The sequence below is a fragment of the Sphingopyxis sp. L1A2A genome (assembly GCF_005502465.1).
In the GTDB taxonomy this organism is placed as follows: domain Bacteria; phylum Pseudomonadota; class Alphaproteobacteria; order Sphingomonadales; family Sphingomonadaceae; genus Sphingopyxis.
Genome location: NZ_SCOT01000022.1, coordinates 1 through 47,252, shown reverse-complemented (window position 1 = coordinate 47,252; position 47,252 = coordinate 1). Strand labels below are relative to the sequence as shown.

Annotated in this window: 38 protein-coding genes and 1 pseudogene; 17 read left to right on the top strand and 22 right to left on the bottom strand. The window is 65.8% G+C overall.

The features are described from left to right. From FFS68_RS12680 to FFS68_RS12670, 3 genes are all read left to right on the top strand, one after another. Window positions 1-784: DUF5343 domain-containing protein (locus tag FFS68_RS12680; protein ID WP_212742353.1), on the top strand; the 784-nt coding region annotated here is incomplete at its 5' end. A 2-nt stretch (window positions 785-786) separates the two neighbouring features. Then, window positions 787-1,365: a Swt1 family HEPN domain-containing protein gene (locus FFS68_RS12675; RefSeq protein WP_212742352.1), complete on the top strand. Its 579-nt coding sequence runs from the start codon at window positions 787-789 to the stop codon at window positions 1,363-1,365. Window positions 1,366-1,420: 55 nt separating this feature from the next. Beyond that, a complete protein-coding gene (locus tag FFS68_RS12670) occupies window positions 1,421-1,933 on the top strand; it encodes a 2'-5' RNA ligase family protein (RefSeq protein WP_137753565.1) in 513 nt (170 codons plus the stop codon). Window positions 1,934-2,072: 139 nt separating this feature from the next. Here the strand turns inward: FFS68_RS12670 and FFS68_RS12665 are convergent, their stop codons facing one another. Further along, window positions 2,073-2,312 carry a hypothetical protein gene (locus FFS68_RS12665; protein WP_137753564.1) on the bottom strand — a complete coding sequence of 80 codons (240 nt, stop codon included), beginning with the start codon at window positions 2,310-2,312 and terminating at the stop codon, window positions 2,073-2,075. Between the two features lie 318 nt (window positions 2,313-2,630). Between FFS68_RS12665 and FFS68_RS12660 the strand changes: the two genes are divergently transcribed. The 3 genes from FFS68_RS12660 to FFS68_RS12650 all read left to right on the top strand — a co-directional run bounded on the left by FFS68_RS12660 (window position 2,631) and on the right by FFS68_RS12650 (window position 4,433). Continuing rightward, window positions 2,631-2,939: a hypothetical protein gene (locus tag FFS68_RS12660; protein ID WP_137753563.1), complete on the top strand. Its 309-nt coding sequence runs from the start codon at window positions 2,631-2,633 to the stop codon at window positions 2,937-2,939. Between the two features lie 139 nt (window positions 2,940-3,078). After that, complete coding sequence (locus FFS68_RS12655; protein ID WP_171003865.1) at window positions 3,079-3,543, top strand: glycine zipper 2TM domain-containing protein; 465 nt, start codon at window positions 3,079-3,081, stop codon at window positions 3,541-3,543. A gap of 74 nt (window positions 3,544-3,617) precedes the next feature. Beyond that, on the top strand, window positions 3,618-4,433 hold the full coding sequence (locus FFS68_RS12650; protein WP_137753562.1) for a ThuA domain-containing protein: 816 nt from the start codon (window positions 3,618-3,620) through the stop codon (window positions 4,431-4,433). On the opposite strand, the gene FFS68_RS12645 is transcribed toward FFS68_RS12650, so the two are convergent. Continuing rightward, the gene (locus FFS68_RS12645) at window positions 4,430-5,311 is read right to left on the bottom strand and encodes an arylamine N-acetyltransferase (protein ID WP_137753561.1); all 882 of its coding nucleotides are present in this window, start codon (window positions 5,309-5,311) and stop codon (window positions 4,430-4,432) included. The two genes, FFS68_RS12650 and FFS68_RS12645, sit on opposite strands and share 4 nt — an antisense overlap. A gap of 226 nt (window positions 5,312-5,537) precedes the next feature. Between FFS68_RS12645 and FFS68_RS12640 the strand changes: the two genes are divergently transcribed. Continuing rightward, window positions 5,538-6,146 carry a DUF6445 family protein gene (locus FFS68_RS12640; protein WP_137753560.1) on the top strand — a complete coding sequence of 203 codons (609 nt, stop codon included), beginning with the start codon at window positions 5,538-5,540 and terminating at the stop codon, window positions 6,144-6,146. Window positions 6,147-6,157: 11 nt separating this feature from the next. Here FFS68_RS12640 and FFS68_RS12635 read toward each other — a convergent pair whose 3' ends face one another. The 8 genes from FFS68_RS12635 to FFS68_RS12605 all read right to left on the bottom strand — a co-directional run bounded on the left by FFS68_RS12635 (window position 6,158) and on the right by FFS68_RS12605 (window position 13,251). Beyond that, window positions 6,158-6,586 carry an OsmC family protein gene (locus FFS68_RS12635; protein ID WP_137753559.1) on the bottom strand — a complete coding sequence of 143 codons (429 nt, stop codon included), beginning with the start codon at window positions 6,584-6,586 and terminating at the stop codon, window positions 6,158-6,160. 81 nt (window positions 6,587-6,667) lie between these two features. Next, window positions 6,668-7,000, bottom strand: a complete 333-nt coding sequence (locus FFS68_RS12630; RefSeq protein WP_137753558.1) for a DUF962 domain-containing protein — start codon at window positions 6,998-7,000, stop codon at window positions 6,668-6,670. A gap of 41 nt (window positions 7,001-7,041) precedes the next feature. After that, entirely contained in the window at window positions 7,042-7,731 is a 690-nt protein-coding gene (locus tag FFS68_RS12625) for an alpha/beta hydrolase (protein ID WP_137753557.1), read from the bottom strand. 72 nt (window positions 7,732-7,803) lie between these two features. After that, window positions 7,804-8,268: a YaiI/YqxD family protein gene (locus FFS68_RS12620; RefSeq protein ID WP_137753556.1), complete on the bottom strand. Its 465-nt coding sequence runs from the start codon at window positions 8,266-8,268 to the stop codon at window positions 7,804-7,806. 13 nt (window positions 8,269-8,281) lie between these two features. After that, window positions 8,282-8,413 carry a hypothetical protein gene (locus FFS68_RS18215; protein ID WP_283214605.1) on the bottom strand — a complete coding sequence of 44 codons (132 nt, stop codon included), beginning with the start codon at window positions 8,411-8,413 and terminating at the stop codon, window positions 8,282-8,284. A gap of 78 nt (window positions 8,414-8,491) precedes the next feature. After that, the gene (locus FFS68_RS12615) at window positions 8,492-9,250 is read right to left on the bottom strand and encodes a sulfite exporter TauE/SafE family protein (protein ID WP_137753555.1); all 759 of its coding nucleotides are present in this window, start codon (window positions 9,248-9,250) and stop codon (window positions 8,492-8,494) included. After that, entirely contained in the window at window positions 9,247-9,960 is a 714-nt protein-coding gene (gene ung, locus FFS68_RS12610) for a uracil-DNA glycosylase (RefSeq protein WP_137753554.1), read from the bottom strand. The genes FFS68_RS12615 and ung overlap by 4 nt, the downstream gene beginning before the upstream one ends. A 213-nt stretch (window positions 9,961-10,173) precedes the next feature. After that, window positions 10,174-13,251, bottom strand: a complete 3,078-nt coding sequence (locus FFS68_RS12605; protein ID WP_137753553.1) for a TonB-dependent receptor — start codon at window positions 13,249-13,251, stop codon at window positions 10,174-10,176. Window positions 13,252-13,433: 182 nt separating this feature from the next. Between FFS68_RS12605 and FFS68_RS12600 the strand changes: the two genes are divergently transcribed. The 5 genes from FFS68_RS12600 (at window position 13,434) to FFS68_RS12580 (ending at window position 24,195) form a co-directional block, all read left to right on the top strand. After that, the gene (locus FFS68_RS12600) at window positions 13,434-13,766 is read left to right on the top strand and encodes a phosphoribosyl-ATP diphosphatase (RefSeq protein WP_137753552.1); all 333 of its coding nucleotides are present in this window, start codon (window positions 13,434-13,436) and stop codon (window positions 13,764-13,766) included. A gap of 8 nt (window positions 13,767-13,774) precedes the next feature. After that, complete coding sequence (locus FFS68_RS12595) at window positions 13,775-14,152, top strand: histidine triad nucleotide-binding protein (protein ID WP_137753551.1); 378 nt, start codon at window positions 13,775-13,777, stop codon at window positions 14,150-14,152. 139 nt (window positions 14,153-14,291) lie between these two features. Continuing rightward, window positions 14,292-20,147, top strand: a complete 5,856-nt coding sequence (locus FFS68_RS12590) for an MG2 domain-containing protein (RefSeq protein ID WP_137753550.1) — start codon at window positions 14,292-14,294, stop codon at window positions 20,145-20,147. 230 nt (window positions 20,148-20,377) lie between these two features. Beyond that, window positions 20,378-22,531, top strand: a complete 2,154-nt coding sequence (gene pbpC / locus FFS68_RS12585) for a penicillin-binding protein 1C (RefSeq protein WP_137753549.1) — start codon at window positions 20,378-20,380, stop codon at window positions 22,529-22,531. 104 nt (window positions 22,532-22,635) lie between these two features. Beyond that, a complete protein-coding gene (locus tag FFS68_RS12580; protein WP_137753548.1) occupies window positions 22,636-24,195 on the top strand; it encodes an amino acid permease in 1,560 nt (519 codons plus the stop codon). Between the two features lie 67 nt (window positions 24,196-24,262). Here the strand turns inward: FFS68_RS12580 and FFS68_RS12575 are convergent, their stop codons facing one another. The 4 genes from FFS68_RS12575 to FFS68_RS12560 all read right to left on the bottom strand — a co-directional run bounded on the left by FFS68_RS12575 (window position 24,263) and on the right by FFS68_RS12560 (window position 31,215). Next, a complete protein-coding gene (locus FFS68_RS12575) occupies window positions 24,263-25,507 on the bottom strand; it encodes a multidrug effflux MFS transporter (protein WP_137753547.1) in 1,245 nt (414 codons plus the stop codon). A 239-nt stretch (window positions 25,508-25,746) separates the two neighbouring features. Beyond that, on the bottom strand, window positions 25,747-26,046 hold the full coding sequence (locus tag FFS68_RS12570) for a hypothetical protein (RefSeq protein ID WP_137753546.1): 300 nt from the start codon (window positions 26,044-26,046) through the stop codon (window positions 25,747-25,749). Between the two features lie 26 nt (window positions 26,047-26,072). Continuing rightward, entirely contained in the window at window positions 26,073-28,958 is a 2,886-nt protein-coding gene (locus tag FFS68_RS12565) for a pitrilysin family protein (RefSeq protein ID WP_137753545.1), read from the bottom strand. A gap of 100 nt (window positions 28,959-29,058) precedes the next feature. Further along, window positions 29,059-31,215, bottom strand: coding sequence for an acylase (locus FFS68_RS12560; protein ID WP_171003864.1), 2,157 nt, complete (start codon window positions 31,213-31,215; stop codon window positions 29,059-29,061). A 146-nt stretch (window positions 31,216-31,361) separates the two neighbouring features. Between FFS68_RS12560 and FFS68_RS12555 the strand changes: the two genes are divergently transcribed. Next, on the top strand, window positions 31,362-32,936 hold the full coding sequence (locus FFS68_RS12555) for a leucyl aminopeptidase (protein WP_137753544.1): 1,575 nt from the start codon (window positions 31,362-31,364) through the stop codon (window positions 32,934-32,936). 164 nt (window positions 32,937-33,100) lie between these two features. Further along, complete coding sequence (clpB, locus tag FFS68_RS12550) at window positions 33,101-35,680, top strand: ATP-dependent chaperone ClpB (protein ID WP_137753543.1); 2,580 nt, start codon at window positions 33,101-33,103, stop codon at window positions 35,678-35,680. A gap of 19 nt (window positions 35,681-35,699) precedes the next feature. Here the strand turns inward: clpB and FFS68_RS12545 are convergent, their stop codons facing one another. From FFS68_RS12545 to FFS68_RS12530, 4 genes are all read right to left on the bottom strand, one after another. Beyond that, on the bottom strand, window positions 35,700-36,002 hold the full coding sequence (locus FFS68_RS12545; protein WP_137753542.1) for a hypothetical protein: 303 nt from the start codon (window positions 36,000-36,002) through the stop codon (window positions 35,700-35,702). 15 nt (window positions 36,003-36,017) lie between these two features. Beyond that, window positions 36,018-36,371, bottom strand: coding sequence for a hypothetical protein (locus FFS68_RS12540; protein ID WP_137753541.1), 354 nt, complete (start codon window positions 36,369-36,371; stop codon window positions 36,018-36,020). A gap of 20 nt (window positions 36,372-36,391) precedes the next feature. Continuing rightward, window positions 36,392-36,718: a hypothetical protein gene (locus FFS68_RS12535; RefSeq protein WP_249340146.1), complete on the bottom strand. Its 327-nt coding sequence runs from the start codon at window positions 36,716-36,718 to the stop codon at window positions 36,392-36,394. 119 nt (window positions 36,719-36,837) lie between these two features. Next, window positions 36,838-38,022, bottom strand: coding sequence for an aspartyl/asparaginyl beta-hydroxylase domain-containing protein (locus tag FFS68_RS12530; protein WP_249340145.1), 1,185 nt, complete (start codon window positions 38,020-38,022; stop codon window positions 36,838-36,840). Between the two features lie 43 nt (window positions 38,023-38,065). On the opposite strand from FFS68_RS12530, the gene FFS68_RS12525 reads away from it, so the two are divergent. Next, a complete protein-coding gene (locus FFS68_RS12525) occupies window positions 38,066-39,091 on the top strand; it encodes a hypothetical protein (protein WP_171003863.1) in 1,026 nt (341 codons plus the stop codon). A 373-nt stretch (window positions 39,092-39,464) separates the two neighbouring features. Here the strand turns inward: FFS68_RS12525 and FFS68_RS12515 are convergent, their stop codons facing one another. The 4 genes from FFS68_RS12515 to xseA form a co-directional block, all read right to left on the bottom strand. Then, complete coding sequence (locus tag FFS68_RS12515; RefSeq protein WP_137753538.1) at window positions 39,465-42,464, bottom strand: TonB-dependent receptor; 3,000 nt, start codon at window positions 42,462-42,464, stop codon at window positions 39,465-39,467. Window positions 42,465-42,731: 267 nt separating this feature from the next. Further along, a complete protein-coding gene (locus tag FFS68_RS12510; RefSeq protein WP_137753537.1) occupies window positions 42,732-43,667 on the bottom strand; it encodes a M23 family metallopeptidase in 936 nt (311 codons plus the stop codon). Next, window positions 43,664-43,876 carry a DUF2093 domain-containing protein gene (locus FFS68_RS12505; RefSeq protein ID WP_137753536.1) on the bottom strand — a complete coding sequence of 71 codons (213 nt, stop codon included), beginning with the start codon at window positions 43,874-43,876 and terminating at the stop codon, window positions 43,664-43,666. The genes FFS68_RS12510 and FFS68_RS12505 overlap by 4 nt, the downstream gene beginning before the upstream one ends. Window positions 43,877-43,953: 77 nt before the next feature. Continuing rightward, window positions 43,954-45,399 (bottom strand): exodeoxyribonuclease VII large subunit, encoded by a 1,446-nt coding sequence (gene xseA / locus FFS68_RS12500; protein WP_137753535.1) that lies wholly within the window; start codon window positions 45,397-45,399, stop codon window positions 43,954-43,956. Here xseA and purD point away from each other — a divergent pair. Further along, window positions 45,398-46,675 (top strand): phosphoribosylamine--glycine ligase, encoded by a 1,278-nt coding sequence (gene purD / locus FFS68_RS12495; protein WP_137753534.1) that lies wholly within the window; start codon window positions 45,398-45,400, stop codon window positions 46,673-46,675. The two genes, xseA and purD, sit on opposite strands and share 2 nt — an antisense overlap. Window positions 46,676-46,778: 103 nt before the next feature. Continuing rightward, window positions 46,779-47,252: pseudogene (locus tag FFS68_RS18065) on the top strand (hypothetical protein); the annotation flags it as partial.

The window sequence follows — 47,252 nt, the reverse complement described above, 5'->3', positions numbered from 1 at the left end:
CGATGACGGCTCTGAGCCGTGCGCGGCATCAGATCGGAATCCCGCGCGGGATCAGATCGGAACGATGCGCGTGATCATGTCGGTATCCCTGCGCGGGATCGTCGGAATCCGCATCCTACCGAATATAGCGGCAGCTTCACCTTCTGAAACTAGGAGGGGATGCTCGGTGCTTACTTCGCGCTACATGAATGGACTCAAAAATCTGCCTGCCATTATGCAGCAGATAGTTTCTGGAGCAGCACCGGAGAAATTCAATGTGGAGCACCTTAAGGGACTAGGCTTTAAGTCGAGTGGCGATAGAGCCATCATTCCTCTTCTAAAGGATCTAGGATTTCTTACATCGGATGGCACGCCAACCCAGAGATACCTCGCCTATCGCGATCCATCCAAGTCCAAATCGGTCTTAGGTGAAGCTCTCCGGGAAGCTTATGGTGATCTATTCCTGATAAACGACAATTTATCGCAAAATGATCGTGTCGCAATTGAAGGAAAGTTTAAAAGTTCAACCAACTCTACGGACAGAGTTTCCGAGTTGCAAGCTGCCACATTCTTGGGATTGCTTAAACTTGCGGATGTATCAAAGCAATCTAACACTCCAACAATCCCGGCCCCATCGCCCGATCCCCAAGAGGATGAGGCAGGCGTCGACGCGCCGCCCAAACCAATTGTTCGTTCGAGTTCATTAGATTTACGATATACGATAGAAGTCCACTTGCCTCCGACAAAAGATATCGAAGTATTTAATGCGATATTTAAATCTCTCAAACAAAATTTGATGGATTGAAAATGGACGACCTTCGCACTTGGCTATTCCGTGCAATGATGTTTGAAGCGGACGCAGAGGAATTGCGCTCGTCAGGTATCAGGATCGGAGCCGATCAACGGGAATTCGAAGAGAGTCTAATGGAAGAGACTCTTCGCCCATTCTCCGTAGACTTACGAAATAGTGCCCTTCGTATGTCGCGCATATACGCGTTGATGTATTGTTTCGAGAACGCAATAAGACAACTTATAAGAGAAAGACTCGAAGAAGAGTTCGGAAGCAATTGGTGGGAAGAGAGAGTTCCGACTAAAATAAGAACTCAAGCAGAATCTCGTCAAAAAAAAGATACAGAAAACTCTTGGTTAGAGGGCCAGAAAGGCAGCGGTCTTTTTTACATAGAATTTGGACATCTTGCAGACATTATCATAGCTAATTGGTCATGTTTTGAAGATGTTATTCCGACGCAGCACTGGGTCAAGCAGCGGCTTGATGAGATAGAACAAGCTAGAAATTTTATAGCGCATAACAGGCTGCTCCTACCGGGCGAGTTTGCGCGCCTCGAAGTATATGTTGGCGACTGGAACCGCCAAGTTGGGGTCTAGTTTCACCCAGATTTAACGTCATCGCCTCCCCCCACACCATGCTACACTCCCACCCATGCGCGCCCGAAACCCCCTCTACGTCATGGCCAAGCCGCCGCCGGAGGTGCAGGCACAGATCGCCGCGCTGCCGCGCAACGATCCTTCGCGCGGCCCCCACCTCCTCCATGTCACGCTCATCTCGCTCTACGACCTGCACTATGCGCCGCCCGAGTGGCTGCCCGCGACCATCGCCGCGCTGGACAGCCTCGCAGCAGCACCTTTCCCGCTCGCCTTCGACCGGATCGAGAACCGCAAGGCGGTGACGCTGCGCACGCGCGAACCGCTGGCCGAGGCGCGGACGTTTCAGCAGGCGCTGGTCAACCATCTGCTGCGCGAAAAGGCGCCGATCATGGACGGCACCACCCCCGAACCGCACATCACGATCAACTATCGCGGCGACCGGCTGAACGCCCAGAAGATGCCGCCGATCGGCTGGACGGTGGACGAGATCATCCTGATGGAAAGCATCGTCGGCAAGACCACCCATGTCGAACATGGCCGCTGGCCGCTGCGCGGCGGCACGTCCTGAGCCAGAGCGTCTCCCACCTTCGTCATCCCGGACCTGATCCGGGATCCATAACCGCGCTGTCGTCGTGGATCCCGGATCAGGTCCGGGATGACGAAGCAGGAAAATCCTCCCGTCACCCAGCGATGACCAGCCCCCCCCGTCAACCGAACCGACGCCGAAACCAGCCCCGCTTTTTCGGCACCATCGGCGTCTGACCCGAAATGCGGACCAGATACTGGCCCAGGATCGCCGCTTGCTGCTTGGTCATCAGGACGCGGAACAGGTCGGGGTCGTGCTGCTTTGCCGCTTCCGAAGACTGCACGCTTTCGAGCCGGAGCATGATGCGGTCGCCCGCATCATGATGTTCCCAGCCGACCAGTGCCCCAAAACTCTCGATCATCTCGCCATGCCTTTCACGGTTTTCGCGCGACCGACGCCAACAGCCCGAGAAGCGCGTTTACCAGACCATCGGCGTCCTGTCGTCCAGTCCTGGTTTCAGGACGCCCGAATTTGCCCGCGTTGCCCGCCCGCCGCACCTTCCGATCCCATTTTTCGCCGCGCGGGCCAGAAACCCCTTTCCTACAATTTATACATCTGCTTCACCGGTTCGGACGCTGCGGCAGCGCCGCTTGCGCTTCCGTTCCGTCGCCGCCAACGCATCGCCATTGGGCTGAACTTTCCTGAACTTTGGCGGGCAACCAACCCGCAAAGGCACCCCATGTCCCACCCCTCGAACATCGTCCACTGCACCGGCCCCGGCGACCCGCACGCGCTCGACGGCATTTCGGTCCGCCACCGCGCCGGCGATCTCGACGTCCGCTGCCCGGTCTGCAACGGCCATGGCCAGTGGAACAGCCAGATCGACCTGGTCAGCCACCGCTCGATCCGCGTCCCCTGTCCCAAATGCGACGGGCGCGGGTGGATCGAAACCGGGACCGACATGGTGCCCAGCCACGACATCACCCTGTCGCCCGGCGGTCACCCGATGTGGACCGTTCGGCTCGATCCCTCCGACGATGCCGAATGACAACCGCGCGGCCTGACAGCGCAGACGCCTGATCCGGCGGAACTCCCTTCCCTCTCAGGACTTTATCCTATGCGTGGGGCAAAACAGAGCATGCCCACGCCCGCTTGGCCCGGCACGCGACCCGAACGGAGTGATGTCGATGAACAAGCTGATGATCCTGCCCCTCGCCGCCATGACCGCGCTCAGCGCAGGCTGCGCCGGCACCTATGGCGGTGTTGGCGCCGGGGCCGGCTATGACGATGGCGGCTATGGCTATTACGACCAGGGCTATTACGCCCAGAACGGCAATTATGACTATAACCGCCCCGACCCGCGTCACGGTGGCTATTATGCCGATCAATATTACCGCACCGACCGCCGGTACAAGGAACGCCGCCTGTCGAACAACGACCGCGTCTATCGCGGCCGCGACAATAGATATTATTGCCGCCGCAACGATGGCTCGACCGGGCTGATCGTCGGCGGCGTCGTCGGCGGCATCGCGGGCAACGCCATCGCCCCGGGCGGGTCGGAGACGCTGGGCACCATCCTCGGCGCGGTCGGCGGCGCGGTCGCGGGCCGCGCGATCGAACGCGGCGGCAACAACGACGTGCGCTGCCGCTGAGCATCGCGGCGCGGCGGCTTGCCCCGCTTGGTCGGCGTCCCTAGCATTCGCCCGATCAGGATCGGGAGAAGACAATGATCGCCGCTACCACGCTCGCCGCCGCGCTGCTTCTTACGCTACAGGCCGCCCCCGCCGCCCCCGATCCGCGCCGCCCGACGCCGACGCTCGACCATGTGGCGCCCGCCCTGCCCGCGCTCTCCCGCCCCGCGGTGCTGATCATCAGCAAGACCAACGGCTATCGCCACGACAGCATCGCAGAGGCGGTTCCGGCGATCGAAGCGCTGGTCGAGGCGCGCGGGTGGAGCAGCTTTGCGACCGAAAATGCCGCGGTCTTCAACCCGCAGCAGCTCGCCAAATTCGACGTCGTCATCTTCGCCAACGCCAGCGGCGACATCTATACCGCCGATCAGCGCGCGGCGTTTCAGGCGTGGCTGGCGCAGGGTGGCGGGTTCGTCGGGCTGCACAGCGCGGGTGACGGCAGCCACCCGGACTGGTTCGTCCGGATGCGCGGCAACGGCCAGTTCACCGGCCATCCCGGCGGCGCCGACCAGTTTCAGGCGGGCGACCTCGCCGTCATCGACCGCACCCACCCCGCGACCCGCACCCTGCCCGCGCGCTGGCGCTGGACCGAAGAATTTTACAGCTGGGACGCCGCGCCCGCCGCCGACGCGCGGGTGCTGGTGCAGCTCGACGAGGCCAGCGTGCAGCTCGAACCCAGGCTTCGCATGGGCGACCATGCGCTGGTCTGGTGGCGCTGCGAAGGCCGCGCGCGGATCTTCTATTCGGCGCTCGGGCACCGGGCCGCGGCGTGGAGCGACCCCGACCACCTCCAGCTGGTGAGCGGCGCGATCGGGTGGGCGGCGCGCCAGAACGGGGCAGGCTGCGATTAGGCAGCGACCTCCGCCGTCGCCGCGCGCTCGATCGCGGCGCGCCAGTGCGGGCGCACCGGCAACAGGAAAATCTCCGCCAACGTCCGCTCGATCTCGTCCGCGGTCAGATAGCGCCGGTCGGTCCGCCCATCGGCCAGCCGCGTCGTCAGCCGGTTGTCGCGCAGGCCATAGCGCGCCTCGGCGGTCGTGCGCGCCGCGATCAGCTGGTGGCGGAAATGCGAATCGGGGTGCGCCGACGTGTACCAATTGCCGACCTCATAATCGATCGGGTGCGCCGGACCGTCGTCGATCCGATACAGCGCCCTCCAGCGATCATCGATCTGCACCGCGACCTCCCAGTCGCGGCCGTGCCGGATCACGCGATAGCTTTCGTGCGACGTCGGCTGGGGTTCCTCGCTGTCCATCGCCAGCGGCGCCGGCGGCACCGCCGCGCCGAACCCGACGTCGGCCAGCCACGGTCGCCCGTCCAGCGTCACCAGCACGACCATATGCGTGCGCGGCGTCACCGGCGCATCGTCGGGCAGCATCCACCGCACCCGGCCGAGCAGCCCTTCGGCCTCGAACCCGATCGCGCGCAGCACGCGCAGGAACAGGCTGTTCTGTTCAAAACAATAACCGCCGCGGCGCTGGCCGATCAGCTTGGCATCGACCCCCGCGGCGTCGATATCGATCCCGGCGCCGGTCAGCACGTCGATCGCCTCGAACGGGATGGCGGCGATATGCGCCGCCTGCAAAGCCGCGAGCACCTCGCGCGTCGGCGCCAACGGACCGGCATAACCGATCCGCGCCAGATAGCGCGTCAGCAAGGGCGGCGTGTCCGCAGCGGCGATGTCGCCCTCGTCGGCGGGGGCAGCAGGGGCAGCCGGATAGTGCAACATTGGCAAAGACTCCTTTCGCGAATCATCTGCCGATGCTTATGAAAGCTCACCCATAGTTGAGGTCAAGCCATGAAGCGCGCGATGCTTCTGGCCCGTCGCCCCGCCTTGTCGAAGCGCCTTATCGCTTCTACGGCGAAGCGCAGACAAGCACCGCGGCACCGCCCGCCGCGGTCGGCAACAGGGATACACAGATGATGATCGTCGTCCCGCAAGCCGCCCCCCGCCGATGACCCCTGCGTTCGTTATGATCGATGATTTCACCGCCGACCCGCACGAACTGCGGCGGCAGGCGCTGGCGCTCGGCTATGACGCGCGGGACGGCCAGGCCAATTATCCCGGCATCGTGTCGGCGCGGGCGCTGCCGATCAAAGGGCTCGACGACTATGTCTCGCGCCTCGTCGAGACGCGGGTGGTCGGCGCGCCGGGGACCCTCCACGGCCATTGCCGCCTGACGCTGAAGGGCGATCGCGGCCAGAGCGGGGTCCATATCGACCCCGCCTTTTACTCGGGCATCCTCTACCTCAGCCTGCCCGAACATTGCCGCGGCGGCACCGATTTCTATCGCCACCGCCGCACCGGGCTCGATCGTGTGCCGACGACCCGCGACCGCATCGCCGCGGCGGGGTATGACGACATCAACGACCTGGTCCAAGAGGTGGTGAACCACGACACCGCCCGCCCGGCGCGCTGGGAAAAGAGCTTCACAGCGCCGATGCGCTGCAATCGCCTGATCCTGTTCAGCCCGTGGATGTTCCACAACAGCGGCGCCGGGTTCGGCACGACGCCCACCGATGGCCGGCTCGTCTATCTGATGTTTTTTGCCGCAGCGACTTAGCGTGCCGCGGCTCAGCTCTCCAGGCTATGCTCGAGCGTGATCTCGCAATCGAGCAGCTTGGACACCGGGCAGTTCATTTCGGCTTCCTTGGCGATCCGGGCAAATTCCGCGGCGTCGATTCCGGGCACCCGGGCCACCAGCGTCAGCGCCGACTGGCTGATTTCAAACCCGCCCTCGATGGCGTCGAGCGTCACCGCCGCGGTCGTCTCCAGCGTCTCGCCCGCATAGCCGGCGCGCGCCAACCCGAACGACAGCGCCATGGTGAAACACGCCGCATGCGCCGCCGCGATCAGTTCCTCGGGGTTGGTTCCCGGCACGCCTTCAAAGCGGGTGCCGAACCCATAGGGCTGCTGGTCGAGCACGCCTGATTTGGTGGTGATCGACCCCTTGCCCTCCTTGCCAAAGCCTTCGTAGCGGGCAGATGCGCGGTTGACGGTCATACGATGTCTCCTTGGGAAAGCTGGCGGATGGGGACTCGGGGCAATCAGCCTAGCATGCAGCGCGCGAATGACGAAAGCGGGTCAGCGCGCCACCCCCGCCTTGTCGAGTTCGGCCCCCAGCCGCCCGGTCAGCCACAGCCCCCACATTTTGAAATCGGCGGCCAGGCTCCACAGCGGATAGGTAAAGGTCGCGGGCCGGTTCTTCTCGACCCCGAAATGCGCCGCCCACGCAAAAGCATAGCCCGCGAGCGGCAAAGCGATCAGCCACGCCCAGCGCCCGCTCACCACCGCCGCCACCGCGATCAGCACCACCAGGCTGGTTCCGACATAATGCAGCGCCCGCGTCGACGCCTTGCTATGCTCGCGCAGGTAAAAGGGCCAGAATTCGGCAAAGCTGGTGTAGAGTCGGGGCATTACCCGATGCTGCGCCTCAAAAAGATGCCGGTCAACCTTGGCTAAAGGCTGCGCGCCGCCTCGTCGATCAGCGCCGCAACCTCGACCGGCCGCGACGCGAGCGACGCATGTCCGGCGTCGAGCGTGATGATCTTGCGCGCGCCCAGCCGGTCCGACATCGCGCGCTGGTTCGCAGGGTCGATCATCCGGTCCGCGCTCGAGATCTGGTACCAGCTCGGCCTCACTTTCCATGCCGGGTCACTGATCGCATCGCCAAAGGTCGACGCCAGCGGCGCCTTTTGCGTCACCGCCATCACCAGCGCCTCTGCGGCACTGACGTCCTGGCAAAAGCTCTCGTGGAATTTGTCGGCCTTGACCCACAAATAGCCATCGCCATCGGGCGCCAGATTCGCTGCACCGGCGGGCGGATGCTGCTGGGTGAGTGCGCCGGCGCTCTCGCCCGCATCGGGAGCAAAGGCAGCGATATAGACCAGCCCGGCGACATTCGGCGCCGTCCCCGCCTCGGTTATCACCGCCCCGCCATAACTATGCCCGACGAGCAGGACCGGGCCGTCGGCTTGCGCCACCAGCTGCCGCGTCCGCGCCGCATCGTCGGCGAGCGAGGTCAGCGGCAGTTCGACTGCGCGGATGCCGCGATGCCCCAGCCGGTCGAGCTCGACGATCGCCTTGGCCCAGTGCGCCGCGCCGCCCCAAAAACCGTGAACGAGGATAATCGAAGGAAGATTGGCCATGTCGCGACTCCTGCATCACTGGGAAAGCAGGCCAAAGATACCACGCCACCCCCTTGCCCGCAGCAGCAAAGATCAACCGCCACTGCCGCGCTTCAACCGCACCAACGCGCTGTCCAGCGCCTGCAAAAATTGCGACCGGTCGGCCTTGGTGAACGGCGGCGGGCCGCCGATCTGGTCGCCCCCGGCGCGCAGATCGGCCATGATCGCGCGCGTCGCGATCGCGGGGCCGATCGACGCCATGGTGAAGGGTTTGCCGGTAGGGCCGAGGACGACCGCCCCCGCCTTCAGCGCCCGGTCGGCGAGCAATATGTCGGCGGTGATCACGACGCTATGCCCGTCGGCCGCTTCGGCAATCCAGTCGTCGGCGGCGTCGAAGCCGTCCGACACCACCACCCGCTCGATCAGCAGATGCTCGGGCACCCGCAAGCGGCTGTTGCTCACCACCTTCACCGCCACCTCGTGCCGCCAGGCGACACGGTAAATCTCGTCCTTCACCGGACAGGCGTCGGCATCGACCAATATCGTCGGGGTCGGCATAGCGGCGGCGCGGTTACTTCTTCATATTGTCGAGGCCCACGACCACCCCGACCTTGGTCGACGGATTGCTCGCGTTCGGCTTCTTGGGCTTTTCGGCCTTGGGTTTGCGGACTTCGCGGCTCGTCTTCTTCTGGCCTTTGGCCATGGTCAATACCTTGAAAGCAGGCGGGCGCCTGTGCCCGTCGCGGTGCAACCTAGGCGCTTTGCCGCCGCAAGTCGCCCCTTATCCCGCCAGCCCGTCCCACATCAGCTTCGCGCCGAGCACCACCATGAGCAGGTAGATCAGGACATAAAAACGCGCGCCATCGATCCGTTTCAGCCAGCGCACCGTCAGCAAGGTCGACACGATCGCGAGCGGCATCAGCAGCGCCGCAGCGACCAACACCTCATGCGGAAAGGCGCCGAGCGCGATATAAGCGGGCACCTTGATCCAATTGATCGCCGCGAACAGTATCGAACTGGTCCCAACGAAAACGAGGTGCGGCAGGCGGCGCGGGGTCACCCACATCTGGAACGGCGGCCCGCCGGCATGCGCGATCTGGCTGGTCAAGCCGGTGGCGACCCCGAACAGGCTGCCGACCCAGCCCGGCGAAGTCGATGCCGCGACGACGCGCCCGCCGCGCTCCACCCACAGGCGATAGACGCCGAACGCCAGCGTGATCGCGCCGAGCGCCGCCATCAGCTTCGCCTCGTCGACCTGCTCGGCGAAAAAATAACCCGCGGCGATGCCGACCGCGGCGCCGGGCAGCATCCAGCCGATGATCCAGCCGTCCCATGTCTTGCGGAACGACCAGACGCTGACGACGTCCTGCACGATCAATATCGGCAGCAGCAGCGCCGCAGCGAGCGTCGGCGGCAGCACCAGCGCGACGAGCGGCGTCGCGAGCGCCCCGACCCCCGACAATCCGCCCTTGGCCAGCCCGAGCAGGATCACCGCCAGCGCCAGCACGGCGAGCGTCAGCGGGTCGCCCAGCAAGCTCATTCAGCCGCAACGTCCGGATTTTCAGGCAATGCCCAGTCGATCGCCCCGCGGCCCTGCGCCGCCAGGAACGCGTTGGTCTGGCTGAACGGCCGCGATCCGAAAAAGCCATTGTGCGCCGACAGCGGCGACGGATGCGGCGCGCGCAGCACCAAATGCGGGCTGCCCGCCCCCAGCCCCGCGACTTTCGCGGCCTTCTTCTGGGCATGGCTGCCCCACAGGATGAACACTTTCGGCGCCCGATCGGCGGCCACCGCCGCAACGACGGCGTCGGTGAATGTCTCCCACCCCTTGCCCTGATGCGACGCCGCCTGCCCCGCCTCGACCGTCAGGCAATTGTTGAGCAGCAGCACGCCCTGCTCGGCCCAATGCTTCAAATAGCCATGCGACGCGCGGGGGATGCCCATATCGCTCTGCAGTTCCTTGTAGATATTGACCAGACTCGGCGGCACCCGCACCCCCGGCTGGACCGAAAAGCACAGTCCATGCGCTTGCCCCGGCCCATGGTACGGATCTTGCCCCAGGATGACGACGCGGACATCCTGCGGCGGCGTCGCATCGAGCGCCGCAAACCAGTCGCGCGGCCGCGGATAGATGATCTTGCCCCGGTCGCGTTCGCCCGCAAGAAATGCCTTGAGCGCCGCTATATAGGGCTGCGCAAACTCGCCGCCTACCGCGGCGAGCCAGTCGGGATGCAATTTGACCTCAGCCATGTCGGCGCTTCACCAGAGCCGCGCGGGCTTGTCCAGCCTTCTCCCCGGCGTATGTCGGGAATCGACCGGCAGACGACATTCGATTCCCCATCGCTTCGTCATTCCCGCGAAAGCGGGAACCCAGTCCGACGTTGCTGCTGGGTTCCCGCTTTCGCGGGAATGACGAAGGTGGGTGATGTCCGCTTTCCCACCCCAAAGGCGTCGTTCCGCTACCTAAATCTTCCCCCGCACCCCCACGAAAAACCGCCGCCCCAGATAGTCGTACTGCGTCCCAAACGCTGGCGCCTGCCCGATCACCGGCGGCGTCGCCGTCACCACCGTCGATACCCGCGGCGGCGGGGTGTCGAACAGGTTCGCGACCCCCAAAGTGATGCGGAAGCGGTCAGCGATGTCGCGGCTGACCGACAGCGAATGATAGAAGGCCGCGGGAACGCTGACGTCCGGACAGAAACGCCCACCGGGACGAAAACTCGACGTGCGGCACGGATCGCCGCCCTGCGCGCGCAGCAAATCGGCTTCGTTCGATGCGGCGCCAGTGACGTCGAGCCCATAGAACAACGTCCAGCCCCCCTTCATCCAGCCCAGGTTGAAATCGCCGACCCATTTCGGATTGCCGATCTTGCCATTGTCATCGATCACCGTGCCGGGGAACAGCGCCACCTTGTCCTCGACTTGCCAGGTCATCTGGGCCCGAAACGCGAGCGCGCCGAGCTTGCCCAGATCCTGATCGATCGCCAGCGACAGATCGACGCCGCGGTTCCGCTGGCGGCTGATATTGACATAGCGATCGGTCACCGCCGCGACGCTCTGCGCGTCGGGGCCCGTCGCGGTGCGCGTGAAAAGAACGCACAGCGGTTCGCCCGCAATATCCGATGCGTAACAGCCGCGCAGGATATTGCCCGCGCCAAGCAGGGTGATCGCGTCCTTCACCGCAATGTCGAAATAGTCGATCGCGAGCCGCGTCTTGAGCCCGCCCCACAGCGCCCCCGACAGATCGGGGGTCAGGATCACCGACACCGTTTTGGCGGTCGAGGTTTCGGGCTTGAGCTGGCCGATGCCGCCCCCAGATGCAATCGTCGCCGGGCCAACCCCACCGGCATAATTCGGGCCAATCCCGTCGGCGGCACAATTGTCGAAGGTCCGCTGACTGATCGCACCCGCCGCGAGCCGCGCCGCCGTCTGGATGCACGGATCGATGTCCTGCTGGCCAAGGAAGCCCGTCTGATTCTCAACGAACAGCTCGAACAGCGCCGGGGCGCGGAACGATGTGCCCCAGGTGCCGCGAAAGCGCAGCCAGTCGGTGACCACCCAATCGGCGCCGACCTTCCATGTCGTGTCGCTGAACCTGTCCTGCACCCCGTCGCGGCGCGTCGCCTCGACATGGGTGTAACGCGCCGCGCCCGACAGGGTCAGCCGCTCGATCATCGGCGCATTTTCGAGCAGCGGCACCTCGACCTCGCCAAAGACCTCTTTCGATACAGTGCGCCCCGCGGTGATCCCCGACGTGGTGAAATTGGCGACATTGCCTGCCAGCGTCGCGTCGCCCGGTGTGTCGTTGATCTCGTCGCGGCGGATATTGGCGCCAAACGCCGCGCCGACCGGTCCGGCGGGCAGGATGAATAGCTTGCCCGTCAGCAGCGCCTCGGCCGAGGTTTGCTTGAACAAGGTGCGCCCGGTTTCGCGCCCCGTCAGAAAGGCGCGCTCGGTAGCCGTGAAATCGCCGCGCAGGACGCGCGGGTCGGTGAAGTCGATGTCGATGCACGGCACACCGCGGATCGCCGTCGTGGTGCCGACGCACGATCGGGTGCGCAAAGTCTGCGACGCAATGGCATCCTGATAGAGCACGTCCTGCGTGTAGCTGGCGTCCGACCGGCTGTGCTGGCCGTGAACATCCCATTTCCATCCGCCGCCGAACTCACCGCGCAGCCCCAGAACGCCGCGATAATAGTCGACATCGGCGCTGCTTTCCGACTTCACCAGCACCCGCGGGCGCAGGATGATGTTGCCGCCGAACTCGCCATTGAACGGATCGCCCATGTCGAACGGGTCGCAATTGTTCGCCGCCGGATTGCAGAGGAAGAAGGGCAGCATCGACGCGCCGGTGAACTGCTCCAGCGTCAGCACCTGCAAGCCGTTGTTCTTCGACTTGCGGTTGCTGAACAGCCCCTCACCATAGAGCGTGATGCCGTCCGTTACGTCATACGCCGCGTCGGCAAAGGCGCTGATCCGGCTCACCCCCGAAAACACGTCCGACCCCTGCTCGACCGGCTCGAACTGGTTCAGCGCACCGGTCGACGGCCCATCGAAATTGACCCCGAAGAAATCGGCGGGGCCGAACACCCCGATCGGATTATAGGCGCCCAACGGAATGCCGACCCCGGCAAACTCGGCGCCATATTGACCGGCAAAAATCGCCTGTCCATTCGGCGCGATCAGTCCGGGTCCAAAGGTTGGAAAGCCGTTCTGATCGACCCCCGAAAAATCGCTGAAGACGATCGCATTGCCCAGGGTGCTGCTGCACGCCGGCCGTCCGGTACGGAAATCGACGATGTCGGCGCGGCTGCCGTCGGCCTCGCGCTTCAGATATTCTTCCTGGCAGAACAGGAAACCGCGGTCGCGGCGGGTCAAATTCTGCTGGCGGAAAACATCGACCGTCGCGAAAAAATGGCCGCGGTCGAATGTCTTGCCGAAACTGACATCGGCGCCATAGCTTTCGCCGCCGCCATGTTCGGTGATCGAGGAAAATCCGCCGCCTTCAAAGCCGTTCAGGTCGTTGCGGGTCAATATGTTGACCACGCCGGCAACCGCATCCGACCCATAGATCGACGAAGCGCCGGTCTTGAGCACCTCAACCTGCCGCACCACCGACAGCGGCAGCACATTGAGGTCGAAGGGCGCCACCGACCCGCGGATCCCCGCCGGGCCCGCGCGCCGACCGTTGATCAGCACCAGGGTGCGCTCGGCGCCGAGGCCGCGCAGCGACACCGTCTGCACATCATTGCCGCCGTTGGCGACGACGCGGTTCGACAGCGCCGAATTGATCTGGATCGATCCCTGCGCCGCCGGGGTCGATTGCAGGATGTCGGCCAGCTGGACCTGCCCCTGCAATTTCGCCGCCGCGACGTCGATGATCTGGATTGGGTCGGCGCTGGTGAATTCGCTTTTCGCGATCCGCGATCCGGTGACGACAATGTCGTCGTTACCGTCCTGCGCGGCAGCGGGCGCCGCGATCAACGCGATGACCGAGGCCGTTGCGGCCAGAAACACCTGGGGGCGGGTGCCTGATTTCATGATATTTTTTCCGAACGTAAAAGTTGATCTCGCCCCCCGGCCCGGGAAAATTACCGCCAACCGCGTTTCGATATGGTTACCGGCGCTTAAAAATTCGCGGCTGCGTCCTTCGCGCCACACCCTGCGGGCGCTTGTCGCCGCGCCCCCGCGCCGCTAGTCACCCTCGCAAAGGGAGCGCGCGGATGAGCAAGGCAATGGGTGAGGCGCTGGGGCAGCTCGAGGCGGTGATCCATGACCGGCTGGCCGTGGGGGCAGCCGACGCCTCCTACGTCGCCAGCCTCGCCGCCAAGGGCCGCGGCAAGATCGCGCAGAAACTGGGCGAGGAAGCCGTCGAGACGGTCATCGCCGCGGTCAGCGAGGATGATCCGGCGCTGGTCGGCGAAGCGAGCGACCTTATCTTCCACCTCGCCATCCTGCTCGCCGACCGCGGCCTGACGTGGGACATGATCGCCGCCGAACTGGGTCGCCGCCACGGCACCTCGGGCCACGCCGAAAAAGCCAGCCGCGCAATTTAGGAACTATCATGCCGATCGACGCCACCCAGCCCTATGACGACAGCAACATCTTCGCGCGCATCCTGCGCGGCGAACTGCCGTCGAAGACCGTGTACGACGACGAATTCGCGCTCGCCTTCCACGACATCAACCCGCAGGCGCCGCTCCACATCCTCGTGATCCCCAAGGGCGCCTATGTCAGCTGGGACGATTTTTCGGCGCGCGCGAGCGACGCCGAGATCGTGGGTTTTGTCCGCACCGTCGGCCAGGTCGCGCGCGATCAGGGGCTCGTCGCCCCCGGCTACCGCCTGCTCGCCAACACCGGGCTCGACAGCCATCAGGAAGTCCCGCACCTCCACGTCCATATCTTTGCCGGACAAAAGCTCGGCCCGATGCTCGCACGCTGATTTTTCGCGGCCGTCTATGACCGCCGTCACAGCCCTTTCCTGAAACGCGGCTAAGCGTTCCCGGTACGCGGCGACGGGTGGACAGCAGCCCCTGTTTCCAGCAGGATAAAGGCGCGGGTCAAGGCGGGGAGACGGTGCGATGAAAATTCGGTGGCAGGGGCTGGCGGCACGCTTTGCGGGCAAGGCGAAGCTGGCGCTGATCCTCCCCCTTTCGCTCGCGATGGCGGCCACCGCAACAGCCGATACTGTCCCGCAGGTCATCCTCGCCACCCCGGGCAGTTCGGGGACCGGCGACGGCACGATCACCCGCTTCACCCTGCGCTTTTCCGAAGACATGGTCCCGCTCGGCGATCCCCGCGCCGCCGCGCCCGCAACCAACGACTGCAAGCTCCCCGCGACCAGCCGCTGGGTCGATACCCGCACCTGGGTGCTCGAATTCGACAAACCGCTCCCCGGCGGGCTGCGCTGCCATGTCGAGCTCCGCAACGGCCTCAAGACCGCGCGCGGCATCACCGTCGCGGGCAACGAACGCTTCGCGCTCGACACCGGCGGCCCGTCGGCGCGCGCCATCCTCGCGGGCGGCATCTATGACGGGATCGAGGAGGATCAGATCTTCCTTGTCGCCACCAACGTCGCCGCCGACCGCGCCTCGGTCGGCCGCTTCGGCTATTGCGCGGTCGATGGTATCGGCGAAAAGATCCCGCTCGACGTCCTGCCGCGCGGCACCGCGACCGAAATCCTGACCGGGCTCGGCGACGCCAACTGGTCGCGCCAGTCGTTCACCGAAGACGCCGGGCTGCCGCTGCGCCTGCCCGCCGCGGGCGCCGATCGCGAGGCGGCGCTCGACCGCGTTGTCCCGGTCAAGTGCCGCCGCCCGCTGCCCCCGGGGCGCGAGATGGCGGTCGTCTGGGACGCGCGTATTTCGCAAGCCGGCGTCCCCGGCCGCACCGCCGGGCGCGACCAGCGCTTCGATTTCGACGTCCGCCCCGCCTTCACCGCCAAAATGTCGTGCCGCCGCGTCAATCCGCAAGCGGGTTGCAACCCCGTCCAGGACGTCACGCTCAGCTTCGCCTCGCCGGTCGCGCGTGAAACCGCGCTCGCCGCGGCGCTGACCACCGCCGACGGCAAGCGTCTCACCCCCAAGGTCGACGACGATGACAAGAATGATGCGTATCTCACCAGCGTCCGCTTCGCCGGCCCGCTGCCGCAGAATGTCGACGCGACGCTGATCCTGCCCGCCGACGTCACCGACCAGAGCGGTCGCAAGCTGCAGAATCAGTCGAACTTTCCGCTGAAATTCCACATCGACCGCGCCCCGCCTTTGGTCAAATTCGCCGCCGAATTCGGCATCCTCGAAGCCGGCGAGGGCGGCGTCCTGCCCGTCACCGTGCGCGGCGTCGAAGGGACGATGGTGCAAGCAAACCTCAAAATGCCCGCCACCGCGCTCAAGGTCGGCGACGACGATGCCGCGATCGCACGCTGGCTCAAACGCGTCGATGACGCCGACGACACCGACTATCGCGAAGAGAAAGACCGCAGCGGCAAGGAGATCAGGGTCAATTACACCGGCACCAGATCGGTGTTCGCCGATGCCCCCGCGGGCGGCGAGCGCCGCGACCTGCAACTGACCCCGCCCGGCGGCGGCAAGGAGTTCGAGGTCGTCGGCATCCCGCTCACCGAAAAGGGCTTCCACGTCGTCGAAATCGCCAGCCCCGAACTCGGCGCCGCGCTGCTCGGGCGCAAGGCGACGCGCTATGTCGCGACCGCCGCGCTCGTTACCAACATGGCGGTGCACTTCAAATGGGGCCGCGAAGGCTCGCTCGCCTGGGTCACCGCGCTCGACACCGGCCTCCCCGTCGCGGGCGCCGAAATCCGCGTCACCGACAGCTGCACCGGCCGCCTGCTCGCGCGCGGCACCGCCGACAAGGCCGGACGCCTCGCTTTTGCCGGCGGGCTGCCGCAGCCCGAAACCTATTCGAGCTGCGAAGAAAAGCCCGACATGACCAAGAGCGAGGGCCATGCACTGATGGTCAGCGCGCGCGCGGGCGATGATTTCAGCTTCACCCTCACCGACTGGGGCAGCGGTATCCGCCCTTATGACTTCGACCTCCCCTATGGCTGGTCGGAGCGCGAGGATATTCTCCACACCGTCTTCGATCGTTCGCTCGTGAAAGCGGGCGAGACCGTCCATATGAAGCATATCCTGCGCCGCCCCGTCGGCACCGGCTTCATGACCCCGCAGCCGCTCGCGGGCAAATTGCGCCTCGTCCACCGCGGCTCGGACACCGAATTTGAAATGCCCTTCGCGATTGCGACGAGCGGCAGCGGCGACAGCGTGTGGAACGTCCCCGCCTCGGCGCCGATGGGCGATTATGAACTGGTGTTCGTCACCAAGGACCCAAAAGGCAAAGGGGATGGCGAGGACAAGACGATCTGGTCGGGCCAGTCGGTCAAGGTCGACGAATATCGCCTGCCGACGATGAAGGCGACCGTCACCGGACCCAAGACATCGCCGGTGCGCCCGACCGCGGTGCCGCTGTCGCTGTTTGTCGGCTACCTCTCGGGCGGCCCCGCCGCCAATATCCCCGTCGAACTGCGCACCAACTTCCGCTCCAGCTGGTCGCCGCCGCAAGATTATAAGGATTGGGATTTCGACGGCCAGCCGGTGAAAGAAGGCGTGATCCAGCTCGACGACAGCGGCGACGAACCCGCCGCCGACCTGCCGCTCGCCCGCTCGGTGCCGCTCAAGCTCGACGCCAATGGCAGCGCGACGACCAGCGTCGCGGTCGATCAGCCGATCACCGAACCGACGGTGATGGCGGCCGAAATGGATTATGAGGACGCCAATGGTGAAACCTTGACCTCCAGCCGCCGCATCACCCTCTATCCCTCCGCCGTCCGCCTCGGGCTCAAGACCGACGGCTGGCTGATGCGTGACAACGACCTCAAGCTCAATTTCATCGCGCTCGACCTCGACGGCAAACCGATTAGCGGCCAGCGCGTCTCGGTCGCGCTCTACAACCGCGAGATCATCACCGCGCGGCGCCGCCTGATCGGCGGCTTCTACGCCTATGACAACCAGATGCGGACGACCAAGCTCGCCGCCAGCTGCACCGCAACGACCGACAAGCTCGGCCGCGCGCGCTGCGCAATGGCGCCGGGCGTGTCGGGCGAAGTGACGGTGGTCGCGACGACGCTCGACGCCGACGGCAATGAAGCGCGCGCTGTCCGCTCGGTCTGGCTCGCGGGCGACAATGAATGGTGGTTCGGCGGCGACAATGGCGACCGGATGGACGTGATCGCCGAAAAGCCGCGCTACGCCGCGGGCGACACCGCCAGCTTCCAGGTCCGCATGCCGTTCCGCGAAGCAACCGCGCTGGTCACCGTCGAACGCGAAGGCGTGCTGTCCAGCTTCGTCGTGCCGCTCAAGGGCACCAACCCCGTCGTCAAGGTCAAGCTGCCCGCCACTTACGCCCCTGACGTCTATGTCTCGGTGATGGCGGTGCGCGGGCGCGTGACGGGCGAGGAAAGCTGGTTCCGCAAGATGAAGCGCGCGGTCGGTTTCAAGATCGAGAATAGCGAAGGCGCTCCCGCGACGGCGCTCGTCGACCTCGCCAAGCCCGCCTACCGCATGGGCATCGCGCGGATCAAGGTCGGCTGGGAAGGCCATCAGCTCGGCGTCAAGGTGAAGGCCGACAAGGCGAAATATGCGGTCCGCGAAACCGCCAAGGTCAGCATCGAAGTCAAGACCCCGGGCGGCAAGGCGCCCAAAAACGCCGACGTCGCCTTCGCCGCGGTCGACGAAGCCTTGCTCCAGCTAGCCCCCAACGAAAGCTGGGAGCTGATCGACGCGATGATGGGCGAACGCACCCTCGACGTGCTCACCTCGACCGCGCAGATGCAGGTCGTCGGCAAGCGCCATTATGGCCGCAAGGCGCTCGAACCCGGCGGCGGCGGCGGCGGTGACCTTTCGGGTCTGACCCGCGAGGATTTCCGTCCGGTGCTGCTGTGGAAGGGCAATGTTCCGCTCGATGCGAAGGGCCGCGCCGCGGTCGACGTGCCGCTGTCCGACAATCTGTCGGGCTTCCGCCTCGTCGCGATCGCGACCGACGGGTCGCAATATTTCGGCACCGGCGAGACGACCGTCCGCACCGTGCAGGATCTCGGCGTCTTCGCGGGCATGCCCGAACTCGTGCGCACCGGCGACACCTATGATGCGCGCTTCACTTTGCGCAACGGCACCGATCAGCCGATGGAGGTCACCGCGACCCCGACGCTGTCGCCCGCCGTCGCGACCGCGCCGCCGCTCACCGTCACCATCCCCGCGGGCGGCGCGGTGCCGATCAGCTGGTCGATGACCGCGCCCGAAACCACCGGCCCGATCGAATGGACGGTCGATGCGGTGGCCAGGGGCGGCAAGCAGCGCGACCGGCTGGTCTTTCAGCAGGTCGTCGAACCCGCGGTGCCGGTCGAAACCTGGGCCGCCAGCCTGTTCCGCGTCGGTCCCGGCACCACCCTGCCGATCGGCATTCCCGCGGGCGCGCTGCCGGGCGGCTACGTCGATGTCGCGCTCGCCGGAACGCTCGCACCGCCGCTCGCCGGGGTGCGCGACTATATGAGCGCCTATCCCTACACCTGCTTTGAACAGGAAACGTCGCGCGCCATCGCGCTCGGCGATCTTGGCCGCTGGCAGGCATTGGCCGGGGCGCTCCCGACCTATCTCGATAGCAACGGCCTGCTCCGCTATTGGCCGAACGAGCGGATGGAAGGCTCGATCGAGCTGACCGCCTATGTGCTCAGCATCACCGCCGCGAACGGCTTTGCGATCCCCGAGGCGCCCAAGGCCAAGATGGTGGCAGCCCTGCAAGCGGCCATCGAAGGACGGCTCATCCGCAAAGGCTACGGCCCCTATGACATCCGCCCGGTCCGCATCGCCGCACTCGCGGCGCTCGCGCGCAACAATGCGTCGAGTGCGCAGCTGGTCGCCGCGAACGACGTCGCGCCGATCGATATGGCGACCAGCACGCTCGCCGACTGGCTCGTTGCCATCGAACGCACCCCCAGCGTCCGCAATGCCGCCGCGCTGCGCACCGCGGCCGAGGCCGAACTGCGCAAGCGCCTCGTTTACGAAGGCACCCGTCTCGACCTCGTCGATGATGCGAAAGCGCCCTGGTGGATGATGACCAGCGGCGACGAAATGGCGATCAAGGCGCTCGAAGCCACACTCGGCCGCAAGGGCTGGGAGGATGATGCGGGCAAGTTGATGGTCGGCGTCGCGCAGCGCCAGCGCAAGGGCCATTGGGACACCACCCCCGCCAACGCATGGGGCGCGGTCACCGTCCGCCGCTTCGCCGAACTCTATCCGGCGAGCGCGATCACCGGCGTCACCAATATCAGCCTCGCGGGCGCCTCCGCCTCGCAAAGCTGGCCGCTGCCTGCCGAGCCCGTCTCGCCACTCCGCGTCGCGCTGAACACCGCGACGATGAGCCTGAAGCACGACGGCACCGGCGCGCCCTGGGCGACCGTCAGCGTCAAGGCCGCGGTGCCGCTCAAGGAACCGCTCAACGCCGGTTACCGGATCAAACGCTCGGTCAGCATCGTCAAGGCGGCGAACAAGGATCGCCTGACCCGCGGCGACGTGATCAAGATCCGGATCGAGGTCGTTGCGGCCGCGGGCCGGACCTGGGTCGTCATCAACGATCCGATCGCCCCGGGCGCAACGATCGTCGGCAACCTTGGTGGCCAGTCCGAAATTCTCGCCGATCAGGCGGGCGGATCGGGCGCGCAGCCAAGCTATGTCGAGCGCGGCAAGGACAGCTGGCGCGGCTATTTCGGCTGGATGCCCGCGGGCACCCACGCGGTCGAATATGTCGTGCGTTTGAACGGATCAGGCCGCTTCTCGCTCCCCCCGACGCGGGTTGAGGCGATGTACTCGCCCGCGATCCGCGGCCAGTGGCCGAACGGCACGCTGACGGTGGCGAGCGTGGGGCAGTGATGCCTACCCGCCCTCCCTTTCTCCGTTCGTGTCGAGCGAAGTCGAGACACCCCGAAGGCGTGCACGACCGATGGGCATCTCGACTTCGCTCGATGCGAACGGGGATTGAGGTATGCAACCGGTGTTTATACCTCGTCACCCTGAACTTGTTTCAGGGTCCATGGTCTGCGCTTTCCTTCGGCGCTGCGCCGAAAGAGAATACAGGCCATGGACCCTGAAACGAGTTCAGCATGACGAAGACAAGAGAAGACGGGGCTAGCGTTCCCCGCAAACGCCGCTGGCGTGACGCGCTCGCCTGGCTCGCCCTCGCGGCGCTCATCCTCACCACCGCCGCGCACCTCCTCACCCGTCCCCCCGCTATGCCCGCCTACGCCGCCGTCCGCGCCGACTGGCAGCCCAGCGAAGCGTGGCTGTACGACCGCGACGGCCGTCTGCTCGACAGCGAGCGCGTCAATTTTGAACGCCGCCGCCTCGCCTGGGTGCCGCTGAACGCCGTCAGCCCCGCCGTCCGTACCGCCGTCGTGCAAAGCGAGGACCGGCGTTTCTGGTCGCACGGCGGCGTCGACTGGCTCGCGGTCGCCAGCGCCGTCCGCGCGCGCTGGACCGGAGATCGCTCGCGCGGCGCCTCGACCCTCGCGATGCAGCTCGCTGCGTTCCTCGACCCCAGCCTCGCCCAACCCGGCAAGCGCGACTGGCGCACCAAACTCCGCCAGATGCGCGCCGCACAAGCACTCGCCGCGCAATGGTCGCATGCCGAAATGCTCGAGGCCTATTTCAACCTCGTCCCGCTGCGCGGCGAAGCCCAAGGCATCGGCGCGGGGTCGCGCGCGCTGTTCGGCAAGCGCCCCGCCGACATGACCCGCACCGACGCCGCCTTGTTCGCGGGCCTGCTCCCCAATCCCACCGCGGGCGCCGAGGCCCTCGGCCGCCGCGCCTGCCGCGTCGCCCAATCCCGCGACTGCACCGCGATCCGCGCCGCCGCCGCCACCCTCGTCTCGGGCGACCGCGCCGCGCAGCTCGACCCTGCGCTCGCGCCGCACCTCGCCGTCCGCCTGCTCGACAAGCCCGGCAAGCGCGTCACCACCACGATCGACCGCCGCATCCAGACCGCCGCCATTGTCGCGCTCCGCCGCCAGCTCGCCGGGCTCGGCGCCGACCGGGTGCGCGACGGCGCCGTCGTCGTGCTCGACAATGCGACCGGCGAGGTGCTCGCTTATGTCGGCGGCGTCGGCCTCAAATCGACCGCTGCGATGGTCGATGGAGCGAACGCGCGGCGGCAGGCCGGATCGACGCTGAAACCGCATCTCTACGCGCAGGTGATCGAACATGGCTGGCTGACCGCCGCCTCGATCCTCGACGACAGCCCGGTCCAGCTCGACACCGCCTCCGGCCTCTACGTCCCCAAAAACTACGACCACAGCTTCAAGGGGCCGGTCAGCGTCCGCCACGCGCTCGCCTCGTCGCTCAACGTCCCCGCGGTCCGTGCGCTCGTCATCGACGACGTCCAGCAATTCCGCGACCGCCTCTGGGCCCTCGGCTATCACGGCCTTGTCGAGGACGGCGAATATTACGGCTTCTCGCTGGCGCTCGGATCGGCCGAAGTTTCGCTCGTCGAACAGGCCAACGCCTTCCGCATCTTCGCCAATTCAGGGCGCTGGTCGCCGGTGCATTTCATCGCTGAACCAAAAACCGGCGAGACGCGCCAGATCGTTAACCCCGCCGCCGCCTTCATCGTCGGCGACATCCTCGCCGACGCCGCCGCGCGCACCGACGCCTTCGGTGCCGACAGCGCGCTCCGCCTCCCCTTCTGGGCCGCGGCCAAGACCGGCACCTCGAAAGGGATGCGCGACAATTGGTGCATTGGCTGGTCGGACCGCTTCACCGTCGCAGTGTGGGTCGGCAATCTCGAGGGCGATTCGATGCGCGCCGTTTCGGGCACCTCGGGCGCCGCACCGATCTGGCGCGACGTCATGCTCGCGCTCCACGCCGACGGCCCGGGCAAAGCGCCGAAGATGCCCGAAGGCGTCGAGGCGCGTCAGATCGCGCTCCCCGGCACCCGCGAACCGCCGCGCCGCGAATATTTCCTGCGCGGCACCGGGCAAACCGAAATGGCCGCCGCGCCGCAGGTCGCACGCCGCCCGCGCATCACCAGCCCGGTCAGCGGCAGTGTCTATGCGCTCGACCCTGACATCCCGATCGACCGCCAGCGCCTCGCGGTGACCGTCAGCGGCGCCGTCGCCGGCTACCGCCTGATCCTCGACAAAAAACCGCTCGGCGACGCCGACGCGGGGCAGCAGATCTTGCCGCGCCCGGGCAGCCATATGCTCGCCCTCGTCGACCCCGGCGGCCGGATGATCGACCGGGTGCGGTTCACGGTGCGATAAAGCGCCTGTCATAGTCCTGAAATTATGTTGCGCTGACGCGCGGAGCGGTTAGTCTGCTGCGCCAGGAGACGGACGGCAGTTCAGCCGCCACAAGGGGATTATTCATGCTACTTGACCGGGTAAAACCGTTAGCTGCCATTCTGGCGACCGCCGAGAAAAAATCACTTCATCGCACCTTGGGTGCCTTTCAGCTGACGCTGTTCGGCATTGGTTGCGTCATCGGCACCGGCATTTTTGTGCTGACCGCTGCCGGCGCACAGAAAGCCGGACCCGGCCTGATGCTCGCTTTTGCGATCGCCGGCCTGATCTGCATCCTCGCCGCGCTCTGCTACGCCGAAATCGCCGCGATGATCCCCGTCGCTGGTTCCGCCTATACCTACACCTATGCGACAATGGGCGAGGTGCTTGCTTGGACCGTCGGATGGGCGCTCGTTCTCGAATATGCCGTCGCCGCGTCGGCGGTGTCGGTCGGATGGTCCGGCTACCTCAACGGGTTATTGCTCGAATTTTTCGGCTTTCAGTTCCCCGCCGCTCTTGCGGGTGCGCCGTTGGCACTAGGCGGCATCGAGGGTGGAATCATCAACCTGCCCGCCGTGATCATCGCGTTGCTCGTCACTTGGCTCTTGATGATCGGCACCACCGAGAGCGCGCGCGTCAACGCCATTCTGGTGGCGATCAAGGTTACCGCGCTAACCGCCTTCATCGTGCTGACGCTGCCCAGCGAAGCGTTTTCGACCGACAAATTCAACCCCTTCTTGCCCGCTGGTATCTTCGGCGGCTTTGGTTCGGGCCTTGGTGCGGTGGGCGCAGCAGCGACAATTTTCTTTGCCTATGTCGGCTTCGACGCAGTTTCGACCGCCGCTGAGGAAACCAAAAACCCCCAGCGCAACGTACCGATCGGCCTGATCGGATCTTTGCTCTTCTGCACCGTCTTTTACATTTTGGTCGCGGCTGGAGCCGTCGGCACGATCGGCGGCCAGCCGATCATGGGCCCGAACGGCGTGCCCTTCCCCGCTGGTTCCGAAGAACTGGCGCGCCAGTGTGCCACCTTCGCCGCCAATGAACTGCCGCTCGTCTGCTCGAATGAGGCACTAGCGCACGTGCTGCGTCAGATCGGCTGGTCGGGCGTCGGCAATATGCTCGGCATCGCCGCCTTCGTGGCGCTGCCGTCGGTCATCCTGATCCTGCTCTTCGGCCAGACGCGCGTCGCATTCGTGATGAGCCGCGACGGCTTGCTGCCCGAATCGTGGAGCAAGGTGCATCCCAAGTGGAAAACCCCGCATGTCATCACTGCGATCACCGGGGTTGTCGTGGCTTTCGCCGCCGCGTTTCTGCCGGTCGGCAAGCTCGCCGACATCGCCAACGCGGGTACACTCTATGCGTTCATGATGGTCGCCATCGCGGTGATGATCCTCCGCAAGACCGCCGCCGACACACCGCGCGCGTTCAAGACGCCGGCCCTGTGGCTGATCGGCCCGCTGACGGTCGCCGGGACGGTGTTCCTGTTCCTCAACCTGCCCTATGAGGCCATGATCGTGCTGCCGGTCTGGGCCTTGATCGGGCTGGTCTTCTACTTCCTCTACAGCCGCAGCCGCAGCCATCTCGGCCGCGGGATCGTCGAGGTGCATGAGGATGATCTGGAACCGCACGCGCCGATCAACTGACGCATAACGTCGCCAATCCAAAGACAGGGCCGTCCCGGCAGTTCGCCGGGGCGGCCCTTTTTCTTTGTCAGTACGGGGTTTTGGGCGCGGTTCCCGGCCGCGTGAACAGCTTGCCACGCTCGGCCCAGAACACCAGCGCCAGCCCGACCGCCGCACTGATCAGAAAGGCATAGGCCAGCGGCAGCGTCGTGCCGTCATATTGCTGACCGATCAACGCGCCGACGACCGCCGCCAGCAAGGTCTTGGCAAAACTCTGATAGGACGACGCGACCCCCGCCATATGGCCAAAATCCTCCATCGCGATCGACCCGAAATTGCTGCCGATGAAGCCGATCAGCCCGATATTGACCATCATCAGCGCGGTGAACATCCACAAGGTCTCGGCGCCGCTCAGCGCCGCGACGATCTGCGCGATCGAACTCGCCATGAAGGCAAAGACCGCGGTCTGCGATACCCGGCGCGCGCCGAAACGCTCGACGATCGCGGCGTTCGAGAAATTGGCGATCGCGATCCCCACCGCGACGCAGGCAAAGATCAGCGGGAACAGCGCCTGCGCGCCGAACACTTCGTCGATGATCTGCTCGCTGCTGTTCAGATAGCCATAGAGCGCGCCCTGCATCATGCCCGACGCGATCATATAGCCCGCGGCGCGGCGATGCCGCGTCACCGTCGCCCAGCCCGATACCATCGTCCGCCAGTCGAGCGGACGGACGTCGGCGGGATCGAGGGTTTCGGGCAGGCGGCGCAGCCAGGCGATCATGACCAGCCCCATCACCGCCAGGACGATGAAGATCGCGCGCCAGTCGGCGACCGCCGCAACCCCGGCGCCGATCGTCGGCGCGATGATCGGCACGATCATGAACACCAGAAAGATCAGCGACAGCCGCTTGGCCATCGCATCGCCCGCGAACAGGTCGCGGATGACCGCGACAACGATCACGCCCAGCGCCGCGCTGACCAGCCCGTGGCCAAAGCGCAGCGCGAGCAGCATCGGAAAGCTTGTCGCCAGTCCGCAGCCGATCGAAAACACGACATAGGCGAGCAGCGCCGGGACCAGCACGCCCTTGCGCCCGAAACGGTCGGCGAGCGGGCCATAGATCAGCGATCCAAAGCCGATCCCGAGCAGATAGAGCGAAATGACATATTGGCGATCATTGGCGACAAGGACGCCGAGCCCCCTGCCGATCGCGGGCAGCGCGGGCAGCATCGCGTCGATGGCCAGCGCGTTGAGCGCCATCACCATCGCCATCATGACCACCATTTCGCGATCACCGGGCATGCTCCGCTGCGGGGTTTGGGCCGGTTTGTGCATGGCCGCAGCCTATGCGCCCCTGCCAATGCTTTGAATAGCCCTTTGAAACCGAAAAGCTATGCAAGCCAACGCGCGGCGCCGCGCAGGCGAGTGGTTTGCATGGCGGGAGGCAAGCGGTTGTTGCCGTTGATCCTCCCTGTGGCGCAGCCATGGGGAGGACATTCCCTCACCCTTACCCCAAACAAAAAAAGGGCCGCCCCCCACGGTAGCGGCCCCTTCATGTTCGGGTTGCCGGAAAATCAGCCCTGGCGGGTGCCGGTCATCGCCATCGAACCGAACGCACCAGCCTTGATCGTACCGGTCAGCGCGTCGCCGTCGATCGTCGCTTCACATTCGAGCGTCATCGGCATCGGCACCTTCATATTCATGGTCCAGCTCAGCTTGTTGCCATCGACCTTGCCGTTTTCGACATCGAGTGACCCCATCGCGCCGGCATTTTGGCCGCTGAAGCTGGAACCGTCGCTGGTCACGGTGAACACCGATTTCTGGTCGCCCATCGGCGATTTGGTAATGCAATCATAGCTGCCATCTACAGACATCGAAGCTCTCCTTACTGAAATCAATGTTAGTTAATCGGTTTCGCTATTTCGACCGGCAAACCCAATCCGTCAAGCTGCGGTTTCACCACCGCCGCGTCGCCGACAATCACATAAACCAGATCGTCGGTGCTGAGCGCCTTGCGCGCCGCGGCGTCGATTTCCGCCGCGGTCATCGCTTCATAGGTAGCGGGCAGTGTCTCGTAATAATTGTCGGGCCGCGAAAATTTGACGATATTGCGCAGCCCACCCAGCACATCGGCCGATGTTTCAAAGCTGCCCGGCAATTCGCGTACGCTGCCGTTGATCGTCCGTTCCAGCTCCTCCTTCGTCACGCCCTTGTCGGCCAGGAAGCCCTTGAGGTCGCTCTGCAGTTCCTTGATCGAATCGCCGGTGCGGTCAGCCTGCACCGGCGCCACCGCGATCCAGTTCAGCCGGTCGGTTTCGCCCGAAATCCGGCTGCGGACGCCATAGGACCAGCCCTTGGTCTCGCGCAAATTGGTGTTGAAGCGCGACAGAAAATTGCCACCGAAAATGTCGTTGGCCGAACGCAGCACCTCCAGCTTGTCGCCGCCTTTGGCGTCGAGCACCTTGCCCGCCAGGATCACCGACTGCGGCGATTTGGGGCGATCGAACAACAGGATGTGCGGCTTCGGCGTCGGAATCGCGATGTCGAAATTCTTGACCGGCTTCGCGGTCTTCGGCGCTTTCCATTGCCCCAGGCTGGCGTCGAGCTGCTTTTTCACCTCGGCCAGCGTCGTGTCACCGACGACAAAGATGCGGGCGCTGTCGGGGCGGATCCACGCATTGTGGAACGCCGCAAGCTGGTCCCGCGTCGCCGCCGTCACCGCCTTGGCATCGCCCAGACCCGACGGCGGAATGCCGTAGGGATGGTCGGCGCCATAGAGCATCGGCGCCATCAGGCGCGACGCGATCGCGTTCGGATTGTTGAGTTCGGCCTTCAACCGATTGAGCTGCTGCGCGCGCACTCGCTCAAGCTCCTTGGCGTCGAACGCCGGGTTGCGGATATAGTCGGCGAGCAGCGACAGCGACGCACCCAGATTGGGTTTCAGCGCGAACAGGCTGAACACCGTTTCGTCGGCGTTGGCGGTCGCATCGATCTGCGCGCCGAGCCGTTCCTTCGCCTCCGCGAAAGCAATCGAATCGAGATTGGTCGTGCCTTCGTCCATCAGGCTGAGCATCAGCGACTGGGTGCCGAGCGCGCTGTGCGGATCGGCGGCATAGCCCGCGTCAAAGCTGACCGCGACATTGACCGTCGGCACCGTCGTGCGGCGCGCGAACACGACCTCGACGCCATTCTTGAGCTTGGTGCGTTCGATCACCGGGAAATCGAGCGCGGTCAGGTCGGCGACCGCGGGCAATTGCGAGCGGTCGGCGATCGACGTCGCCGCGCCAATCCCGGTGTCGGGACCGATATCGCCGAGCGCCGGGTTCCAATAACGGTCGGGTGCGACCGCTTCGGTCAGCTTGCCGCCGGTGACCGCACCGCCGCGATTCTCGCCGCCCTCGGTGCGTTCGCCGGGGGTGTAGGTCAGCGAAAAGGCCGGGCGCGACATCCATTTGCGCGCGACGGCGGTGACCTGTTCGGGGGTCGATTTGGCCATCCGGTCGAGCTCGACCTTGTAATAGCCGGGATCGTTCGAATAGAGCGCCCCTTCGGCCAGCGTCACCGCCTTTCCGCCAAAGCCGCCGACCGATTCCAGCCCGGCGATGGTGCCGCCCAGATAGCTTGCCGCGGCGCGTTGCAGTTCGTCGGCGGTCGGGCCGGTCGCGAGGAATTTGGCGATTTCCTCGTCCAGCTTCTTGCCGACCGTGGCGACATCGGTGCCCGGCTTCACATCGGCCTGGATGATCATGATGCCCGCATCTTCAAAGGTCTGGGCAAAGGCGGCCACGCTGACCGCGACCGGATCCTTGCGGACCATCGCATTGTCGAGCCGCGATGACGACAGCCCGCCAAGCACCGCGGTCGCCATCTGCAGCGCCACGCCGTCGGCATCGTTCAAACCCGGGATCGCCCACATGCGATAGATACGCGGGGTCGGAATCAGGTCCTTGACCTCTTTCGCCAGCGGCGCGGGCAGCGTCGGCACCGTCACCTTCGGCATCGCCACTGCGGGACCGCGCGGGATATCGCCGAACCACTCCTGCACCTTCGCCTTTGCCGTCGCGACATCGACGTCGCCCGCCAGCACCAGCACCGCATTGTTCGGGCCGTAATTGTCGCTGAACCACTTCTTCACATCGGTCAGGCTCGCCGAATTGAGGTCGGCCATCGAACCGATGGTGCTGTGATGATAGGGATGGCCGGTCGGAAAGAGATTTTCGAAAATCTCGTAACGCAGCAGGCCATAGGGATTGTTGTCGCCCTGACGCTTTTCATTCTGGACGACGCCGCGCTGGTTATCGAGCTTTTCCTGCGTCACCGCGCCTAGCAGATGCCCCATGCGATCACTTTCGAGGAACAGCGCGCGGTCGAGCGCGCCGGTCGGCACGGTTTCGAAATAATTGGTGCGGTCGACGTTGGTCGTGCCGTTGCTGTCGGTCGCGCCGACCTGTTGCAGCGGCTCGAAGAAATCACCGGGCGAGTTTTCCGACCCGTTGAACATCAGATGCTCGAACAGATGCGCGAACCCCGTCTTGCCCTTCGGCTCATGCTTCGACCCGACGCGGTACCACACCGACACCGCGACGACCGGCGCCTTGCGATCCTCGTGCACGATGACGCGCAGCCCATTGTCGAGCGTGAAGGCTTCGTAAGGAATATCGACCGCCTTCACCAGATCGGCGATCGGCGCCGGATCGGCGGCCTTGGCCTTGGCCAGCGCAGGGCCGGCGGCGACGAGCGAGGTGGTGATGGCCAGGGCCAGGGCGAAGCGATGGAAACGGGGCATGGGCATCCTCTTGGATAGCGGGCGCAGGCATGAAGCGCCTGCGCGCGACCGCGTGCCGGACGGCACTGTATCAACGGTTTAGGACAGCTAATCGCGGCTTTCAAGGCCGATAGAAACGCGCCCCGCTGGCCTTCAGCGCCGCCGGATCGAACAGCACCGGTTTCAGCTGATGGCGCACGAACAGCGGCGCCTGGTCGTTGTAATGCGGGCTGTCCGGGCGCGTCGTCGCCGATCCGAACGGCTGGATCGATTCCGAGCGGACCCGGCCCGCGGCGTCCCAGGTCATGAACATGATGAAGCTGTCGCCGTGGCGCACCTTCAGCCGTCCGTCGGGTTCGGCATCCCACAGGGTCGAGGCGCGCACCGTATCATTGCCGCCGTCGAGCGGCAGATCGATCCGATAGGCACCTTCGCCATGGCGCAGCCGCAGCACCGTGCCGAGCCTGGGGTCGAGCCCGCCGAAATGCTCCTGTAAATGCGCCACCGTCTCGGCCAGCACGGTCCGCGGATCGGGACCGGCGCGCCGCTGGTAATGGCTGCCGTTGGCGGGGCGCAGTAGCATCAGCGCCAGCGCATCGCCCTTCCCCTTGCCGTCGAGGTTCCAGTCCCAGCGGCGGAGCAGGTTCTGCGCGTCGACCAGCGCCGGATCATCCTTCACATTCAGCGCGAGCAGCCCGTCCATCCACGCCTTGGCGTAACCCGATCTGGCATAAGCGGTGTCATATTTGATCGCCTTCAACCGCGCCTCGTCGATCTGGCCCGACGCTTCGAACAGCTCGATCAGCCGCGTCGCACGGTTGGTCATGTCATCCTCGACCCCGAGCAGCGGCGAGAAAGCCGCGGCGTCGAGCTCGTCGCCCGGCCCCGCGGCGACCCACGGGGTGTTGTTGGCATTCATCACATAGCCCGAGCGCGGATTGACCAGCGCCGGGGCGCGGTCGAACGGCAGCGTCTTCGTCCACAGCGCCGCCGACCGGTCGCCCGGCAGCTCGCCGCGCCAGTTGAATCCGCCGGGCCGATCGGGGAACATCGCATTATAGAACAGGCCGATATTGCCCTTCGCATCGGCGTAAATGAAATTGGTCGCGGGCACGCCCTGCCCCGCCATCGCGGCGCGCCACTCGGCAAAATTCTTCGCCTTGTTCAGCCGGTAATATTGGGTGACCATCGCCGACTGGTCGATCCCGGCGTAACGGATCGCAAAGGCGCCCTTGTCATTCTTGACCACCGGGCCATGGACCGATCGATAAACGGTCCGCGGCACCGGCAGCACGAACGGGCCGAACTTCACCTTCAGCCAGACGCGCTTTTTCTCGAGCGGCCGCCAGGCGCCGTCGAACCGGTATTGCTCGCCGCGCTCGTCAAGCACGAGTCTATAGACGTCGATCAGGTCGGGGCGGTTGACCGTGTTGGTCCAGCCAAGATGTTTATTGTGCCCCAGGAAAGGATAGGGCGATCCGGGAAAATTGGCGCCCGCAAAATCCCACCCCTCTTGCGAATGGACAACCAGTTCGTACCAGGCGACACCGCCGGTCCACGGCTGGTGCGAGTTCGATACCAGCCGCGTCGCACCGTCGGTCGAACGCGCGGGCGCGACCGCCATGGCGTTCGAGCCATTGGCCGCGGGATCGCTGCCGACCGGGGTGTCGGCGCGCGGGACGATCTTGCCCGTGGCGTCGAGTGCCGGGCCGCCTTCGCGGTGCATGTCCTTGCCCTCGACCAGCTGGCCGAGCACCGAATCGAGCCCGAAGAAAAAGGGCGAGCGCAGCACGAAGCCCGCGACGACATCCTCGCCGGTCACCGGGAACAGCCCCGACAGGCGGACCTCGTCCGGGTGCTTGGCGGCATAATGATTGAGCCCCGCGGCATAAGCGGTGAACAGCGCTTTCACGTCGGCGGGCAGGCGCGGCCAGTCGCGCGCGGTGGTCGCACGCACGTCGAGCAGCGCCTCGGCATAATCGATCTTGGCGCCGTCGGCCCCCAGCATCGCCCCGGCACGGCCGCGCGTCATCGCAACCACCTCCTGCAAGGTCGAAAAATCATCCTCGGCATGGGCATAGGCGATGCCGTAAGCGACATCGGCATCGGTTTTGCCAAAGATATGCGGCACCCCGAATTTGTCGCGCGCGATGCGGACATCCTGCGGCTTGAACAGCGGCGCTTCGGGCGCTTCAGCGGTCAGCGGCTCCCACAGCGCCAGCGAAGCGGCGGTGACGAAGAGCAGCAGCAGCAATCCCAGCAAAATCCGTCGCAGCATCTCTGGTCCTCATTCATGCGCCCGTTCCGCGCCTGTCTGACCGCCATGTCGTCCGATGGCAAGCGACTGTCGTTCGTCGAGCCGAATTTGCGATCGGGCGCGGCGCGGCTATGCAGGGTACCATCGTTTCAACCGGGGAATTATCCATGTATCGCAAAAGCCTGCTGCTCGCCGCCTGTCTGTCGTTCGCCGTCGTCCCGCCCGCCTTCGCCCAATCCGTCACCGGGTCGGGCGTCGTCCCATCGACCGCCGCGAACAGCGCCGAGCGCGCGATCGGCTTTGCCGCCAACGCTCCGGCGGGCGGGGCGCTGGTGATCCTGATGACCGACGCAACGCTGCCACCGCTGGACGGCGTGGCGTTCAGCCCCGCCGAGCGTCAGGCGGTGACCGCGGCGATCGCGGCGGCGACGTTTGAGGGCAAGGCCGAATCGACGCTGTCGCTGCGCGGGATCGGCGCGTTTCCGCGCATCCTGCTGGTCGGCACCGGCGTCACCCCGACCTCGCTTGTGCTCGCCGAGGCAGGCGGGAAGGCGGCGCAGGAACTGAAAAGCGAAGCGCAGCCGGTGACGATCGCCGGGGCGTTTGGCGATGCATCGGCCGCCGACGTGGCTTATGGCTTCGCGCTCGGCCAATATCGTTTCGACCGCTACAAGACCGCCGACAAAAAGGCGCCGCCGACCGCCGCCGTCACGATCGTCGGTGCCAATCCCGCGGCCGCCGAAGCGGCGTTTTCGGGCCGCTGGAAACCCCTCACCGACGGCGTCCGCCTGTCGCGCGATCTGGCCAACGAGCCCGCCAACGTCATCTATCCCGAAAGTTTCGTCGCCCGCGTCCGCGAAGCCTTTGCCGGAACCGCCGGGGTCAGCATCGAGGTGCTCGACGAAGCGGCGATGCGCAAACTTGGCATGGGAACGATCGTCGGCGTCGGCCAGGGCAGCCCACGCGGGTCGCGGCTGATGCTGGTGCGCTATCGCGGCGCGAACGCCCCTGCGGCGCCGATGGCGTTTGTCGGCAAAGGCATCACCTTCGATTCGGGCGGTATTTCGCTCAAACCCGGTGCCGGTATGTGGGACATGAAGGGCGACATGTCGGGCGCCGCTTCGGTAATGGGCGCGGTGCTCTCGCTCGCCAAGTCGCGCGCGCCCGCGCATGTGGTCGGGGTCGCGGCGCTCGCCGAAAATATGCCCGACGGCAATGCCCAGCGCCCCGGCGACGTCACCCGTACCATGTCGGGCAAGACGATCGAGATGCTCAACAGCGACGCTGAAGGACGCCTCGTCCTCGCCGACGCCAATGAATATGTGGCGCAGGCGTACAAGCCGCGCGCGATCGTCAATATTGCGACGCTGACCGGCGCCATCGTCGGCGCGCTCGACGATCAATATGCCGGGCTGTTCGCGCGCGACGAAAAGCTCGCCGCCGCCCTGCTGACCGCCGGGACGGCAAGCGGCGAAGAGTTGTGGCGGATGCCGCTGCACAAGAATTACGCCGAAAAGATCAAGTCGGACATCGCCGACATCCGCAACATCACCCCCAACCAGGGGCCGGGCGCCAGCATCGGCGCGCATGTCATCGGCTATTTCGTCGACGAAGCGACGCCATGGGCGCATCTCGACATCGCCGGGGTGAACCAGGCCGACAAGGCATCGTCGCTGGTCCCGAAGGGCATGACGGGTTTCGGCGTTCGCCTGCTCGATCAACTGGCGCGCAGCGGGGAATAGCGATCTCTAATCCCGTTCGTGTCGAGCGAAGTCGAGACACCCTGAAGGCGCATGCCACCGATGGGCATCTCGACTTCGCTCGATGCGAACGGGAACTGCGAGGAAGGCCTTGTGTTGCCAAATAGCAACACTATCTTGCCGGATAGGAAAGGGGCCTATCCTCCATGAACCTCGAGAAATTCACCGACCGCGCCAAGGGCTTTCTGCAAGCCGCGCAGACGATCGCCATCCGCATGAACCATCAGCGGATCAGCCCCGAGCATATCGCCAAGGCGCTGCTCGAAGACAGCGAAGGCATGGCGGCGGGCCTGATCGCAAAGAGCGGCGGCGATGCGCCGCGCGCGGTCGCGGGTATCGACGCCTTGCTCGCCAAGGTGCCCGCGGTGTCGGGATCGGGGGCGCAGGCCACGCCCGGGCTCGACAATGACGCGGTGCGCCTGCTCGATCAGGCCGAACAGGTCGCGACCAAGGCGGGTGACGGCTATGTCACCGTCGAGCGGTTGCTGCTCGCGATGGTGCTTTCCGCCACCACCCCCGTCGGCAAGGCCTTCGTCGATGCGGGCGTGAAAGCCGACGCACTCAATGCGGCGATCAACGACCTGCGCGGCGGGCGTGCCGCCGACACCGCGAGCAGCGAAGACCGCTACGAAGCACTCAAAAAATTCGCGCGCGACCTCACCGACGTCGCGCGGGCCGGCAAGCTCGACCCCGTGATCGGCCGCGACGAGGAAATCCGCCGCACCATCCAGATCCTCGCGCGCCGGACCAAGAACAACCCGGTGCTGATCGGCGAGCCCGGGGTCGGCAAGACCGCGATCGCCGAAGGGCTGGCGCTGCGCATCGTCAACGGCGACGTTCCCGACAGCCTGAAAGACCGCCGCCTGCTGTCGCTCGACATGGGATCGCTGATCGCCGGGGCCAAATATCGCGGCGAGTTCGAGGAACGGCTCAAGGGCGTGCTCGACGATGTGAAGGCCGCCGAGGGCGAGATCATCCTGTTCATCGACGAAATGCACACGCTGGTCGGCGCGGGCAAGGGCGAGGGCGCGATGGACGCCTCGAACCTGCTCAAGCCCGCGCTCGCGCGCGGCGAGCTGCATTGCATCGGCGCCACGACGCTCGACGAATATCGCAAGCATGTCGAAAAAGACCCCGCGCTCCAGCGACGTTTCCAGCCGGTGTTCGTCGGCGAACCGACGGTCGAGGATTCGATCTCGATCCTTCGCGGGCTCAAGGAAAAATACGAGCTGCACCATGGCGTGCGGATCACCGACGGCGCGATCGTCGCCGCGGCGACGCTGTCGAACCGTTATATCTCCGACCGTTTCCTGCCCGACAAGGCGATCGACCTGATGGACGAGGCCGCGAGCCGCATCCGCATGGAGGTCGAATCGAAGCCCGAAGAGATCGAGACGCTCGACCGCCGCATCATCCAGATGAAGATCGAGGAATCGGCGCTGAGCAAAGAAACCGACGCCGCGTCGAAAGACCGGCTGGCGACCCTGCGCGCCGACCTTGCGAACCTTGAGCAGCAGTCGGCCGAGGTCACACAAAAATGGCAGGCCGAGAAGGACAAGATCCACGCCGAGGCGAAGATCAAGGAAGAGCTCGACGCCGCGCGTTCGGCGCTCGATCAGGCGCAGCGTGCCGGCGATCTCGCCAAGGCGGGCGAGCTATCTTACGGCACCATCCCCGGCCTCGAAAAGCAGCTCGCCGACGCCGAAGCCGCGGCGGGCAATGCCATGCTGCGCGAAGAAGTCACCGCCGACGATATCGCCGCGGTGGTCAGCAAATGGACCGGCATCCCGGTCGACCGGATGCTGGCGGGCGAGCGCGAAAAGCTGCTCGCGATGGAAGGCACGCTCGCCCAGCGTGTCATCGGCCAGGACGAAGCCGTCCGCGCCGTCTCCACTGCGGTGCGCCGCGCGCGTGCCGGATTGCAGGATCCGAACCGCCCGCTCGGCAGCTTCCTGTTCCTCGGACCCACGGGCGTCGGCAAGACCGAACTGACCAAGGCGCTCGCGCGCTTTCTGTTCGACGACGACAATGCGATGGTCCGCATCGACATGTCCGAATTCATGGAAAAGCACAGCGTCGCGCGGCTCGTCGGCGCGCCCCCGGGCTATGTCGGTTATGAGGAAGGCGGCACCCTCACCGAAGCCGTCCGCCGCCGCCCCTATCAGGTGGTGCTGTTCGATGAGGTCGAAAAGGCGCACCCTGATGTGTTCAACATCCTGCTCCAGGTGCTCGACGACGGACGCCTCACCGACGGCCAGGGCCGCACGGTCGATTTCACCAACACGCTCATCATCCTGACCTCGAACCTCGGCAGCCAGGCGATCGCCGCGCTGCCAGACGACGCGCCGGTCGAACAGGCCGAACCCGCGGTGATGGAGGTGGTGCGCGCCCATTTCCGGCCCGAATTCCTCAACCGGCTCGACGAGATCGTGCTGTTCAACCGCCTCGCACAGCAGCATATGGGCGGCATCGTCGACATCCAGGTCGCGCGCGTGCAGAAACTGCTGACCGACCGCAAGGTGACGCTCGACCTCACCGACGCCGCGCGCGCGTGGCTTGGTCGGGTCGGCTATGATCCGGTCTATGGCGCCAGGCCGCTGAAACGCGCGGTGCAGAAATATCTGCAAGACCCGCTTGCCGACCTGATCCTGAAAGGCGAGGTCAAGGACGGATCGACGATCCGGGTCGACGAAGGCGACGGGGCGTTGAAACTGGCGCCCCGCTGACGTCGCCCGCGACGCTAAGCTAGTTGCTGTGGTTTACCGGCGCGCGCGTCATGGCTTCGAGCGTGTCGCGTGAGTCCTGGTTGCCCTGCGCCCACAGTTTTTTCCACTGCTCGTTAGTGTGGCAGACGCGCGCCTTCTTTACCAGCGAACCAATCTCTTCGATCTTGCGACATTTGACAAAATAGGGATGCGTCATCGCCAGCCCCGCATTGTGGGCCTTGATTTCGGTGCTGGTCATCGTCGACGGCGGGCGATCGGGTGGCGAACGACCGGGGGCGGACCCCGACGCGGCGGCAACGACCATGACGATGATGTCCAGCATCACTTGACCTCTTCCCTACCTGGGACGAATCTCCCGCCCGACGTCGCCCTCCATTTCGCGCGAATTGCTCCAGCCGCGGGCCAGCGTTTCCATCGAATCGCGCGCATCCTGGTTGCCTTTGTCGCCGATCCGCTTCCAGTCGGCGTTGGTGTTGCACACCCGCAGCTTCTTGACCAGCGATCCCGAAATCTCAAGCCGTCGGCATCTGATGTAATTGGCGTCGGTCGATGCGAGGTCGTGATTATGGACGTCGATTTCCGCCCCGGTCATCTCCGACGGCGCCCGCACCGCCGGACCGGCCTCGTTGCCAGCGGCGGTCGGCACACCCGACAGGGCGAACAGGGTCATGAGGAGGACGGCACCCGACATCGCAATTCCCCTTCGTGAGTTCAGTTCGACTGGCTCGCCTTGCTGGTCATGGCTTCCGCCGTGTCACGCGCGTTCTGGCTGCCCTTGGCGCTCACTTCTTTCCACTTTTCGTTGGTGTAGCAAACGCGGTTCTTCTTCACGAGCGACCCGATTTCCAACGTCTTGCGGCATTTGATATAATAGGGATGGGTCTGCGCCAGCCCCTCATTATAGGCGCTGATCTCGGTCGGGGTCATCGCCGAAGGCGCCTTCGACGGCGGCGCCCGCTCTGCGGTGCCTTCTGCGGCAACCGCGGCCGGCACGACCAACAAGGTCGCAGCGACAAACATGGACATGATCTTGCTCATTACATCCTCCTCGCGGCCAGAAAAACCGGCGCCATATCCGCACATTATAAGTTCGCGGGGCGGGCTTCGCCAAGCGGAATTTCGACCCGGGACAAAGGCCCGTCGACCACGCCCACCCGCTAGCGCGGGACGGCGTATCCCGATGCGTCGGCCGACGCAAAATATTGCACCAACAAATCGCCTTCACGCGCGCTAAGATGCGGATTCCACACGTCAAAAATCAGCACTGCGCGAAGTTCGTCGCTGTCGTTCCAGGCTTCGTGCTCGATGGTATCGTCAAAGGCGAAGGCGCGGCCTTCTTGCCAGGTGCGCGTTTCGCCGCCGACCCGAAAGCCGCAGCCCGGCGGCACGATCAGCGGCAGATGGACGATCGCGCGGCTGTTGGTGACCCCGGTATGCGGCGGAATCCGTGTGTGGGGTTTCAGCATCGAGAAAAAGGCGCTGGGGGCGCGGCCGGGGATGCGCGCCCCCGGGATCGCGGCGAGCGCCGCGGCGGTGACCGGGCAGCGATCGAGCACCGGCTGGTTCGCGGCGCCATATTCCCACAGGAAACAGGCGCCCCAGTCGAGCCGGTTGTCGAGCGCCGACCAGATCGATGCGGGGGTTCCCGCCTCCATCCGTACATAAGGCCGCAGCGCCTCGCCAGGATCGTCGAGCAGCGCCTGCAGCTCGGCGCGGATCGCGCCGGTTTGCGCCTCGATGTCGGCCAGCCAGGGGAAATGGGCACGATCGAAAAACTCATCGGCGGGCAGGAAGGGATAATAAATGCCCGCACATTCGTTGCGATAGATGCGGCGGCGCCCCAGCGCGCTGGCGATAAACGCCGCGCCGCGCCGCGCTTCGGTTTCGGACAGATCGCCGCGCAGCGCGGCAAAGGCGTCCGACGCCGCCGAAAACATCGTATCGGTCGCTGTCGTGACAAACGCCTGCCCATGCACCAGCAGCGGTTCGAGCGCCGGCGGCAGCGGATTGAGCTGCGCCCCCAGCGCGATCGCCGCGCTCCACGCGGCCAGCGCCGCCCCCTTGTCATCCCGCGCCTCGAAACGCTCGGCCTTGCGGATCCACGCGATCAGGTCGCGGCGGTCGATCGCCAGCGCGGCATCGAGCGCCGTCAGTTCGCGATCGTCGTCGCCCAGCGCGCGCCACGCCGACGCCAGATTGCGGTGCAAGGCGCCCGATTGCGGATCGGCCGCTATGGCGGCGGCAAAATGGGCGGTCGCGGCGGCCGGATCGCCCGCTTGCAAGGCGGCAATGCCAAGCCGATTGGCCTCGACGGCCGAGGTGGGCGGAGGTGCGCTGGTCATGGCCATGCTTGCCATTAGCGGGGGCGATCGGCAAGGTCGATCGATGACCATCGCCGCTTCCGTGCCCGCCATCCTCCGCGACGCCGAATGGCTGGCGCATCGCTATGACCCCGGCCATGATGCGTTTCATTTTCGGCGCGTTTCCCGCGATGTGCGCCGCGCGGTTCCGTTCCTGACCGACCAGCACCTGGGTGACGAAGCGGCGCCGCTGGTGCTGCACCGGTCGGATTGCCGCGCCGCGGCGGATGGGGCATCGGCGCCGATCCATTTTCTGTTCCATTCGGCCTATTGCGCCTCGACAATGCTGGCGCAGATGCTGGACGTACCGGGGACCGCGAGCAGCCTGTCCGAGCCGGTGCTGCTCAACGATATGGTCGGGTGGCGGCGGCGCGGCGCGGCGCCGCGCGACCATGCCGGGGGCATGGACGACGCACTGCGCCTGCTCGGGCGCAGCTTCGAGCCGCGCGAGGCGGTGGTGATCAAACCATCGAACATCTTCAATCCGCTGGCCCGCGGGGCGCTGACGCTGCGCCCGCAGGCGCGCGCCATCCTGCTCTATGCGCCGCTGCGGGCGTTCCTGTTGTCGGTTGCGCGCAAGGGGCTGTGGTGCCGCCTGTGGTGCCGCGAATTGCTGGAAAGCTATCTGGCCGACGGCTTTGTCGAGCTCGGTTTCGAGCCGCGCGACTATTTTCGCCAGTCCGATCTCCAGGTGGCAGCACTCGGCTGGCTCGCCCAGCAACAGGCGTTCGCTGCCCTGCTGGACTGGGCCCCGGGCCGTATCGCTTCGCTCGACAGCGAAGCGCTGACCGGCGATCCGGTGGCCGCGGTCGGTGCCGCGATGGATCATCTGGGTCTGACCGACAATCGCGACGCGGTCGCGGCGCACCCGGCGCTGGGGCGGAACAGCAAGTCGGGGACACCCTTCGCCGCCGGCGAGCGCCAGCGCAATCTCGATGCCGCCGAAGCGGCTTATGGGGCGGAGATCGAGCAAGTCATTGGCTGGGCCACGACCATTGCCGACCAGGCAGGCATCCCGCTTGCCCTGCCGCGGCCGCTGCCGATCCGCTGAGCGCCCGTGGGGTTCTGGCGGGCCGATCTGCGTTGCCGCGACTGTCAGCGAGTAGCGAACGGAAGTTGTCCGTTTTGTCATCGTCATCCCGGACTTGATCCGGGATCCATAGCTGCGCCGTTGGCGTGGATCCCGGATCAAGTCCGGGATGACGAAGGTGGGGAATCGGGCGAAACTTGCCGTTCCCCGGCGAAAGCCGGGGTCCAGGGCGTGACCAGGCTACGCTTGCTTTCCAATTCCCTGGGCCCCGGCTTTCGCCGGGGAATATGAGGGCAGCCCACCCCAACGCCGCCATTCGATCCGACCCTCGCGCCCCATAGAAAAAGGGGCGGGCATTGCTGCCCGCCCCAATTTCTGTCGAAGCGTGAAGCGATTAGAACTTCAGCTTCACCGACACCGCATAACGGCGGCCCAGCGCGTCGTAGGTCGACGGATAGGTGTTGCCGCTGTTGTAGGTGGTCGAACCGATCGTGTTGCCAAGGATCGGCGGCTGCTTGTCGAGCAGGTTCTGCACGGTCGCGGTGAACACCAGATTCTCGCTGACGTTGAAACGCGTCGTCAGGTCGAAGTAGCTGTGCGCCTTGATCTTGCGGAACAGCGGATCGACCGAGTTGGCGCTGCCGCCGTCGGCGACGATCTGTGCCGGTTCGAATTCCATTCCATCGATCCAGCGCCACAGCAGCGACACGTCAACCGTGTCGAAGCCGAAGGTGAGGCGGTTCGAGAACTGGAACTCGGGCTGGAGCGAGCCGGTGAACGAGCAGTTGACGCTGTAGTAGCCGACGCATTCGCGGTTCAGCGAATCGGGGTCCGCAGCGTTAGCCTTGAACTTCGAGCTGTGCGTCCAGTTGCCGACGAACGCCCAGTCGAGGCTAGCGAAGCCCAGATCGGCGTTGTAGTTCATCAACAGATCGATGCCGTCGGTGAACAGGCGGCCCTGGTTGTTCGTGGTGCCGAACAGACCCGGAGTGATCGCCGGGTCACCGTCGAGGCCGCCGGTCAGCGGGTTGCGACGGATCGACGTACAGGCCGGGTTCGTGGCGCTGCTGGCACTCAGGCCGTCGAAACAGGCCGAGATGATGTCGCCGGGCAGCGGGGTGCCCAACACGTCGTCGATCTTGATGTTGTAATAGTCGATCGACATGTTGAAGCGCGGCAGGAAGTCCGGCTGGAACACAACACCCAACGTCCACGTGTCGGCGGTTTCCGGCTGCAGGTTCAGGTTACCACCGGTGGTGATGTTGGCCTGCGCCGCGGTCGGGTTGGTGATCGAACCGATCGTGCCGGCCGGCGCGCCCTGGGCGAGACAGACGGCGCGCAGGTTGGCGTTAGTCGTCGGTGCAGCACCGGCGCAGGGGTCGAGACCGAGGTTGGTCAGGCCGACCGACTGCGGCGTGAACAGTTCGCCGATGTTCGGGGCGCGCACGGCGCGGCTGTAGTTACCGCGGATCTTGAGGCCTGCACCCGGTTCCCAGCTACCGCCGGCTTTCCAGGTGGTGGTGTTGTAACCACCGGCGCCCTTGATGCTGTAATCCGAATAACGGATGCCGGCTTCGAGGGTCAGGCTTTCAAAGAAAGGCTTGTCCTCGATCAGCGGCGCGACGATTTCGGCATAGGCTTCATAAACGTCATACTGGCCGTCGATCGGCGGTGCAGCACCACCGGCGCCGCCCAGTTCGCCCGGCGTCTGGGCGAGCAAGTCGGCCGCCTGCTGAGCGCGATACTTGCGGTATTCGCCGCCCAGCGCGAAGCCGATCGGCTGGACCGCGCCCGGCGAGGTGATGCCGACGTCGCCCGAAATGATCGCGCGAGCCTGGGCCAGCGAGGTGCGGTTGGTCGTGCTGCTGTCGGCCGACAGGAACGCGGCTGCTGCCGGCGTGATCGACCCTTCGGGACCGAACAGATTCACCGGAACGCAGCCATTGGTATCGGTCTGACAGGTCGTGGTGTTGTTCGCCAGCGCCGCCTGACGGAAGCGCGATTGCAGCGTGTAGTTTTTGATCGTCTGGATATTTTCCGATTCGCCATAGGCACCCTCGATGTTCCAGTCGATCGTGTCAGTGATGCCGCCGCGGGCCCCGACGCGATAGTCGAAGAAGGTGGTCTGATAGTCGCTGATACGCGGCCCGACTTCCGGGGTACGACGGTTCAGTGTGGCGGTGACTTCACGATAGGCCGCGTCGGTGCGACCGGTCGCTGCGGCAGCAGCGGTACATTCGGCCGGCGTGAAGCGCGGCGTGTAGGTGCCGGCCACCGTCGACGTGTTGAAGGCGCAGAACTGATTGCGTAGCGCCGCCGGCAGGAACGGGTTGTTGAGGTTGATCGTCACCGTGCCGCCGAACGAGCCCGACGGAGCGATGATCGTCGAAACGGTCTGTTTCGAGAACATACCGCGCGTATAAACCTCGATCGCGTCCGACACTTCATAATTGGCCTGGCCATAGATGTTGAAGCGTTCGAAAGGCACCTGGAAGACGTTGAACGGGTTGAAGTTATAGGTAGCGAAAGTGCCGACAGCCTGTCCGGCCGCATTGACCTGACGGACGCCGCCGTTGGCGACGGTCGGGTCAATGCTGGGCTGACCGGTGAGCGGGTCGATCGGGCGGGTGCCCGAGAAACGCGACGGAACCGAGGTACCCGAACCGAAGAAAGTGTTCGAATAGCTGTCGAGGGTATTGTCAGCGAACGGACGCGCGCCCTGATAGACGGGGTCAGCCTGCTGATAACCAAGGCTCAGCACGGCGTTGCCGCGGCCGTCGTCGAAATTCGCACCGATGGTGGCGTCGATGCGGAACACGTTGCCGTCGCCCTGTTCGGTCAGCTGCTGCGAAGCGGTAACTTCCAGACCGGCGAAATCGCGCTTGGTGATGAAGTTGACAACGCCGGTGATGGCGTCGGCGCCATAGGTGGTCACGGCGGCACCGGTCAGCGCGTCGACGCGCTCGATCAGGGCCAGCGGAATGTTGTTAAGGTCGACGCGGCCGTTGACGTCCGACGGAGCGACGCGGTTGCCGTTCAGCAGGACGATGTTGCGAATCGAGCCAAGGCCACGAAGATCGACGTAGGAAGCGCCGCCGTTGCCGTTGTTCACGGCCGAACCGATGTTGGCGACGACGCCCGGCAGTTCGCGCAGAACTTCTTCAGCGGTGTTCGACTGCTTCAGCTCGATCGTGTCGGCCGTGGTCACATTGACCGGGGTCGACTGTTCGAGGTTGGGGTTGCGGATCAGCGTGCCGGTGACGACGATTTCACCGCCGGTCGCCGCGCCTTCTTCGGCGGCATCCTGCGCAAAGGCAGGAGCCGAAACCAGGGCGACGCTCAAGACGAGCGGCGCAGCGCCTAGCTTCAGCTTGGAATATTGGGTTTTCTTCACAGTGCAGTCCCTTGCTACTGGTGGATTGAACTACCCGAGCCCCTGACACGACGGCCGACAGCCGACGCACAAAACACCCCGATAGCGTGCGGGATGATCCTTCCGCCCGGTCGAGTAAAGGAAATTTCCCGCCTAATCCGCCGTTTCACAAGGCATTGTGACGTATTTGCAACAACCGTGGCATCTGACGAAATACAATATGCCGCAACGCAGCATATGCGACATATTGTTTCATTGGATACGAATTCGGGCGCAGCGCGCCCACCGTCATCCGGGGATCGGCCCCGCCAGCTTGCCCGGGTCAAGCCGGACGTCGCGCCATTTCAGGCCCCAGTGCAGATGCGGACCCGTCGCGCGGCCGGTACGCCCGACCGTGCCCAGCATTTGCCCCTGCACGACCCGGTCGCCGATCCTGACGTCGAGCCGCTGGCAATGCAGGAAAGCGCTGCTCAGCCCCATGCCGTGATCGACGATCAGCAGATTTCCCTCCAGCGTGAAGGGGGCGGTCGCCGCGAGCACCACGACGCCGTCGGCGGGCGCGGAAAATGGCGTTCCGGCCGGCACCGCGACGTCGGTGCCGCTGTGATAGCTGCCCGGCTTGCCCTGATAGACGCGCTGCGATCCGAACCATCCCGACACGCGCCCGGTCACCGGCCAGCGGAAACGCTGCTGCCAACCGTCCGATTCGATCGGCATGGCGCGCGCCGCCCCGATCTGCGCCAGTTCGGCGGGACGGCGGCGGGCGAAATCGGCGTCGCTCGCCGCGCTGCCGCGATAGGGGGCGTTGATCTGCTCGATCCGCCAGCGCCCCGGCGCCACCGCGATGTCGCGGGCGACCGTGCGGCCGTCGGCAAGGGTCGCGACCAGCCGGGCCACCGGCCCCGCGTCGCGGTCGAACGCGATCAGGAACGACCCGTCACCGGCCTGCGGGATGATCTGCCCATCGAGCGTCACGGCGCGCGCGCCGCTCGGCGCCTGCCCGATCATCGCGCCGCCCTGTTCGGCGGTGCCGCGCAGGATGAGGTCGCGGATCAAGGGACGCGGCGGCGGCGTCAGCGCCGGGGCGGGGGCGGCGACCGGGACCGCCGGTTGCCCTGATGCCGCGGGCCGGGCGGGCGCATCGGCCAGCGGGACGCAGCTGGCGGCGACGATCAGCAACGGCAACGCCCCGACGTGGCGCGCCCGGTATCGCGCAAAACTCATGCCCCGCGCGCGGCGTCCAGTGCGGCCTGCACCGAAATGGCGGCGGTGGCATAGGGTTCCTGCCGCGCCACCGACCAATAGCGCAGCTCGTCGAGCCCGATCGGCGCGCTGGTGACCGCGCACAGCACATGATCGCCGGGCGCCAGGACGCGAAATCCATTCGGTCCATATTGCAGGCGGGCGAGGCGATTGCGGCTGGCGATCAGCATGAGTCGGGTGTCCGTTCAAGAGTCGGTGATGGCCGCCACCATAGCAGCGTGGCCCGGCGGGGCCACCCCCGGCGACCTCAGAAAAGCTCGCCCTGCCCTTTTTTGGGCCGCAGTGGCGGCGGCTTGCGCGCCGGACGGGGCGCGGCGGGAGTCGGGGCCGGAGCCGGGGGCGGCGCATCGCTGCCAGCGACCTCGACCGGAACCTCGCCATCGGCAAATTGCAGCCGCAGATGGCCGGCCCGCTGCGCGCGCGCGGCGGTGGTGACGATCGCCCCGCCCGCGTCGCGCACCATCGCATAGCCGCGCGACAGCAGCGCGCGCGGATCGAGGCTGTCGAGCAGCCGCCCCAACCCTGCCAGCCGTGCGCGATCGCGGTCCCAGCGCCGCGCCAGCAGCGACGGCCGCAACGCCGCGCCGCGCGTCGCCAGCCGTTCGGCGGTCACCGCCAGCCGCTGCCGCTGGCTGCGGTCGAGCCGGTCGCCGCTGTCGTCGAGCCGCTGGCGCTGGGGCGCATACAGCGCCTCGCGCCGCGGCAGGTGCCGCGCCAGCGCGGTCAGCCGTTCGCGCGCCAGCGATTGGTGGCGGTTCGCGGCACCGATCATCCGCGTGCCGCGGTTGGCGAGCAATTCGCGCAGCTCGGCGCGCACCGGCACCGCCATTTCGGCCGCCGCGGTCGGGGTCGGCGCGCGCACATCGGCGGCATAGTCGGCCAATGTCACGTCGGTCTCGTGCCCCACCGCGCTGATCGTCGGGACGCGGCACTCGGCGATCGCGCGCACGACGACCTCTTCGTTGAACGCCCACAGATCCTCGATCGACCCGCCGCCGCGCGCGACGATGACCAGGTCGGGGCGCGGCACCGGGCCGCCGGGTGCAATCGAATCGAAGCCGCGGATCGCATTCGCGACCTGCGCCGCCGCACCGTCGCCCTGCACCAGCACCGGCCAGACGATCACATGCGTCGGGCAGCGGTCGGCCAGCCGGTGGAGGATGTCGCGGATCACTGCCCCGGTCGGCGAGGTCACCACGCCGATGGTGCGCGGCAGATAGGGAAGGCTCTCATATTTGCGTTCGCGGTCGAACAGCCCTTCGGCGCCGAGGCGCGCCTTCAATTTCTCGAAGAGCAGCATCAGCGCGCCCTCGCCCGCGACCTCAAGCGTATCGACGACGAGCTGATATTTGGAGCGCCCCGGATAGGTGGTGAGCTTGCCGGTCGCTATCACCTCGATCCCGTCCTCGGGCCGGAACGCCAGCCGCCCTGCCTGCCCCTTCCACATCACCATGTCGATCAGCGCATTATCGTCCTTCAGCGCCGCATAAAAATGCCCCGACGCCGCGCGCTTCGTGCCCGACAATTCACCTCGCACGCGCACGCGCGCGAAGCCATCCTCGACGGTGCGCTTGATCGCCGCCGACAATTGGCTGACCGACAAAGGCGGGACATTGTCGCCGGGCGCCGCCTCGGCTAACAGCCGCGCGGCGGGGTCGGTTTCGGACGCCGGATCGGGAAAAGGGACAGACATGAACATCCTGCTGGTCGGATCGGGGGGCCGCGAACATGCGCTGAGCTGGCAGTTGGCGCAATCGCCGTCTTGCCGCAAGCTCTATGCCGCGCCGGGCAATCCGGGGATCGAGGCCTATGCCGAATGTGTCGCGATCGCCATCGACGATCTCGACGGCCTCATCGCCTTTTGCACCGCCCACGCGATCGATTTCGTCGTTGTCGGCCCCGAAGCGCCGCTCGTCGCCGGCCTCGCCGACCGGCTGCGCGATCGCGGCATCGCGGTCTTCGGCCCCGCCGCCGCCGCGGCGCAGCTGGAAGGGTCAAAGGGCTTTACCAAGGATCTGTGTGCGCGCGCCGATATCCCGACCGCCGCCTATGTCCGCTGCACCAGCGCCGACGACGCGCTGGCCCGGCTGGACGGCTTCACCATCCCGGTGGTCATCAAGGCCGACGGTCTGGCCGCGGGCAAGGGGGTGATCATCGCCGAAACCCGCGAAGAGGCCGAAGCGGCAATCGCCGATATGATGCGCGGCGCCTTTGGCGGCGCGGGCGCCGAAGTGGTGATCGAGGAATATATGACCGGCGAGGAAGCGAGCTTTTTCGCGCTGTCCGACGGCACCAATGTGATGGCGTTCGGCAGCGCGCAGGACCACAAGCGGGTCGGCGACGGCGACGTCGGACCGAACACCGGCGGCATGGGCGCCTACAGCCCGGCGCCCGTCCTGACCCCCGACCTCGAAGCGCAGGTGATGGACCGCATCATCCGCCCGACGGTGGCGACGCTTGCTGCCGAGCAAACCCCCTATATCGGCGTGCTGTTCGCCGGGCTGATGCTCACCGACGCCGGGCCAAAGCTGATCGAATATAATGCGCGCTTCGGCGACCCCGAATGCCAGGTGCTGATGATGCGCTACACCGGCGACCTCGCGGCTTTGCTCTACGCCGCGTCGACCGGCGAACTGGCCGGCGCCGCCCCGCCGGCGTTCGCCAGCGATTACGCGCTGACGGTGGTGATGGCCGCCGACGGCTATCCCGCCACCCCGGCGAAAGGCGGCGCGATCCACGGCATCGCCGACGCCGAAAGCGGCGGCGGGCGCGTCTTTCACGCCGGGACGGCGCGCGCCGGTGATCAGATTATCGCCGCGGGCGGGCGGGTGCTCAATGTCACCGCGACCGGGCGCACGGTGACCGAGGCGCAGGGGCGCGCCTATGCCGCGGTCGACCGGCTCGATTTCGCGACCGGCTTTTGCCGCCGCGATATCGGCTGGCGGGAAGTCGCGCGCGAGGCGGAATAGCGCCCCCCTTCGCCCGTCCCGTCGGCATATCAACGACGAAGAAATATTAGGTCGACCAAGGCCTTGAGGCCGAATAGGCTGACCGCAACGTTGGGAGAAGATCATGGCCTGGCTTCAGGAAAATTACATCGTCGCAGTCGTCGGACTGGTCGTCGCGATCGTGCTGCTGTGGTGGCTGGTCGGGCGGTCAAAACCCGATGACCTCGCGCCGCCCGCGGCCGAACCGGCCAAACCCGCCAAGCCGCTGGAGCCGGTAAAGCCCGAAATCATCGCCGCCGAACCCGCGCGCTTCAAGCCGATCGAGCCCCAGCCGCAACTGATGCCGCAACCGCAGCCGATGGCGCCCCTGGTACCGACGCCGGTCGCCGAACCGGTTGCAAAGGCGCCACCGGCGCCCGAACCCGCGCCGATCCCCGAACCCATTGCCCAGCCCGCGCCGCCTGCTCCTGCCCCGAAAGCAGCGGCGCCGAAACCAGCCGCGACGCCCAAACCGGCGCCAAAGCCTGCGGTCAGGAAAGTCGCGGAGAAGCCGCCGGCTGCGAAACCCGCGAAAAAGGCCTGGCTCTTATACACCTCT

Coding starts and splice junctions, on each gene's coding strand:
- FFS68_RS12675 (WP_212742352.1), top strand. CDS start 787: ATGGACGACCTTCGCACTTGGCTATTCCGTGCAATGATGTTTGAAGCG.
- FFS68_RS12670 (WP_137753565.1), top strand. CDS start 1,421: ATGCGCGCCCGAAACCCCCTCTACGTCATGGCCAAGCCGCCGCCGGAG.
- FFS68_RS12665 (WP_137753564.1), bottom strand. CDS start 2,312: ATGATCGAGAGTTTTGGGGCACTGGTCGGCTGGGAACATCATGATGCG.
- FFS68_RS12660 (WP_137753563.1), top strand. CDS start 2,631: ATGTCCCACCCCTCGAACATCGTCCACTGCACCGGCCCCGGCGACCCG.
- FFS68_RS12655 (WP_171003865.1), top strand. CDS start 3,079: ATGAACAAGCTGATGATCCTGCCCCTCGCCGCCATGACCGCGCTCAGC.
- FFS68_RS12650 (WP_137753562.1), top strand. CDS start 3,618: ATGATCGCCGCTACCACGCTCGCCGCCGCGCTGCTTCTTACGCTACAG.
- FFS68_RS12645 (WP_137753561.1), bottom strand. CDS start 5,311: ATGTTGCACTATCCGGCTGCCCCTGCTGCCCCCGCCGACGAGGGCGAC.
- FFS68_RS12640 (WP_137753560.1), top strand. CDS start 5,538: ATGACCCCTGCGTTCGTTATGATCGATGATTTCACCGCCGACCCGCAC.
- FFS68_RS12635 (WP_137753559.1), bottom strand. CDS start 6,586: ATGACCGTCAACCGCGCATCTGCCCGCTACGAAGGCTTTGGCAAGGAG.
- FFS68_RS12630 (WP_137753558.1), bottom strand. CDS start 7,000: ATGCCCCGACTCTACACCAGCTTTGCCGAATTCTGGCCCTTTTACCTG.
- FFS68_RS12625 (WP_137753557.1), bottom strand. CDS start 7,731: ATGGCCAATCTTCCTTCGATTATCCTCGTTCACGGTTTTTGGGGCGGC.
- FFS68_RS12620 (WP_137753556.1), bottom strand. CDS start 8,268: ATGCCGACCCCGACGATATTGGTCGATGCCGACGCCTGTCCGGTGAAG.
- FFS68_RS18215 (WP_283214605.1), bottom strand. CDS start 8,413: ATGGCCAAAGGCCAGAAGAAGACGAGCCGCGAAGTCCGCAAACCCAAG.
- FFS68_RS12615 (WP_137753555.1), bottom strand. CDS start 9,250: ATGAGCTTGCTGGGCGACCCGCTGACGCTCGCCGTGCTGGCGCTGGCG.
- ung (WP_137753554.1), bottom strand. CDS start 9,960: ATGGCTGAGGTCAAATTGCATCCCGACTGGCTCGCCGCGGTAGGCGGC.
- FFS68_RS12605 (WP_137753553.1), bottom strand. CDS start 13,251: ATGAAATCAGGCACCCGCCCCCAGGTGTTTCTGGCCGCAACGGCCTCG.
- FFS68_RS12600 (WP_137753552.1), top strand. CDS start 13,434: ATGAGCAAGGCAATGGGTGAGGCGCTGGGGCAGCTCGAGGCGGTGATC.
- FFS68_RS12595 (WP_137753551.1), top strand. CDS start 13,775: ATGCCGATCGACGCCACCCAGCCCTATGACGACAGCAACATCTTCGCG.
- FFS68_RS12590 (WP_137753550.1), top strand. CDS start 14,292: ATGAAAATTCGGTGGCAGGGGCTGGCGGCACGCTTTGCGGGCAAGGCG.
- pbpC (WP_137753549.1), top strand. CDS start 20,378: ATGACGAAGACAAGAGAAGACGGGGCTAGCGTTCCCCGCAAACGCCGC.
- FFS68_RS12580 (WP_137753548.1), top strand. CDS start 22,636: ATGCTACTTGACCGGGTAAAACCGTTAGCTGCCATTCTGGCGACCGCC.
- FFS68_RS12575 (WP_137753547.1), bottom strand. CDS start 25,507: ATGCACAAACCGGCCCAAACCCCGCAGCGGAGCATGCCCGGTGATCGC.
- FFS68_RS12570 (WP_137753546.1), bottom strand. CDS start 26,046: ATGTCTGTAGATGGCAGCTATGATTGCATTACCAAATCGCCGATGGGC.
- FFS68_RS12565 (WP_137753545.1), bottom strand. CDS start 28,958: ATGCCCCGTTTCCATCGCTTCGCCCTGGCCCTGGCCATCACCACCTCG.
- FFS68_RS12560 (WP_171003864.1), bottom strand. CDS start 31,215: ATGCTGCGACGGATTTTGCTGGGATTGCTGCTGCTGCTCTTCGTCACC.
- FFS68_RS12555 (WP_137753544.1), top strand. CDS start 31,362: ATGTATCGCAAAAGCCTGCTGCTCGCCGCCTGTCTGTCGTTCGCCGTC.
- clpB (WP_137753543.1), top strand. CDS start 33,101: ATGAACCTCGAGAAATTCACCGACCGCGCCAAGGGCTTTCTGCAAGCC.
- FFS68_RS12545 (WP_137753542.1), bottom strand. CDS start 36,002: ATGCTGGACATCATCGTCATGGTCGTTGCCGCCGCGTCGGGGTCCGCC.
- FFS68_RS12540 (WP_137753541.1), bottom strand. CDS start 36,371: ATGTCGGGTGCCGTCCTCCTCATGACCCTGTTCGCCCTGTCGGGTGTG.
- FFS68_RS12535 (WP_249340146.1), bottom strand. CDS start 36,718: ATGAGCAAGATCATGTCCATGTTTGTCGCTGCGACCTTGTTGGTCGTG.
- FFS68_RS12530 (WP_249340145.1), bottom strand. CDS start 38,022: ATGACCAGCGCACCTCCGCCCACCTCGGCCGTCGAGGCCAATCGGCTT.
- FFS68_RS12525 (WP_171003863.1), top strand. CDS start 38,066: ATGACCATCGCCGCTTCCGTGCCCGCCATCCTCCGCGACGCCGAATGG.
- FFS68_RS12510 (WP_137753537.1), bottom strand. CDS start 43,667: ATGAGTTTTGCGCGATACCGGGCGCGCCACGTCGGGGCGTTGCCGTTG.
- FFS68_RS12505 (WP_137753536.1), bottom strand. CDS start 43,876: ATGCTGATCGCCAGCCGCAATCGCCTCGCCCGCCTGCAATATGGACCG.
- purD (WP_137753534.1), top strand. CDS start 45,398: ATGAACATCCTGCTGGTCGGATCGGGGGGCCGCGAACATGCGCTGAGC.
- xseA (WP_137753535.1), bottom strand. CDS start 45,399: ATGTCTGTCCCTTTTCCCGATCCGGCGTCCGAAACCGACCCCGCCGCG.